Raw genomic sequence first — 57,671 nt, forward strand, 5'->3', positions numbered from 1 at the left:
ATCGCGCCGAGGAAAATCACCCAGAAAAAACAGAACCGGGAGAGTTCGTCTGAAATCGGAAAACCGGAATGGAAGCCGTAGCGCATAATCACGTTACCGAACACCATCACCATCATGCAGACCATGCACAGCACCATCACCGCTTCAAGTGCTTTAAAAAAAAGATTAATCAGCCACTGCATACTCTCTCCAGGAAGATAATTCCGTCACACCGTCCCTGAGATGCACGAGGGCATCTCAGGGCAGGCTTACGCATCAGTTTACTTTAAGGACTGGCGCACCTTGTCACGCTCGGCGACAAAGTTTTCTACAAACTCAGTACCGATGATTGTGGTGTGCTTGTCGAATACCGGCTGCACCACGGCACGGATTTTTTCCATCTCTTCAGGGGACAGGGTGCTGATTTTCATGCCGTGTTTCGCCAGCTCTTCAAGGGCGTTGTCCACCTGGCTTATCTCCTGCTCACGCTGGAAGGTGCGGGTTTCTTCTGCGGCTTCTCTGACGATTGCCTGCTGTTCCGGGCTCAGAGCGTCAAACCATCTTTTGGATACCACCAGCGCAACCGGGGTATAGACATGGTTAGTGGTGGTGAGGTTATTCTCCACTTCGTAGACTTTGTTCTGATACATGTCCACCACCGGGTGCTCATGCCCGTCCAGCACGCCGGTTTCCAGGGCGGTAAATACCTCTGAGTACGCCAGAGGAACCGGATTAATGCCCATGGCCTGGAAGCTGTCGATAGCCACCTTGGTTGGCATCACACGGATTTTCAGGCCTTTCATATCTTCCAGTGAGGTCACCGGATGCTTGTTATTGGCCAGGTCACGGAAAGCACCGCCGCTCCAGGTCAGGGGATACATGCGCATGCTATACAGGCTTTCGAGCATTTTTTGCCCGACCGGGCCGTCGAGAACTTGTGCAGCTTCTTCATCACTCTGGAACAGGAACGGGAAGTCAAAGATTTGCAGCTCTTTCTGACGTCCGGCCAGCGGCGATAATGCCCCCATATAGAATTGCTGGGTGTCACTCTGGATAGCCTGCAGCATCTGCTGTTCAGAGCCGAGGGTACCGGAACTGAAAATATCGATTTTAATTTCGCCGTTACTCTTTTCTTTCACCGTATCAGCAAAGCGTTGCATGGCAACACCGCGTGGGTGGGTGTCGGTAAAGGAGTGTCCCAGGCGGGCGGGTTTAACGTCACTGGCAGAGACTGCCATGGCCGTCATCAGCGTACTGAGTGCCAGACCGCCCGCCAGAACCCACTTGTTGATATTTTTATAATTCATTAATGACATAGGTAACCTCGGATTTAATTGAATATATTGTTCTTAAAGAAATCAGATAATAATGGGCTTGTATTTAATGCCTGAATATTACGGTCTGGATGCCGTACCATCAGGTGTGCGAGCCATTGTCCAGGACGGAATTCCCCCTTCACAGGGATATTTCGCGGCCTTCGCTTCATCAATATCAATTCCGAGACCAGGTTTATCGTTCAAATAGGCATAACCCTGGTCAATTTCCGGACAACCGGAGAAAACATCACGCAATGCATCATTCATTGGCGTGTATTCCTGAACGCCGAGATTTGGTGAACTCATGTCCAGATGCATATTGGCGCAAACACCGACGGGTGAGATATCTCCCGGTCCATGCCAGGCTGTGCGCACGCCATTCAGTTCACTGTAAATCGCCAGTTTCTTCGCAGGCGTAATGCCGCCGATAGTACTGACATGACAACGGATATAATCGATCAGTTTATTATCGATCAAAGGCTTCCATTCATTCACATTCACAAACAGTTCACCCATGGCGACGGGCGTTGAGGATTGCTGGCGCAGCATTTTCAGCCAGTCAATATTTTCCGGTGCAACCGGATCTTCAAGATAGAAGAGCTGATATTGTTCCAGCGTTTTAGCCAGATTAATCGCCGTCACGGGGGTAACGCGCTCATGCACGTCATGAATAAATTCGATACCGAAACCCAGTTTATTACGTAGATGGTCAAATAAACGTGGAACACTTTTGGCATAGGCATCCGGATCAAAATAGATACCTGGTGTTTTACTGCGTGGTGAGCGTTTTGGCTGGATATTTTTCGCCCGTGCCAGTTGAGTGGCAATCAGTTTAAGATCCTCAGTACCCGCACCACCATACATGCCCATCTGGCAGCGAACATACTGGTAGCCCTCTTCCATTCTGGCGCGAATATTATCTTCCACTTCAATTTCATCACCACCATCGGTATGGCAGTACAGCGGAATACCATCGCGACACTTACCGCCAAGCAGGTCATAGACCGGCATCCCGGCTAGTTTGCCTTTAATATCCCACAGCGCCATATCCACACCAGACAGCGCATTATTCATAATAGGCCCGTTACGCCAGTAACCGCTTACCGCCGCAGACTGCCAGATATCCTCAATACGCGTCGGATCTTTACCCATCAAAAATGGCGCCATATAGTCATCAATGGCACTCTTCACGGCAAAAATACGTTGGGTAAAGGTTGCGCATCCCAGACCATAGAGGCCCGGCTGGTTAGTTTCGACCTTTACAACGGCCAGATCGATCCCACCAGGTGCTGTCAGAATCGTTTTTACATTGGTAATTTTCAGGTTACTCACTCGCATTCCTCAGTTCAGCAAATTGGCTGCACATCACATTTGTTGTAAATAAAACCACAACAACACGTAAGTCGTCCTACATATTCACGCTTTTATATCACGCTTATTCAGGAGAGGAATGTTAAATATTCTATTCTGTGACATGGATCAACAGAATAAACGATGACCAATTAAATGGATGTAAATCATAGGTATACAGTTAAATCGAAGAATAAATACAATTTTTCATTATCATAAATGTTAAATTATCAGTATGAAATTTCCTTTTGTTATGTATAAAAACCAAAAAAGCAAACTTGTTGTCATACAGATTATGCAAAAAGAAAAATACATGATAACTTTCTGGCCTGAACAATCACGTACTGACAGCAAAGGTGCTCCAGGTCACATCCGGAACTCAGGTATACTCGTCCCGGCGAACATTTTATTGCCTTAAATGCTATATTTTGTGGCGTTTCATCACCTACACGGATACCTAAATTGAGTATAAAATCCATTCAAAAACAAAATGTCGTCAATGAAGTTTATGAGCAGATAAGCGCAAAATTGCTTGATGGCAGTTGGATGCCCGGCAATCGCCTGCCCTCTGAAGCTGAACTGACCGTTTCGTTTAATGTCAGCAGGGTCAGTGTGCGCAGTGCCGTTCAGCGCTTTCGCGATTTGGGTATTGTGGTCACTCGTCAAGGTAGCGGCAGCTACGTCAGCGACCACTTTACTCCTCAGATGTTGAGCAAAAATCCTCGCCCGGTAATGCATCTCAGCCGTGAAGAGTTCCACGATATGATGATCTTCCGCCAGACCGTGGAGTTTAAATGCGTTGAACTCGCCGTTATTCATGCCACCGAAGAGGATATTCTCCAGCTTGAGCAGGCATTGAATAATATGCTTATCAATAAAGGCGACTATAAAAAATACTCAGAGGCCGATTACGAATTCCACCTGGCGATCGTCCGGGCATCGCACAATAGCGTATTTTATAACGTGATGAACTCGATTAAAGATATCTATTATTATTATCTGGAAGAGCTCAATCGCGCCCTGGGTATTACGCTTGAAAGCGTGGAAGCCCATATCAAGGTTTACCGGTCAATTAAAGAACGCGATGCCAGTGCCGCAGTGAAAGTCCTCAATGAGGCGATGTCGGAAAATGTCACGGCGATTGAAAAAATCAAGTCTGAAGCCGGTATTCCGTCTGATACAAAAGAGACAAAAAAAGCACGGCAATAGGCTGGGAGTGACAGCCGAAATCTACTGCTTGCCTGCCCCTTTCTCTTGATATCTTACTGGTGATATCTATTTCAGCTTAAGCTGCCTGTACGGCAGTGAATCTAACCTTTTATCTATTCAGAATGTTTTTTATGTTCCTGGCTACACTGGCAGAGCTGTTTAATTTCATGATCTGATAATAAAAATAAGCCAACTGAAGAATAAACCAAGGTCTGGTGAATAAAGGCAGTCCCTGTCCCGGATTCAATATAAAATTGGCAGGTTAAAATCTGAAAAGGTAGTGCGATTCGGCGCGGCAAGCCTGTCGATGATGCTATTTAGTATTCTGAGGGTGACAGCCTTTCCTCTGCTGAAAAACCTCCTCTTTTAGCCCAGAGGCCTGGAAACAGGCCTCGTGGTAAAAACAGAGATAACGCGCTATATCAGTAAATAGCTCAGCCCAGAAAACGCCGCCATACCGACAATTATTGTGGCGAACAGGCTGCGCGTCACGATACCTGCCAGTATCGCAGCAATCGCTGCCAGCAGTGAAATACTGAAACCGTCGCTGGTCAAAGCCGGTTTACCAAGCAGTTCAGCACAGACAATCGCCGCCATCATTGCCGCAGGAATAAAACTCAGCCACTGCTGCAACCCTGGAGCCAGGCGAAATCGGGATAGTAATAAAACAGGAACCGTCCGCATCAAGCCGGTAACCAGCGCCGAAAGCAGGATCGCGAGGAGAATATTTCTTTCCATCTCAGGCTTCCTTTTTACCCGATAGCTTTAAACCCAGAGTCGCCAGACTTGCTGCAATCGATGCCGCGACCATCACTACGATACTCATATCAGTTTTACCAGCCATTACTAAAGTTATTAATACCGCGATGATAATACTTAACGTTTCCAGAATCTTACGCTTACTGGCATACCACATAGCCAGCACCAGACCAATAAACATGGATACCAGACTAAAACTCAGTCCCTCCATTAAAGATGCAGGTAGCGATGACGCCAGCTCTGCGCCAATCACACAGGCCAGGATCCAGTTAAGCCATGCAGTCAGGTTAAGTCCGGACATCCAGGCCCAGGAGATGGCCCCTCGCTCACTCCCGAGCTGTGCGGCAACCGCGAAGGTTTCATCACTCAGTAGCAGTCCACTAAGTATTTTTTGCCGTGACGAATAATCCCGAAAAAAGAGGCTGATCGCCGAACTCATTAACAGATAACGCAGATTCACCAGCAGTACGCTCAGTACTACCGAGGCAACCTCAGCGCCGGCCGCCCACAATGAATAAAACATTAACTGTGCTGAACCGGCATATAACACTCCGGCCAGTAGCGCCGTTTCCAGGGTACTGAATCCGGATAACGTACCAATCGCGCCCGCGGCAAAACCAATGCTCCAGTAGCCTGGAATGGTGGGTAAACAGGCTATCACTCCTGCTTTGAATTCCGTCCGGCCCTTGGTATCCGGTAGACTTTTTGTTATCAACATCAAATAATCTCACTCTGGGTTACTGAGTGGTAATATTAAGAAATTGTCAAAAGTGCGATAGTAAAATCCTGCGCATTGGTGAAAATATTGATGATGAAAGGATGTCAGTTTGATGAAGAAAATGCGGGATGAAATTAACCTCTGGCATGACAGTAAACTGTATGGCGGGATGGAGATCCTGCGCGCCTCCTGTTATGACCACAGTTATCCTGCACATTTTCATGATGAGTATGTGATTGCAGCCTTTGCGCGTGGTTCCCAGCGGACCCGGATTTGCCGCGAGCGTGGTGTGGCTTCCGCAGGTACGGTCATGGTGATAATGCCGGGTGAAGTTCATACCGGTGAAGCCGTACAACGTGACGAAGGCTGGGATTACTGTGCCTTTTATCCGTCAGCCGCACTGATTAACGAAGTCGCTGAAACAGCAATTGGCGGCCGGGGTGAGGTCAACTTTGGCGGCGAAGGTATGCGCTACGATCCGCTAATGGCCAAAAAAATGTTACAGGCTTCGGCCCTGCTTGACGCAAACAGTGACCCACTGGAAAAAGAGTGTCTGATGTATCAGGTACTGAATATGCTGGTTGGTCGTTATGGTGAACGCAACCAGCCGGGTGCGGTAAAAAAAACGCTCAGAGCGGATATTCGTCGGGCAACTGAATTTTTACATTGTGCCTACCAGCAACCCCTGGCTATCAAAGATATTGCCGAGGTCGCGGGTCTGAGTGAGTTCTATTTTATGCGAACGTTTCAGTCTCAGACCGGTTTATCGGTTCATCAGTATCTGACCCAGCTACGCCTGGTAAGAGCCAAAAGGTTACTGGCCAGAGGCGCAGATGCAGCCCAGGTCGCGACCGACGTTGGTTTTTACGATCAAAGCCATTTAATTAAATACTTTCGCCTGCACTTTGGTACCACACCGGGAGTCTTTGCGGCAGCATCAGTCTGAAGACTAACCCTGCTAATCAAACCGTGCATTTATATGGATATCAACCATACCAAGTACCGGTTCTGAAAGTTGAGCGTCAGCAAACTTCAGCGCTAGCGCTGTGCTGTCCGGAATAATCACCTTGATATCCTTCTCCATTAATCAAGAGTAAGAGGCTTCCCTGCCGGACGTTCTATCCCAGGCGATACTTCATCACCAAAACTGGCAAAGCAAAAAGCAGTGTGAGGAAGTTTGCCGCACTTATCGCCAGATCCTCAATTAACAAGCCATAGCAAAACCACAACATCAAGCCGCAGACAAACATGGCGTACATCAGACCAGAAATCCCCTGAGTATTACGGGTTTTTATCACCTTAACCGCCTGTGGTAAAAATGATAATGTCGTTAAACTTGCTGCGACATAACCAATGGCAGAGATCCACTCCATATTTACGCCTTGAGTTCAGGATTGCCTTTGATATGAAGACTCACCGGCTTCAGTGCTGCCGGGATCTCACGTTTACGGTATTTATCTAACAGATGGATCTGCACTTTTCTTAGCATATCGCCGTTCAGCTTATAGAGTCGGAAATACAGGAATAACGTGATAAGAAAGAAAAATGCCGGTAAGCCAATCATCAGAAATTCCATGCCGAGAATGGTGCTGGCATGTTGTTCAATATTCGGCACATAGCCTATCAAGCCAAGTACCAGGGCAATGAAAAAGGCCGCAAATGCCGATCCCCCTTTCACCACCATGGTTTGCACCGAGAACGCGATACTTTCACAGCGAACGTTAAGCTTGTACTCACCGTAATCGACCGTGTCAGCCACCATAATCACCTGCAATACCCAGAACAGTGCAGTGCCGATATTCAGTAAGATCCCTGCCAGAGAAATCAACCAAATACTGTTCCACCCTGAGAGGGCTATCCATAGCAATACTCCGCCGCCAAGGATCGGCAGTATTGATGCTCCAGCCCACAGTACCCGGCGCGATAAGGTTTTTACCAGCCGGGTAAAAAATACCAGGGTCAGCAAATTGGCGGCACCCGCATAAGACATGTAATACGGGAACAGGTCAGCATTACCAATAACATAAGTGAAGTAATAAATGGCAAAACCGGAAATGATATTCGAGGCAATATTGTAAGCCAGTGCCATGCCGAGCAGGCAAGAGAGCTGATCGTTTTTATAGATCAGGGCCACAATCGCTTTTAACCCCAGCTTACTGCTGTCGGCAGTTGCGTCACTGTCAGACGAATAGACTTCTTTAACGTTACGCAAAGTGATGATAGTCGAGGCCACGAAGAAAGCGATCAGCACCAGGGTAAACATCTGGAAGCCGAATCCTCTGTCTTCCCCCCCGACATAGTGGACAAAGGGCAAAGTGACACCAGCCGTGACAAACCCGGCAAGGCTTGCAAAAAAGCGAGGAAAAGGCACCAGTTGTTCCCGCTCACGTTTATCTAGCGTAATCGTCGGCACCATCGACCAAAAGGGGATATCCATCAAAGTGTAAGTCATGCCCCAGAGGATATAGGTGATACAAACGAATACCACTTGAGTAGTGCCTTCAAACAGATGGGCACTGAACAGCAAAAAAAGGACGATGGAGTTGGTAATCGTTCCAATCAGTATCCAGGGTTTAAATTTTCCCCAGCGCGAACGGGTTGCGTTGACTATCCAGCCCATGACTGGGTCGTTTATCGCATCCCAGATCCGTGCTGCCAGGAAGAGGCCACCGACCAGACCAACGGATAATCCGACAATATCGGTGTAGTAATACATCAAATACATGTATACGATACCAATCGCAAAATCTTTACCAAATGCCCCAAATCCATAACTGAGTTTTGTTGTAATTGATATGCTCATATAGGGTACCGGGTCGCTGTTACCAGCGCCCTCCTTCTGTTATTAGGTCTATCCAGAGCCGAGTAATCTACCCGGCGTTGGTCATCAGGTACGATGCAGCCATGCGGGGAGCCAGTCTCCGTGGGCGGTAATCAAGTCATCAACCAGGGCATAGATCTCTTCAATACCCAGTACTGCGGAGGTATGAGGATCAAGCATCGTGGCATGATAAACGCGGTCACGATTCTCGGTTAAAATCGCCTCCGTCAGTAATGTTTGCACATTGATATTGGTCTGCATTAACGCAGCAAGATGGGAAGGCAGAGTGCCGATACGGGTCGGTTGAATACCGTTAGCATCCACCAGACAAGGCACCTCGACACAACAGCCCCAGGGCAGATTTTCGATCAGATTGTCGTTACGCACATTGCCGTAGATAACACTCGGCTCCCCCGTCCACAGCGCATTCATAATCGTACTGGCATATTCCCGGGAAGGTTTGATATCGATACGTTCAGCGGTTTTGTACTCTTCCAGCTCTTTGCGCCAGGTGGCTAGCTGCTCAACACAACGTTTCGGATATTCATCCAGCGGCACCTTATAGCGTTCAATCAAATCCTCACGTCCGGGTTTAATAAACCACGGTGTATATTCGGCAAAGTGTTCAGAAGACTCGGTGACAAAATAGCCCAGCTTTTTAAACATTTCATAACGAACGATATTTTCACAACGCGGATTACCGTGAATGTTGGGCTTCGGTGCCTGTCCGGCTTCATAGGCTTGCAGCAAGTCAGGATAGATGCTGACGTATTCACCCTGTTCATTTTTCTTTTCAAGGTAAAGATAGAAGGCCATATGGTTGATCCCTGCGCATTGATAACGCAGCAACGCCGGATCGATAGCCAAATCCCGCGCCAGTTCCTCAGCGGTTCCTTGTACTGAGTGACACAGACCGACCTGTTTGATATGCGGATAACGGGCATACATCGCCCAGGTGTTCATCGCCATCGGGTTAACATAGTTAAGCATCGTGGCATCCGGGCAGACTTCGGTCATATCTTCACAGATTTGCCATAAATGCGGGATGGTACGTAAGGCACGCATAATTCCGCCAGGACCTAAGGTATCGGCGATAGTTTGCTCCAGCCCATGCCGTTTGCAGACGGCAAAATCCGTCACTGTACAGGGCTCATAGCCGCCAATCTGGAAAGCCACAACCACGAAATCAGCACCTTGCAGTGCGGCCTTTTGGTCCGTATAACAGGTGATTTTGCCATGAGCTCCGGCGGAATCCATCAGCTTACGAACAACAATATGTGATTCTTCCAGACGGTTCTCATCGATGTCCATCAGGGCAATATGGGCCGATTTCAGAGCCGGACGATGAAACACATCTCCCAGTATATTTTTGACAAAAATGGTTGAGCCTGCGCCAATAAAGGTAATCTTAGGTGCTGACATTTCTTTTCTCCGAGTGACAGATTAACCATCTCAGAGTGACATGCAAACTGACGCTTCTCTTCCCTCTTTCAGACCGAGCATTCCGGAAAATTCAGATTGTTTTCCCCAAGAAGGGTTATCTGAGTTTTCCGGAAGTTTTAGCCAGGAAAGAAGAGAATTCAGAATATTTATACGCATGATAAGCCTAAAATTACGCCAGGTTCACAATGTAATTTTATGGCTTGTGCGACAATTCCTGATAATTCAGGAACCGGAGACTCGCATGGATACCCGCTCACCCGCTCTGCCACCCGACCCGCATATGTGCAATAGTACCGACAGTCATACCCGCAGCCCAATGTCGCTCTACTCCGAATATCAGCGCATGGATATTGAGCTACGCGTGCCACATCTGATGGAGTCCTGTCACTGGCATGGTCAGGTCGAAGTGAATGTGCCTTTTGACGGTGACGTAGAGTATCTGATCAACAACGAAGTGGTGCAGATTAAACAGGGGCATATCACGCTATTCTGGGCCTGTACTCCCCATCAGTTAATCGATCCGGGCGACTGTCAGAAAATGGCGATTATTAATCTGCCGATGCACCTTTTTCTCTCCTGGCCACTAGACAGAAAGCTTATCAATCACATTACCCATGGGCTGGTGATTCGTTCACTGACAGCACAACAACTGAGTCCCTTTGAAGTCCTGCGCTGGCAGCAGGAACTTAACAATGCGAATGCGCAAATCCGCCAGTTAACCGTAGATGAGATTGGGCTGATGCTAAAACGTCTTAGCCTGTCGGGCTGGGAGCCCATTCAAGTTAACAAAATGGCCCGCATACACAGTAAGGGGAATAATGTGTCACGCCATGCGCAGTTTTATGTCAGTCAGATGCTGGAGTTTATTGGTGAAAGTTTTGATCAGCCGCTGACCATTGAGCATGTTGCTGAACATGTAAAACTGAACCCCAACTATGCTATGGGTATTTTTCAGCGGGTCATGCAGTTAACCATGAAGCAATATATCACTGCGATGCGCATTAACCATGTACGCGCCCTGTTAAGTGATACTGACAAATCGATTCTTGATATTGCCCTGACGGCAGGATTTCATTCCAGCAGCAGTTTTTATAGCAGCTTTAATAAGTATGTCGGTATGTCGCCACAAAATTATCGCAAACTAAGGCAGTTAAAAAATACCCGCCACAATACCGCGTAAGACATAAATCGGGAATGTGATTAAAAAGCGGAAGTTGTAAGATTTATTCAAGAACAGTTAATCATATAAAAACACGTCTCAGAACTAAAAATATACGAGTATTTGAACACCGCCAAGGGGTTAGCAATCTGAGAAATTTTTTAATGCATTGCATTGAAAACAACGGTCTACAGAAGCTGTTTATGTTCCACTTAAAAAAGTTGATACTAGAGAAAATATTTTAGATACGAAAACATATGCCAAGGAAAAAACTGCATCTGCGCACCCTCATGCTGATGTTATCTGTCGGAGGAATATTGCTCACGTCCCTGTTACTGCTCAGTGGACTGACCATTTTCCAGAAAAGAGATATTGAAAATCGGTTACTTGAAAACAATCTTGCGTATGCCCGAAAACTGGCTGATACCACTGACAGATACCTTGCGACAGCGCAGCGCGAACTCGCGTATAGTGCCAGTAAAATAGGTTCACTGAATGACAGAGAGCATTTAAGAGACGAAGCAGAAAGACTGCGCTTACAGTCCGGTTTTTTCAACTCTGTAGTGATAGTGGATAACGATGCCATTATTGCTGCCGCCTCTCCTGAAAGCCTGCAGCTTGTCGGGGTAAAACTGCGCTCAGACGCCACCCAAAAAGCCCTGGCAACGAAAAAACTGTTTATCTCTGAGCCCTTTTTCTCGGCTGCGGGTAACTATGTTGTCTTTATTTCTCAACCCCTGTTTGACTCTGCCGGCGATTATATTGGTTTTATCGGTGGCAGTATTTATCTGCAAAAAGAGAGCATGCTCAGTGATATTCTGAGTATGCATTTTTATGAAAAGACAACTGATGTCAGTGTTATCAATAACGATGGTAAGATCATATTTAATCGCGATCCGGCATTAGTGAAAGGCGAGCTGGATTTTATTCCTGGCTTGCAAATACAAAAAATTAACGATGCCAGTGGACACTTTTTTAATGATGGCAACAACCTTGTCGGTTACGCCAGCCTGAAACAAGCAGACTGGAAGGTGGTGATATCAGGCGCATCAGAGAGCGTTTCCCGTATTCTGATGCAAACCGTGATCAATGCATTCTGGTTTACCCTTATTATCATCTTGATAACTGTCACAGCGGTCATCATCTTTGCTGGCAAAATCTCCACGCCACTGGAAAAACTCGCGGATTTAACACAAGAAGACGATAGCCTGGCCGCAGCAAAAAAACTGGCCAAAATTAACGTCTGGTACCGGGAGGCAGAACATCTCAAACAGGCACTCAATCAGCATCTGTCAAACATCACCAAGCGGGTAAACGCCCTGAATGATGAAACCATGACGGATACCCTTACCGGCCTGTATAACCGTAAAGGGTTCGGTACACTGTTAAAACGGTATGCGCATGCCAGCAAGCACTGCATTATCGCTATTGATATTGACCATTTTAAGAAAGTGAATGACCAATATGGCCATGAGGGTGGCGATGCGGTACTGATTAAATTCAGTGAAAGACTCTGTAATCTGAGCACCCGTAAACAGGTAGTCTGCCGCTTTGGTGGGGAAGAGTTTGTGATATTACTCCCTTATACCGAACTGGATGAAGCAGCCAAAATTGCCGATCATATTCGTGTTGAGATTGAAAATACTGATTTTCCGTATCACCATAAAGTGACAGTCTCATTGGGTGTCGCAAGTTTTACGGATAACAACAATGATGTTTATACCGCACTACGCAAAGCCGATTTAGCGCTGTATGAAGCCAAATTTTCGGGCAGAAACAAAGTTGTCGTCAGTCACCCCGAAGGTTTTTTCCACGTCTGAAATAGAGTGACGGCAAGTAGCGTGATACAGTGCAGCTTCAAGACTTAGTGACAATTCTTTTTTGTAAACAGGCAGTCATTAATGCCCTTCAGGACAACGTATGAGCAATGAAATTCCACTAAAATTTTACGATATTGTCGACGAGTATGCGAACGAATCGGCAAAGCCTGTCAGCGACGCTGAGCGTGATGCCTTGGCGCATTATTTCCAGTTACTGATCACACGTTTAATGAATAACGAAGAAATCAGCGAAGAAGCTCAGCAAGAGATGGCGAATGAAGCAGATATCGACACGCAGCGTATTGATGATATCGCGACATTTTTAAATCAATGGGGTAATGAGTAACGCCCGTCAGCGATCAAGGTTTTCAGCTCCCCCGCTGTCCTGAAATAACAGCGGGGAAACGCCCTGTCACTCAGGAATTACTCAAAGAAGGCTTCAGGGTTATCAGCCAATGAGATAAAGTTTTTACTGTTTTTATCCAGAGTGCGAATCACACCGCTCTCAATATCATAAACCCAGCCATGTAACCGGATAGCGTTATTACGCAGGCCTACAGCAACACAAGGGTGGGTTTTAATGTTATTCAGCTGCGCAATAACGTTTTCTTCCACCATAGCGTTAACTTTATCGGTTTCATTATCCCAGTGTTTCTTATCCACTACCGCTTTTGCCGCATCGGCATAATGTAACCAGTGGGCAACAGCAGGCATTGGATCCAGGCACTGGCAGGAAGCAATGGCTTTCATAGCGCCGCAGTTTGAGTGACCACAAATAACGATATCCGTCACGCCCAAAGCAACAACTGCATACTCAATCGTTGCTGATACGCCACCCGGCTCCGGGCCGAATGAAGGTACAATATTACCGGCGTTACGTATCACAAACAGCTGCCCCGGATCTTGCTGGGTCACCAGTTCAGGGACAAGACGACTGTCTGAGCAGGAGATAAACAATGCTTTAGGATTCTGACTGGAAGCCAGACTACGGAATAGCTCTTTACGCTCCGGGAAGACCTCTTTTTGAAAATTGAGGAAACCTTCAATGATATGTTGCATAGCACGTTCTCTTTTTTTTCAAATTTCGGTCTTATCATAAAGCGAACATTCTGCCCGGCAACCCCCGAAGAGGAAAAAAACAGCGAACAGCGTTCTCACAGACCCGGTATGAGCATTTACAGATAAATATTCTGCCCCTTCCCCCACAGACATCGGAGGTGATTTAGTCTTGTGCTACCCACAGCAAATTTTCAGTGGCAAACCCCAGCTGACTGGCAATACGCAAATAATTCAATTTCACGGTATCCGGAATGGTCGGCGTGCGCGACAAGATCCACAAATAGTCACGATTCGGTCCGCTCACCAGCGCGTACTGGTAGTTATCATCCAGAGCAATAATGTTATAACCTCCATAGAACGGCCCGAAGAGCGAGACCTTTAACGCGCCGGTTGTGGGTGCGCCAGTGAAATAGGCTTTACCTTCACTTTCACGCCATTCCTTGCTGTCCGGATTATAGCCACGGTTCAAAACGCTTATCCCGCCATCGCTGCGTTTTCCGTAGGTCGCGCTCACTTGCTCCAGCCCACGCTCAAAACGATTTTCCAGCCGGGCAATTTCGTACCATTTTCCCAGGTAGCGACTGGCGTCGAACCCGGTTATCGGCGTAACCCCGGCAGGAGGTTGCGGTGATTTACAGGCAACCAGCGTCAGGGCTATCACCCCGGCAGTCAATACAGGCCATAATCTCATATCTATTCCCCCGATGAGTGACTTCGCTATAACTTAGACAAACTATCACAGTTGTCCAAGTTTATGCCAGAGTGGCTGATTACACGGTCTCGGTGTATTCATATCGAAGGTAACGATTTCAGTCGGAGAGAGTGCTCTTTAAGCATGGAGGTTATACTGACCTCAGGAGCTGGTTTATTCGCTATCAGGGCTGTTTCAGATACTGCAATAACACCAGGCGTCCATCGCTATAAGTTTCATCCGCCGGAGGCAGTGCCAGCTCTTCCAGGTTCCGCCTGTTTGAGAGCAGTATCACCAGTGCCACATTACCGCTACGGCGGTGTTTTTCCAGCCACAGGGGGAAGTTTGCCGGTGTAGTGAAGCGGTCTTCGTTACCCGGATAAGTCAGTCCATATCTCAGCTCACCTTCAGAGTTATATAAATCGATATCGCTGCGTTTCATTTCCCAGGCAATACCTGAAGCAATACCGGTATTATTCGCCAGAATATACTGGCTGTCTGTCAGTTGCGGACGTATCGCCTCGATAAATGCCTGGGGTTGCTTTGAGTGCACCACGGTATTGGGGATCGACTGTCCTACCAGCAGAGCAATACCCAGCGGACATAAAGCAACCCAAAACCAGCGGCGTTCACTGTGAAAGATTGCCACGGCCCCGACCAGCGCCCAGATAAGAAACGCCAGTCCCCCTGTCATGACCTTATTCACTTCACTGGTATCATAAAGTGTATGTTTCGTGAATCCCCAGGGCGCCAGAGCAACAAGTACAATGGCGAAACCGGTAAGACCGAATAACAGGTTCAGCCAGCCATTAACCCGTAATGTTCGCGCCTTATTTTTTGCCAGTATTACGGCATGTCGCGCCATTAATATCGATAAAGGTGCAAAACAGGGCAGAATGTAAGTCGGTAATTTTCCCTTGGCAATACTGAAAAACAGCAATGGCATGATGACCCAGCCAAGCAGATAAAAGGGCGCATTCTGGTCACTACGCTCCTGAAATCCACGCTTCAGCGCTCCTGGTAATAAGCCTAACCACGGCATACATCCGACGATGAATATCGGAATGTAATACCAGAACGGGGCTTTGTGCTGGGCATCATCTTCTGCAAAACGCTGGATATGCTCAACCCAGAAAAAATAACGCCAGTAATCAGGTTCAGCCTTAGCAATCAATAATGCCCAGGGTAAGACAATCAGTATTGCACTCACCACCGCTATCGGGCCAACTGTGAACATTTCCCGCCAGCGTTTCTGTAGTACCACCCAGGGTAAAACACCGATCACCGGAATCGCCAGCGCCAGAAATCCTTTACTCATGACCCCCAGCCCGCAGGCTAAACCGAGTAAAATATATCCCCGGATCTTTGAAGGCGTGGTGGTTGCCGTGCTGGCTGCCCAAAAGCAGCACATTGCCGCCGTCAGACATAGCGTGACCATCGGGTCGAGAACGGCATAGGTTCCGACACCATAGACCAGGAAACAGGTAAGAAAAATAACGCCGGACAACGCAGCAACAGCCCTATCACGCCACATGCGAAACGCCAGCCAGGCCACCAGCAACGCGCTGAGTGTCGTACAGAATACCGATCCCAGACGGACGGCAAAATTGTTATGCCCGAAGACAAACTGGCTGAAGGTGTTTATCCAGTAACCTAAAATGGGTTTTTCAAAATAACGTAAATCAAGGAAATGAGGCACAATCCAATTTCCGGAGAGCAACATTTCGCGACTGATCTCGGCATAACGCATTTCATCTGGCTGCCATAATCCCCGTCCGTCCAGAGGAAGCAAATACAGCAAGATAAAACAAAGACCAAATGCCGTTCCATACTTTACTAAGGATTTCATCTATCAAAACTCGGTATATTATTGTCAGCCTGGTTATCCCTGCCAGGAATAAGAAAACGGTCATAAAACGCCAATATCGCCAGTACATAAAACGTACTACTATCAACGAATACCGAGCTTCTTATTTTCGCTATTGTGGACAAGCTGTCACTGGCATTGTTCCGTCAGAGAATAAAAAAATCTTTTTTTAAAACTTAAGGATTCATTAAGAATAAAAACCGTTCTCATTCATATGGTAACGGGATTTATTAACGGGCATCTGTAAAAAAGAATATAACGCACTGAGGATAATATCGACGTTTGAAAAATATATTGTGGGATAATAAATATTATTTTTATTTAGGCTGGTATTTTATCGAATAATAGACTAGCAATAATTGAATCAAGTAAAGCTCTTCACTCAGGGTGAAGAGCTTTGGTCTGACTATTTTTTGTCTACCTGATAGAAAATATGTTTCCCGAACGGGTCAATTTCATAGCCGGTAACTTCAACTCTGACCGGTTCAAAGATAGTCGAGTGCGCTATCATCACCGCCGGCATTTGGTCATGCATCATCTGCTGAGCTTGTTGATAGATAACCGCTCTTTTGCTTTGGTCACTTTCCGCACGGGCTTCTTCAATCAGTTTATCAAACGGCGGATAACACCATTTAGCCGAGTTAGAACCACCTTGTGCTGCGGTGCATGTGAACAACGGGCCAAAGAAGTTGTCCGGGTCTCCGGTCGCCGTCGTCCAGCCCATTAATGCTGCATCGTGGTCACCATTTTTCAAACGTTGCAAATACTCGCCCCATTCATAGGTCACAATCTTGGCATTCACGCCGACCTTCTTCCAGTCTGCCTGAATCATTTCTGCCATACGACGAGCGTTAGGGTTATAGGGGCGCTGAACCGGCATTGCCCAGAGATCAATCGTGGTCGCCGGGTCGTAACCCGCCTCGGCTAACAGGGCTTTTGCTCCCTCTGGATCGTAGGCGTAATCTTCCAGTTTATCGTCAGCACTCCACACCCCTGGCGGGAGCAGGTTTTTGGCCTGGCTGCCGCTGCCATTAAATACCGCTTCAATGATCGCCGGTTTATTGATTGCCATTGCCAGCGCCTGGCGGACTTTCACATTATCAAACGGCGCTTTTTGCGTGTTAAAAGATAAGAAACCGGTATTCAGGCCCGATTTACTCATCAGATTAATATTTTTATTTTCCTTCATCCGTGGCAGATCTGCAGGATTCGGGAATGGCATCACCTGGCACTCATTTTTTTCCAGTTTTGCATAACGGATTGCAGCATCAGGCGTGATAGAGAATACCAGACGATCCAGTTTAGCTTTTCCTTCCCAGTATTCCGGGAAAGCAGTATAGAGAATACGGGAATCTTTTTGGTATTGCTTGAGCTCAAAAGGCCCGGTGCCAACAGGTTCCATATCGACACGTTCAGGTGTCCCTGCTTTCATCATTGCATCCGCATATTCTGCGGAAAGAATCGAGGCAAAATACCACCCCAGTGCGGCAATAAAGGGGGAGTCAGGTCGCGATAACGTGAAGCGCACGGTATTATCATCGACTTTATCAATACTGGTGATAAGCTTCGCAAACTCCATACTGTTGAAGTTTGAATAGTTACCATTCGACACTTTGTGATAGGGATGCTGAGGATCCTTTTGTCGCATAAACGAAAAAATAACATCATCAGCATTGAAATCCCGGCTTGGTTTAAAGAATTTATTACTCTGGAACTTCACCCCTTTACGCAGGTGGAAAGTATATTCTTTACCATCCTCACTGATATCCCAGCTCTCAGCCAGACTTGGAATTAACTCTGTAGTACCGACTTTAAAATCCACCAGTCGATTATAAATCGGTACTGCGCTGGCATCGACACTGGTACCGGAGGTATACAACTGTGGATTAAAATTTTCTGGCGAACCTTCGGAACAAAAGACCAGCGTATTTGCAGCAACACTGGCGCTGAATGTCAAGGCGGTTATGGTCATAGCAAGAGTGGTTATTTTTGTCGTCATATTGTTCCCTAATTCTGTAATCCACAAAAAAAAACAAAAGTCCTTGCCATAAATAACATTAAATTCAGATACTGAGGTACTGCTATTTTTAATAAGGACCCAATTATGTCGTCTCCGTTACAGTTTCAACTGACACAACGTTTCTTTCGTTATTTAGCCATTACCAGTCAGAGCGACCCTCGGGTTAATACTTTACCCAGTACTGTCGGGCAAAAAGAAATGGCAAAAGCACTGGCGGATGAATTACAGGCATTGGGACTTGACAATATTATTATCGATGAATTTGCTACCGTGACAGCGGTGAGAAAGGGTAATGTTCCGGGTGCGCCGAGAATTGGTTTTATTACCCATATTGATACCGTTGATGTGGGGCTGGCTGCAGAAATTCATCCGCAAATATTATCTTTTACCGGAGAAGATCTTTGCCTGAATCAACAGCAAGATATTTGGTTAAAAGTCGATGAACACCCGGAAATATTGCGTTATGCCGGAGAAAAAATCATTTTCAGTGATGGCACTAGCGTACTGGGTGCGGACAATAAAGCCGCGGTTACTGTGGTCATGACCTTGCTGGAGAATTTAACCGCAACGGATCAAGTCGGGGATATTGTGGTGGCTTTTGTTCCTGACGAAGAAATCGGTTTATGTGGTGCGAAAGCACTTGATCTGGCAAGATTTGATGTCGATTTTGCCTGGACTATTGACTGCTGCGAAATCGGTGAAGTGGTCTATGAAAACTTCAATGCCGCCCACGCTGAAATCACCTTTACTGGCGTTACCAGCCATCCGATGTCAGCCAAAGGTGTGCTGGTTAACCCTCTGCTGATGGCCACAGATTATATCAGTCATTTTGACCGACAACAGACGCCGGAACACACTGAAGGCCGGGAAGGTTATATTTGGTTTAATGGACTGGAAGCCAGCCAAAGCGAAGCGGTGCTCAAAGCCAATATTCGTGACTTTGATTTAGCGCGTTTTGCCCAAAGAAAACAGCAGATTATCGACGTGGCAGAAAAATTTTCCGCTCAGTATCCTACCGCTCACGTCAAATATACGATAAGTGATACTTACAGTAATATCAGTAATGCGATTACTGACGATCGCCGAGCTATTGATTTGATATTTACGGCGCTGGACGACCTGAATATTCCGGCGAAAGTTATCCCTATGCGTGGGGGAACTGATGGTGCTGCACTGTCAGCAAAAGGATTATTAACGCCAAACTTTTTCACTGGCGCACATAATTTCCATTCACGTTTTGAGTTTCTGCCCCTGAGCTCTTTTGAAGCGTCTTATCAAGTGGCAAGAAAACTCTGTTTATTAGCCGCTAAATAAACAGTCCCTCTGCTCTTCACCCTTTGAAGAGCAGGTTTCTGATTTCACACCAGCATAAGTTCCCAGCCGTTCTTCCCGGCAACCAACCCGTGTGTCAGGCCAATTTGACTGAGAAACACATCGTCATGTGACACCACCAGCAAAGTACCTGAATACTGATTAAGTAGTTGCTCTAACGCTTGAAGGGAAACCAGGTCCAGATGGTTACTCGGTTCATCGAGCAGCAAACAAGATGCCGGTGGGCTGGCATAGATAACCGTCGCCAGAGCGGCTTTAAGTTGCTCTCCCCCACTGAGCTGACCACAGGGTAATGAGACATGTGTCGCATCAAGACCGAGCTGTGCCAGTTGCATGCGTAACCGGGACTCTCCGGCCTGGGTATTCACTTTGAGTAACTGAGTCAGCACATTCTGCTGTGGATCAAGAAGCGAGAGTTGCTGGTCAAGATAAGCGATTTTCCCCCGAATATCGCAGGTCCCCAAAACAGGGCTTAACTGGCCTGCGAGGATTCTGAGTAATGTGGATTTACCGCAGCCGTTCGGCCCCCTGATCCCTATTCGCTGCCCGCCATAGACAGTCAGGTCCAGCGTATCGTACGGTGCGGGGGCAAAAGGCAGTGTAATCTCGCTCAGCCTGGCAACTTGATGTGTCCCCGAAAAAATTGAATGATCGTGCATCACAATTCTTGGGGAATGCTCAATATTTTTGGCCGCGTTCTGCACCTGCTGATTAAGCCGGATTTGGCTTTCTGCAACTTGTTTCTCCTGCTTTCCAGCCGAGACCTCACTGCGCGCCTTTTGGCGTCCGAGCAAAATATTCGCCTGATTGGCTTCTTTACCGAGACGGCTGCCACGAGACTGCCGCTTTTCAAGCCGTTCACGCTTGTCGCGTAACGCCTGTTCTTGCCGTTTCCGCTCAGTTTTAAGATGTTCCAGTTGCTGCATTGCTGCAGCGGTTTCCCGGGCTTTTATCTGCTGATAAATATCATAGTTACCGCCGTAGCTGTGTAACCCGAGCGATGAAAGTTCAACTATCCTCTCCATCTGCTGGAGCAATCGCCTGTCGTGGCTGATGACCAGCAATCCCTGGGGCCAGCAGGCCAGCTGCTGCATCAAGGCCTCGCGGCTGGTACTGTCCAAATGGTTAGTGGGCTCATCAAGAATTAAAAAATCAGGCTGAGAAAGCATAGCGCCACTTAATGCCACCCGCATCGCTTCTCCGCCACTGAGTCTGTGGGTGGCTGTTTCGGGTGAAAGATAATCCAGCCCTGCTGCAGCAAGCTGTATTTGCAGGCGCTGGCGGATATCCCAGTTATCTGCCACTAAATCGAAATCAGCCTGGCAGGTACTCCCGGCTTCAATCCGGGCCAGGGCTGCGAGTGGAGCATCAACACCGGCTAACATCGCCACAGTGTGATAGTTCTCGGGCGACAAGTGTTGGGCCAGATAGCGAACCTTCTCAGAACCATAACACGTCCCGGAAGTCGGCATCACTCGCCCCGCGAGAATGCGCGCCAGCTGGCTTTTGCCCACGCCGTTTCGCCCCACCATACCGGTATGGCGTGCGTCGAACTGCGCATTGATATGGGAAAAAAGAGGTTTGCCGTCAGGCAAAACCAGAGAAACGCCTTCCAGCGTCAGTAACGTATTCGTCATGCGATAACCTTAAAATTAATGCGCCAATTCAACTCCCGCAGGGAGCTCTGAACAGACCGTCAAGGCTGACGGCGGGCATTAATTACGCATTGGACGAATACCTCAGTTGAAATGTTGCTGTTTTCTGATGATAAAATATTCTTACGCCGACAGTCAAACGCCAGCGAATTTTCTTCGCTGGCAATGTACTTATCGCGGAGGGTACTGACTTTTAACTTAACCCGCCGTGGCAGACCTGTTATCGGGTTGCGTCCAGGCAGTCATTCAATCGTGCCTGGCTGCTAATTCTGAAGCGTAGCAAACTGTCAGATGAGGTTACAGAACCGCCAGCCAGCCACCATCCACATAAATGATCTGTCCGTTAACATAATCCGATGCTGAAGATGAGAGGAAAATTGCCGCACCCACCAGGTCTTTTGGGTCGCCCCAGCGCTGGGACGGATTACTGTTTTTCACCCAACGATCAAAATCAGGATCGTCAACCAAGGCTTTATTCATATCAGTTTGAATATAACCCGGACCAATCGCATTGGTCTGAATATTAAACTGTGCCCACTCAGCAGCCATGGCACAGGTGAGCATTTTTACCCCACCCTTTGCTGCCGTATAAGGCGCAACGGTCGGACGGGCTGCCTGACTGGTCAGTGAACCCATATTGATAATTTTACCGCCTTTGCCACGCGCGATCATGCGTTTAGCCGCTGCACGCGCGACAATAAAAGCACTGGTGAGGTTGGTATCTATCACTTTCTGCCAGTTTTCCAGCTCCATTTCTACCAGAGGCTTGCGGTATTGAATGCCTGCATTATTGACTAAAATATCGATCTCAATTCCCTGGGCATCAAACTCGGAAAAAACGATTTCTACCGCGATTTCATCAGTAACATCGAAGACAGCTCCCTGGACGTCATAGCCCTCACTGCGTAGCTGATCAACAGCATTTTGCAGCCCTACACCCTTGGAATTATTGAGGATTACGCGCGCTCCTGCCGATGCCAGTCCCCGGGCATAAGCCAGACCAAGGCCACGAACCGATCCGGTTACCAGTGCCGTTTTGCCCTTGAGATCAAATAACGCATGCATAGTCTTTTCCTCTTGTTTTTATCATAAAATATGTATGACAACTTAGAGGTGAGAGCATGATTTCAGCCGCGTTAAAAATCAACGCTGCACATTTATTTCTGCAAACAGGATCACAAAATAGATTCAGTTAAATAAAAAACCCATTAAACACAATAAGTTATTTTACACTAATAATAAAAAAATGCATTGCGCTATAGATTTATATCCCTTTACAAAGAGATATCATCTCGATAAATATGTATGACAATATGGTTTGTTTCATGCTCTATGCTGAGCTGTTATATACTGCCGTCATGCAGTCTGAAATCTCAATACAGGATAATTTTGCTGAACATGCAGTCCACACAAAAACATAATGTCGTGAATGATGTCTTTGAAAAGTTACGACAAAAACTCATGGACGGGAGCTGGACGCCTGGCAGCCGTTTGCCGTCGGAGCAGGCACTATGCAGTGCGTTAAATGTCAGTCGGGTCAGTGTCCGAAGCGCGGTACAGCGATTACGGGATCTGGGTGTCGTTATCACTCGCCAAGGCAGCGGAAGCTATATCAGTGAGGACTTTACCCCACAAACCCTGAACAGCAGATTACGCCCGGTGATGAATCTCAGCAAAGAAGCCTTCTACGATATGATGGTCTTTCGCCAGACGGTAGAATTCAAATGTATAGAGCTTGCAGTCATTCATGCCACACCAGACGATATCCTTGATCTGGAAAAAGCGCTTAATCAGATGCTGGTGAATAAGAACGATTATAAAAAATATTCAGAAGCTGATTTCGACTTTCATCTGGCAATAGCCAAAGCATCACAAAACAAAGTGTTTTATAACGTGATGTTGTCGATAAAAGAGAGCTATTACTACTATCTCGAAGAGCTGAACCGTGCTCTGGGCATTACTCTGGAAAGTGTTGATACCCATATTAAAGTCTATTTCGCCATAAAAAACAGAGATGCTTCAGCAGCGGTACAGGTTCTGGGTGAAACGATGGCTGAAAATATTATTGCTATTGAAAAGATTAATCAGACAACGCCATCGGATAACCGGGACTAAAAAGCCCCGGTGATTCAATCAGGCAATTAGGCTTAGAACTGCCACTGTGCACCGAGATTGTAGTGCGTTTGTTCGCCATCTTTATGCGCGAAACGGCTGCTCACTTCAGTATAAAGGTTGATGTTTTCGCTCGCCAGCCACTGAACACCGACATTTGAACGACCAAAGTTTTTATCGGTTTTACCGACATGAATGCGGCGACTCACACCATCAGCATGGTCTTTAACGGTGAAGTTTGCGTTCAGACCGTCACCCATTTCACGTACCCAGGATACCGTGGCATAAGGCTGAAGTGACATGGTGTTAGAGAGGTCAACTTTGCCATATAAACGCCAGCCCAAACTCGCTTCAACAGAATTCAGATTCTGTTTCTCATAGCGTACGCCCGTGCGCAGGTCACCTTTATCATCAAAGCCATTAACGCGGTAGTGGGCATAGTCCAGTCCGGCTGTCGGGCCAGTACGAACATCATTATAGGAGAAGTCATACCCACCGCTGAGACGGGCAGCAAAGAACTGGGCATTGGTATTGGCATTCAGTTGGTTATCTAACAGGACCGGGCCATTATTGGCCTGCAGGAATACTGAACGACGGGTATCAATAGATGAGCGTCCGGCAGTCACTTCGCTGCCTAACCAGCCAGTACCAGCTTGATTGTATAAACCGTAAAGACCGACCTGCCAGGTATCGCTGTCCAGGTGACCATTGCGATCCAGTTTATCTTTATTACGCAACAGACTTAAAGCACCACCAACCGTCAGTTCCTCTACCAGTTGGTAGTCCACCAGCCCATAGAGCATCGCCTGACGGGAGCGCTGTTGAGGTCCTTTATCGAAGCCACTTGATGGGTAGGCTGTACCTTCAACACCCACCACATGGTCCAGGGTATCGACACTACGGGTACCGTTTTGCAGTACCAGCCAGCGTTTGTCGGTCAAGTCTTTGACTGACTCGCGCTGACGCTTCAGGCTATCTTGTAAGGCATTTTGCATGGCTGCCGCAGAATAAGCGGAGTGCAGCAGATCGGTACTGGAAGCTTCCAGTAACAAACGCGTTAATAAACGGGAAACATCGCGCAAACGCTCATCAATACGTTCCTGACCCAAGGCACTGTTCAGGAAAGCTTCGTTATCACGAGTAGGATTGTGCCAGGTGGCTCCTCCAGGAATAGCCGGGTTATCGGTTTGGGTATAACCGTCCAGGTCACCGAGATCCCAGTTGGTTGCTTCCAGGTACAGCACGGGGATATTGAGTGGGTCAAAACTATCACCATCGCTACAGCATCCGGTTCCGGCAGGATAGGCAGGATCGCCGCCAGGGTTAGTGGTGATATCAATATTTAACTCTTTGCCAATCCGCAGCATTTGCTCGCGCAACTTAGCCAGTTCAGGGTCCGCCACACTGTTAACGCCAGAGTGAGCATAGAGTTTGTCGCCGGTCACCATACTGTCGATATTGATCATCCCTTTCAGATTTTCAACACGGTTCTGGGTGATTAACTCTTGCACCATCGCACGTGAGCCACGCAGCCCTTCTTCTTCCGCGCCAAAGGCAGCAAAGACCAAAGTTTTTTCAGTCTGAATACCGCTTAAATTACGCGCAACTTCGGTCAATACCGATGCACCCGACCCATTATCATCGACACCTTGCAACGTCGGGCGCCCGAAATAAGTATCAAAATGTGCGCCAGTAATAATGTAGTCACTGCTCAGGCCGGTATTGTAGGCCAGGACGTTTTGTGATGAACGCTGCGTGCCCCCTACAGTCCAGCTAACATCCTGACGCTCGGTGGTATAACCCAGCCCCATGCGCTGTTCCATCCAGTTCGCCGCACCGACAAAGTTTTCGGTACCACGATAGCGTCCCGGATAATCATTGATCAGGGTATTTAAGGTTTCACGGGCATAACTGCCATTTTCATACGCCAGGGCGGGTAAACTCGCGCAGGCTAACCCCACTGCAACAGCCACTTGCTTCAACATGATTGCCACTCCATTTCTTTTTATTTAATTTAAAAATCACAAATAACACAAATTCTCTTCTTTATTATATATTTTTTACATATGGAAACATCACAGAAACATTTACCTATTGAAGTATAGGTAAAGCATGAAATATCAATGATTTAAGAGTTTTATTTTGGATGGGGTTATTAGAACTGGAGGTCTGCCTGGCTTTTATCGGAAAAAGCAGTGATATTCGCTAAAAAAAGAAAAAAAGTCGAATAATACGGGTCAGAAAAAATATTATCGCAATAAAAACCGGGAAATAAACGGCTGTGAAAGGGTAAATGATTGTGCTGTCAGATACCCTACAAACAATACAGTCTTTTGATAATGCATCATTTTTCTTATTGTATTGGGTATGGTTATGACACTTTAACCGGTATCACATCAGCATTCCTCAGTACGGGTCGATAAAAACGACTGGCGCGCAGAGTCCGGATAAGACAGCGGCTGGTATATCCTGAGCATCGAAGGTCATGCTGCCCGCCAGTTAACTGCAGCAGTAGAGCCGATTTTTGGCTATGCCCCGATAGCTTTTAATCAATGCCAGCCCCTGTTAAGGGCTGGCCTGTTAACCGCGATTAATCGTAATATTCCGGCGCATGGCGGAAGCTTGGCCAGGCATCAGGATCGTGCCCGGTAACGACCTGGGCCTGAGTACGGTCAACAATGGCTTTCATTTTTTGCACAGAGCGAACCGCTTCAACCGCAGACGACATAAAGCCTGGCAGGGCTTTCTCGTCCCAGTGGTCGGTGGTATAAGCCGCATCAATCGCCAGTAATAAACTACCGCTATTCGGCAGAGTCACCAGAATCGACTGGTGTCCCGGAGAATGGCCCGGGGTAAAGATCGTTTTTAATGTCCCGTCGCCATAAATATCATAGAGATCGGTATTTTCGCCGTCGAGGAACTGCCATTTCAGGTTCGGCTTGTCGAAATCCTTACGGATATATCCTCCGGCGGCAAACCAGTCTGGGGTAAAGGCATATTCATATTCACGACGCTGAACAATATGGGTAGCATTCGGGAAACGTCCTATGGCTCCGGTATGGTCAAGATGCAGGTGAGACTGCAACACATAGCGCACATCTTCAGGGTTGATTCCCATTTTCTTAAGCTGTGCCACGCACCCTTCATCTTCACGCATCACAGGCCAGTAAACCTCGGTCACTCCTCCCCAGTGGCCGACAGGATCGAGCGCCGCTTCAACGGCATTGCCGCCATCAATAATCGTGTGTCCGTCCGGGTGCGTCAGCAGATAGAAAGGCACCGGAATTTCATAATCAGCACCGTTACCCTGGTTCATTTTAATGTTGTGCACTTTGCACTTCAGGGAACCGGTTTGAAACATATACAGGCGAATATCGGTCATTTTTATTATCCTTATATAAGGTTGTAGGGTGTCGCATGAGATAAATCGTCTTAAAATGCTTCCCGGTACAAGGCCTGGGCATCTGCCTCGGTGACATCAACGGGATTATTCATTAATAAACGGGTCTGCTTCATGGCATCACTGGCAAGCAGGGCCAGAGACTCCTCTGTCACGCCAACATCACGCAGGCGTCGTGGGGCGCCGCTGTCATCCATTATGCGCGTGAGTTCAGCAATAAAAGCATCCGCCCGCTGTTGAACACTGCCCTCTCCCGCCACCTTAAGAACGTCGGCCAGTTCGGCATATAACGGCGCCGCGGCCTGGCTGTTATAACGCAAAACCGCACCCAGCATCAGGGCGTTAGAAAGACCGTGGGGAATGTGATAGTGCCCACCCAGCGGATAAGCCAGGGCATGTACTGCAGCTACCGGTGAGTTAGAAAATGCCTGACCCGCAAGGGTTGCTCCAAGCAAAATCGCTTCACGGGCCGCACGATTGCTGCCATCACGACACGCCGTCACCAGATGCTGGCTTATCAGGCGCAGCGCTTCACGGCTGAGGTTATCCGACAACAGATTCTTTTTATGTTTACCGGTGTAGGCCTCGATCGCATGCACCATCGCATCAATGCCCGTTGCTGCTGTATGTATTGCCGGTAAGCCTACGGTCAATTTAGCATCCAGTAACACAAAATCGGCATACAGCTGACGTGAAACCACTCCCATCTTTGTGGTTTCACCGGTCGTGAGAATTGAGATATTCGTGACTTCTGAACCGGTACCTGCTGTGGTTGGAATTTGGACTAACGACAGGCGATCTCCCTGTACATTACCAATCCCGTACAGCTCAGACAGGGGCTGGCTTGACTTTGCCAGCACCGCCGCCAGTTTTGCCACATCCAGCGATGACCCACCACCAAGACCAATAACCAGTTCAATCTGCTGTGCTCGTGCTAGTGCTGTCGCTTTCAGGGCAATCGCTTCAGGCGGATCGGCAATTACCTCATCAAAAACCGTCACACTGAAGCCGTGCTGGCGCAGAGAAGCTTCTACAGGTTGCAGTAGTCCGGCCTTAACCAACCCCGCATCTGTCACCACCAGCACCTGGCGCTCACTGAATCGGGAAGCAAGAATTTCGCCTAATCGTTGCGCACCGGACCACTCCACCAGCATGGAGGGCACAGTGTTAAATTCAAAAGGTTGCATAACCGTCGTCATGTTAAATTCCTCTGCTACAGACGTATATTTCGGTGAATAAAGAGAGCGCTGTTGGCTCAGCCCACAGCGGTGCAGATATACTTACTTTCCAGATATTCTTCGATGCCAGAACGGGAACCTTCGCGACCGATTCCTGACTGTTTGATTCCGCCAAATGGGGCGACCTCGTTGGAAATCAGACCGGTATTGTGGCCCACCATGCCGTATTCCAGTGCCTCTGCAACCCGCCACATACGCTGATTACTGTCCGTGTAGAAATAGGCAGCCAGGCCGAATTCTGTATCATTCGCCATGGCTATCGCTTGCTCTTCAGTGTCAAAAACAAACAACGGCGCTACCGGGCCAAAAGTCTCTTCCCGGGCAATTTTCATGTCCGGAGTGACATTCGCCAGTACCGTAGGCTCAAAGAAATAGCCCCCTAGTGCATGGCGCTGTCCGCCGGTCAAAACCTGCGCGCCCAGCGCCCTGGCATTCTCAATATGGTCAATCACTTTGTTCACGGCGTCATCATCAATCAACGGGCCAATGACCACCCCTTCGTCGCGGCCGTTCCCCACCTTCAGGGCCTTAACTCGTTCCGCCAGACGTCTGGCAAACTGCGGATAAATCCCTGACTGCACCAGAAAACGGTTGGTACAAACACAGGTTTGTCCGGCATTGCGGTATTTTGACTGCACCGCTCCTTCAACGGCGGCATCCAGGTCTGCGTCATCAAAAACAATAAAAGGTGCATTGCCCCCCAATTCCAGCGAGACACGTTTAACCGTATCAGCACACTGGGCCATCAGCAGGCGACCAATTCCGGTCGATCCGGTAAAGGAAAGTTTCCTCACCACATCACTCTTCGTCAGTACGCCACCAATCATTTTTGCATCACCGGTGACTATCTGGAGTACGCCGGCAGGGATCCCCGCACGTTGCGCCAGTTCACCGAGAGCCAGCGCGGTGAGTGGCGTTTGCTCAGCAGGTTTGACAATCATTACACAGCCTGCGGCAAGCGCCGGGGCCGCTTTACGGGTGATCATTGCTGCCGGAAAATTCCACGGTGTAATCGCGGCGCAAACCCCCACCGGTTGCTTAATCACCAGCAGCCGTTTGTCAGCCTGAGGGGAAGGAATAATCTCTCCGTAGGTACGTTTCGCTTCTTCAGCGAACCAGTCAATAAAGGAAGCGGCATAGCTGATTTCACCCCGTGCTTCCGCAAGAGGTTTTCCTTGTTCAACCGTCATTAATGTCGCAAGGTCTTCGGTGTTTTCAACAATCAAATCAAACCAGCGCCGTAACAATACACTGCGTTCTTTCGCTGTTTTTTTCCGCCAGCTAAGGAGTGCCTGCTCTGCAGCGCTGATAGCCAGTTCGATATCAGCTTTCTCAAGGCGCGTCACCTCAGCCACAACGTCATGGGTAGCAGGATCCTGTACGCTGAAGGTGCTGTTATTAGTGGACGTACGCCATTCCCCGTTAATCAGACTCGCCTGTTTGAATAAAGCGGGATCTCGTAGGTCTGTCATAAGTTCTCCTCAGTAACTTAGTTGACAAGTTCAGTATATTGAACTATATTCCATACATTGAACTCTAGCACTTATTTTAACTTTTCGTCAATTTTCTGTTAGCAAAGTGAGATCAAATGCCAAAAATTTCTGCTGGTGAGAATTCCGTGGGGAGTGCGCCTGCCCTCAGGCGTGCAGTACAAATACTTGATCTGGTTAGTGAATTAAAAAATCCACCCACGTTTACAGATATTGTCACCTCTCTGGGGCTGCCAAAGAGTTCGGTGCATGGTCTATGTGCCACGCTCGTGGAGTTAGGTCTGTTGCATCGCTCTGATGCTGGTACCTATCTTTTAGGCTCTCATACCATGTCCTGGGCGAATGGTTTTTTACGTCAGACCGATTTGATCGCGGAGTTTCAGCAGTTACTCAATGAACGGCAGGAGTTAAATCAATTCACCGTCACGTTAACAGTACTGGAAGGAACCCAGGTTATCTACCTGGCCTGCGCCAATAGCAATACCGCTCTGGGATTTACTTTCCGCATTGGTATGCGTTTACCTGCCCCCTTTACCGCAACCGGAAAAGCGATGCTCAGTACCCTCAGCGACGAGGAAGTGAGTCAGCGTTTTACTGACCGCTGGCCTGAGTCGCTCACGCCGCACAGTGTGACAACCCGAAGTGCACTGCTGGCTGAACTGGCAACAACCCGCCAGCGAGGATTTTCAATTGATAACGGGCAAATACGTGATGGCATGTTATGTATCGGTGCGCCGGTCTATGATTTTTCAGGCAAAGCGATTGCCGGACTGGCGGTTAGTATGCTGGAAATAGAGGCAACAACAGAGGCTATCGATCTTACTGGTAGTGCTTTGATGGATATTTCCCAGTCTTTGTCAGCGCGGATGGGAAACCAGGACTAAAAATAATTCTGTTTTGATGAAAAAGAAAAACCGGAAAACACATTCATGTTTTCCGGTTTTTTAACATCAGTCTTACAGGGCAATATCTGCCGGCTGTTTTTCTGGTGCCGCCACAGCTTGTGGCTCTGCTTTCTGTTCCATATTACCAGGGATCACGGGTGGCGTTGTCAGTTGCAGCGTTTCGGCAGTGTCATTCCATACCTTCTGCGTCAAGGCCACATTCCCGTTCAGCGTTTGCCCATAACTTGGCACTATCTGATGGATTTTATCCTGCCAGTCTGCGGTTTTAAATTGTTCCGGAAACATTTGCTTCAGCACATTCAAGGCAATTGGTGCCGCAGTCGATGCGCCAGGTGAAGCCCCAAGCAGTGCCGCTACGGTTTTCTCTTTATCGATAACAATTTCTGTGCCGAGCTTCAGAATACCGCCCTTCTCCTCATCTTTCTTGATGATTTGTACACGTTGTCCTGCCTGAATCAGTTTCCAGTCTTCTTTACGTGCGCTCGGGTAATACTCTTTCAGCGCAGCAAAGCGGTCATCATCATCCAGCATAACCTGGCTTATCAGATATTTGACGAGATCAAAGTTATCGATACCTACGTTGCTCATCGGCAACACATTACCGAAGGTCGTGGTGCTGAGTAAGTCAAAAACAGAACCATTTTTCAGGAACTTGGTAGAGAAAGTCGCAAAGGGCCCGAACAAGACCACTCGCTTACCATCAATCACGCGTGCATCAAGGTGTGGCACAGACATCGGAGGAGCCCCCACGGAAGCCTGACCATAGACTTTTTCCAAGTGACGTTTAGCAATATCCGGATTTTCGGTCATCAGGAAAGAGCCACCTACCGGGAATCCGGCGTAGTTCTTCCCTTCTTCGATTCCGGTCTCTTGTAGCAGTTTTAGCGCACCACCACCGGCACCAATAAAGACATATTTCGCATCAATCGCATGCTCATCCCCGCTGACAACATCTTTGATGGTCACATGCCATGAGTTATCTTTATTGCGCTCAAATTCAGTGACTTCCGAAGATGTCTGGAGTGAGAAGTTAGGATTTTTTTTCAGGCTGCCAATTAACTGACGGGTAATTTCACCGTAGTTAACATCTGTGCCAACGGGTGTCCAGGTGGCCGCCACTTTCTGCTCAGGAGAACGCCCTTCCATCACCAGCGGCGCCCACTGTTTAATTTGTTCGTGATCGGTTGAGAATTTCATTCCCTGGAATAGCGTCGTATTCTGCAAGGCAGCATAGCGTTTTCCCAGGTAATCCACATTTTTATCTCCCCAGACAAAACTCATATGGGGTGTCGAGTTAATAAATGAATGTGGGGAGTTAAGCACACCACGCTTCACCTGTGCCGTCCAGAACTGGCGAGAAATCATAAACTGTTCATTGATTTCCAGCGCTTTACTGACATCAATAGAACCATCCGCACGTTCCGGCGTGTAGTTCAACTCCATATTAGCAGAGTGCCCGGTTCCGGCATTATTCCAGCCGTTAGATGATTCCAGAGCAACACCATCAAGTTTCTCAACCATCACCTGGGTCCAGTCAGGCTCAAGCGCATGAAGCCAGGTTCCCAGTGAAGCGCTCATAATTCCACCGCCAATTAACAGGAAATCCGTTTTCTGTGTGGTTTGCGTTTCGGCATAACTGGCTGAGCTTACTAATAACGCACATGAAGTCAGCGAAATAAGGACTTTTTTCATAACAGGCATAGTCATTTAATTGCATCGTGAGTGAATATTTTCACGTTATTTTAACCATGCTTTACTTTATTTTAAAATATCGACTACATTTTCAAGCGTTATTTCATGCGCTTTTTTTAATTAAAAAAAGAAAATTCACTTTTAGTGTGGAATTAATCTCAGCAATAAAAAAATATTATATATAGCAACCAATAAGATAATAATTTCGCCCACTTCACGACTGTTAATATTTAGTTACAATGTAGCGATCGAATAGCTTTTATAAGGCTGTTTTACAGGTTCCCTTTCACGAGACTCACATTAAAAACGGAGTTTACATCTTGATGTATCAGGGATTATCGGAAGGCGAAGACCGGTTGTATTATGGTTCCCGTTATAATGCATATAAATCACTGCAGATACATCAACAGAAGGCAAACGCAGGACCGGATTAGCTTAATTTTTCTCCCAGGCTTACTTATCCCCCCAAAAAACCTCTAAAAATAATCATGCGTGAGCTTAGTATCATAATATCGTGTTATTCCTCAGGGAGGTCATTTCATGAAGACGAATGTTTAATTGAAAGAAATATATATTTTAAAATTAAAAACGTTTAGTCAGCGTTTCACTGGCTGAATAGTTATCTGCTGGCTTCTGGCTGTTTCAGAAGCAGTACTGTGTGAAATATTTTCTGTTTAACAAGAAAATCCTATAAAGATCCGCAAGATTTTACCGATATCTCTTCCTACCCATCCCATTTGCAGCAATTTAAGGGCGTTAGTCTTGAGTCACTATCACGAGCAGTTTCTGAAACAATCTCCGCTTGCCGTTATGGGCGTACTTCGTGACCTGCAGCGGGGTCAGGTTGCCATCAGGCTGACATGGCCACTTGGTCAGTTTATCAGTAAAATTCTGGATGTGACTCCCGAGCGCTTTATCCTCGATTTTGGTAGCCAGCAAAGCGAAAATCAAAAAGTACAACAAGCGATGCATATTGCGTTTTCTGCTGAGACCGCAGGGGCTAAAGTGGAGTTTTCGCTACCGGGTTTAACCATCGAAACCTGGCAGAATCTGCCGGCATTCAGCGCCCCGCTGCCCTCTTCACTGTGGTTTGTTCAGCGCCGGGAATATTTTCGTATTACCGCACCAATGCAACCTCGGTATTACTGCCGGACTCTGCTACCTGACAACGAGCCCTTTACTTTTCGCCTGTGCGATCTGTCGCTTGGCGGTCTGGGTGCATTGGTTGAAGGACCTGTACCTGAAAGTCTGACCGAAGGCAGCCGTTTTACTCAAGTGGAAATGGACCTCGCACAGTGGGGCAAGTTCTATTTTGATATGAAGCTGGTGACGATTTCAGAGCGCAAAGTGGTAGACAGTAAAAATGAAACTATCACCACTCCACGTCTGAGTTTTCGCTTCTTAAATGTTAACTCGTCGCTCGAACGCGAATTGCAGAAAATTATTTTTTCCCTTGAGCATATTGCCCGAGAAAAAGCGAATCGGGTTAAATAATCACAGAACTTCCATCGCGCGCGTTATCTTATAAAGGTAACGCGGAGCCTGAGGTGCAGGATGATTCTTTTCAATATGCCGCATAAACTCATTAACATTCAGTCGGTTAATTTTTGCAATCGCAGTTGGACGATCGTTATCAAACGTGCGTAACATTGCCCCGGCCCCGTTAACATAAGAGACCACCAGCGCATATTGCATGACTTCCGGGTCGTTAATGCCTTTCAGAATTCCGTTCTCCAGTACACTCAGATAGGCAGTTCCAATGGTAATATTACGTACGGGATCTTTTAACTCAGCATCAGAAGGTTGCCCCGGTAACCCCATATGGCGATAGACATCTTTGCCCGCCGTCGAGGCCTTAATCTGCATCAACCCGATAGCGTTTGAGGCACTGACCAGACGCGGGTTACCGCCAGTTTCAACAGCAATAATGGCCGTTATTACTCGAGGATTCACCCCCCATTCCTGACCTGTTTGCTCTGAGATAGGCATCCAGGTCAATGCTCCACGAACAGGCACTGTTGGATCCCATTCGGCTTGCTTTGGGGGGGGAGTGCTGGAACAGCCGGCCAGAATAAGAATCAGAGCAAGTAATCCCGTTAGTTTCACGTCATGTATCCTTAATTGCGGGTCAATGCCCTGAATCATCGTATATGCTTATCGGTAGTGTCAGAGAACGCGCCGAATGGCTTAATGTCTGATGACCGGATGAAACAGCCGCATAGCGGCCATGACAATCGCCTCTGTTCACGGCATGATAACGAATTCATTTTCAGGAAGGAATGTTAATGTCTCTGATTCAGCTTATTGCCCCTTCTGGTTACTGTGTCAATCAAACTGCTGCTGCGCAGGGGATACAGCGTTTGCAAAAAGCGGGGCATCAAATCAGTAATCCGCAGATAATTACCCGTCGTTTCCAACGCTTCGCCGGAAGCGATGAGCAACGCCTGGCGGAAATTAACGCTCTTGCCCAACTTTCTGACGAAACAGATATCGTGCTGGCGGTACGCGGTGGGTATGGTGCCAGCCGCTTACTGGCAGGGATTGATTTTGGGCTGCTTGGTGCGGCATTACGCGCCAGGACGCCAGTTATCTGCGGACACAGTGATTTCACCGCCATTCAAGCGGCATTGCTGGCACAGTGCGGTACTATTACGTTCAGTGGTCCAATGCTGGCAGGAAATTTTGGCGCTGAAACGCTGGATGAGTTTACCTGGTATAATTTCTGGCACGCAGTCAGTACCCCTCGTTTTACTCTCCGTTGGGAGTGTGATGCCTCGCCGTTACAAACAAGCGGTACGGTATGGGGTGGTAATTTAGCGATGATTTGCTCGCTGACAGGTACGCCGTGGTTACCGGCTATCGAAGGGGGTATCCTGGTTCTGGAAGATATTAATGAGCATCCGTTCCGTGTCGAACGCATGCTACTTCAGCTTCATCATGCCGGTATTCTGGCTCGTCAAAAAGCCCTTATTCTCGGTAGTTTTAACGGAGCAACACTTTCTGATTACGATGACGGATATGATTTTGCCGCCATGTGTCAGTTATTACAGCAACGTCTGACTATTCCTGTTTTATCGGGTTTACCTTTTGGTCATGAACTCAAAACCGTCACGCTGCCACTGGGGGCGCTGGGAGAATTAGTTCATGACGGGAAGCAGGCATCACTGACGCTCAGTGGTCATCCCGTTTTATCTGACGTGAGCCGTATTGAAAGCCATTTTTGATATGCCTCATTATTGTTTTTAGTGTTATTATTCCAATCAAAATAAAATATGTTGTAGGGGATTCAATATCTTGGATGCAGGAACAATCATTAGTCTGTTTATTTTAGGTTCTGTTCTGGTCACTTGTAGTATTTTGCTTAGTTCTTTTTCCTCGCGTCTTGGTATTCCTATTCTGGTTATTTTCCTGGTTATCGGTATGCTGGCTGGTATTGATGGCCTGGGGGGCGTCCCTTTTGATAACTATCCGCAGGCTTACTTAGTCAGTAACCTTGCTCTCGCCGTTATCTTGCTGGATGGCGGCATGCGAACGCAGGCCAGCTCCTTTCGTGTTGCATTAGGGCCCGCGCTTTCTCTTGCCACTGTCGGCGTACTGATAACCTCCGGACTTACCGGTATAGCTGCCGCCTGGCTGTTTAATCTTCACTGGCTGGAAGGATTACTGATTGGCGCTATTGTCGGCTCGACCGATGCCGCCGCCGTATTTTCACTGCTTGGCGGTAAAGGGCTTAACGAACGCGTTAGCGCAACGCTGGAGATAGAGTCTGGAAGCAACGACCCGATGGCCGTATTTCTGACCATTACCCTGATAGAGATGATTCAGGTCCACCATGTCGGGCTCGACTGGATGTTTTTAGTCCATATTATTCAGCAGTTTGGTCTGGGTATTCTGTTGGGCCTTGGTGGGGGATACCTGCTACTGCAAATGATCAACCGCATCACCGTTCCTCAAGGCCTGTATCCTATGCTGGCATTAAGCGGTGGCATCATGGTCTTTTCCGTTACCACCGCCCTGGAAGGCAGCGGTATTCTGGCTGTGTATCTCTGCGGTGTTGTCATGGGCAACAATCATATTCGCGACCGTTTTGGTATTTTGCAAACATTTGATGGCCTGGCCTGGATGGCACAAATCGGTATGTTCCTCGTCCTGGGACTGCTGGTAAATCCTTCCGACTTACTGGCTATTATGGTCCCGGCCTTGCTGCTCTCTGCCTGGATGATCTTCTTTGCACGCCCGCTCTCCATTTTTATCGGATTACTGCCCTTCCGCGGTTTTCATTTCCGCGAGCGTGTTTTTATTAGCTGGGTCGGACTACGAGGCGCAGTACCAATTATTCTGGCGGTGTTCCCGATGATGGCAGGGCTGGATCATGCCAGACTGTTCTTTAATATTGCCTTTTTTGTGGTGCTGGTTTCTTTACTGCTGCAAGGTACTTCGCTGGGATGGGCCGCAAAAAAAGCCAAAGTTGTGGTTCCTCCCGTCGGGCACCCTCTTTCACGGGCCGGGATAGATATTCATTCTGAAAGTACATGGGAGCAATTCACCTATAAGATCAGTGCCGATAAATGGTGTATCGGTGCCGCCTTACGTGACTTGCCTCTGCCTCCAGAGACCCAAGTTGCTGCGCTATTTCGCCATGATAAATTACTGCATCCCACAGGCAGAACCCGGCTCAAAGAGGGCGATGTCCTGTGTGTGATTGGCCGTGAACAAGATATCCCCATACTGGGTCAGCTGTTCAGTCAGTCTCCACCAGCCGAGCTTCAACAGCGTTTCTTCGGTGATTTTATTCTTGAGGGCAGCACGCCTTTGGATGACGTAGCCACAATTTACGGACTGGAACTCCAGGAGGATATTAACCCTCAGCAATCATTAGCCGATTTTGTTCAGTCAATGCTGGGATCGACTCCTGTCGTGGGCGATCAGATTACCTTTGCCGGCATGATTTGGACAGTAGCAGAAAAAGAGGATAAGCAAATCCGCAAAATTGGCTTACGCATGATGGAAACCGAAGACTGAATTGACAAGGGCAGTGCGACTTTACTGCCCTACTATTTTTAGTCCGTCATCACCGGAACGCGTGGTGCCAAAGCGCACATTAGCTCATAACCAACCGTACCTGCCTGACCTGCAACATCATCAATTTTGATCTGTTTTCCCCATAACTCTACCCGGCTGCCAATACCGGCGTGTTCACAGGGTGTTAAATCAACCGCCAGCATATCCATAGAGATTTTACCGAGCGTCCGGGTGCGTACACCGTCCACCCAAATCGGTGTACCATCCGGAGCCAGACGGGGATAGCCATCTGCGTAACCTCCCGCTACGATACCAATCCGCAGTGGCTCTGCGGCACTAAAGCGACCGCCATAGCCAACCCGGCTTCCACTCTGTAATTGCTGGATACCAATAATCTCACTTTCCAGACTCATGACTGGCTGAATGCCAGTAGTGGCAACATCCTGCCACTGACCACTGGGTGAAGCACCGTAGAGGATTATCCCGGGCCGCACCCACTGATAATGGGTTTCGGGGTGCCACAGTGTTGCGGCAGAGTTCGCCAGCGAGCGGGGACAATCTATGCCTTCCGCCGCCTGATTAATACAGTGTAATGGCGCTGTTATTCCATCCGGCGATTCGGCATCCGCGAAATGCGTCATCAGCGTCATATCGCCGACATTGGTCATGTTTTGCAGTTTCTGCCAGAGGGTTGTCAGCGTGCCAGGGGCAAATCCAAGGCGATTCATGCCACTGTTTATTTTTAAATAAACGTCTATCGGCGCTGACAGCTTTGCCGCTTCCAGGGCTTTAAGCTGCCAGTTGCTGTGTAGTGCAGTGGTAAGGCGGTATCGATCAAATATGCTCAGTTCATCGGAATGAAAAAACCCCTCCATCATCAATACAGGGCCTTTCCAGCCACGTTCTCGTAGCAGTATCGCCTCCTCGATATTCAGCATTGCAAAACCATCCGTCTGGTTTAATGCAGACCAGACCCTGTCAAGCCCGTGACCATAAGCATTTGCTTTTACCACTGACCAAATGCGGGCGTGTGGGGCCGCACGGCGTACCACAGCCAGATTATTACGTAGCGCAGACAGATCTATCCGGGCAACAAGTGGACGGGACATGTCTGCTCCTTACTGATGAATTCGGGATGGCGAGAGAGAATGCGTTGGCGTAAAACCGGGGGAGTAGCGTTCCACCGCTAAATCATCATAAGCAATTGCAGGCGTTATCCCTGTCATCAAGTCACTCAGCAGTTGCGCTGATCCACAAGACATTGTCCAGCCGAGAGTGCCATGTCCCGTATTGAGCCACAAATTGTTGTAAGGCGTTCGCCCAACAATAGGCGTGCCATCAGGCGTCATAGGACGTAACCCGCTCCAGAATGTCGCCTGCTCAACAAGCCCACCGTCAGGGAAAAGGGAGTTAACGACCATTTCCAGGGTCTGGCGTCGGGTCTCCAGTAAGCCTTGATTAAAGCCGACTATTTCCGCCATTCCCCCAACACGAATACGATTATCAAAACGCGTAATCGCCACTTTATAGGTTTCATCCAGAACGGTAGAGACCGGTGCAGCAGCGGCGTTTTTAATCGGCAACGTCAGAGAATAACCTTTGAGGGGATAGACTGGAATATCGACGATACCCTTCAGTAGTTCGGTAGAATACGCGGCTAGCGCTACCACATAAGCATCTGCCTTTACGATTTCATCGCCGCACTTTACCCCGTAGATTTTCTGATTTTCATATAACAAACGATCAATCTGGCAGTTAAAACGAAACGTGACCCCTGCCGCTTCAGCCATTTTTGCAAGGTTTTGGGTGAAAAGCTGACAGTCACCGGTTTCATCATTCGGTAAACGCAATCCACCGGTAAGTTTGTGTACAACCTCCGCCAGAGCGGGTTCGGCCCGACTGAGTTCATGAGCCGCCAGCAGTTCAAAAGGAACGCCAGCCTCTTGCAGAACGGCAATGTCCTTCGCGGCATTATCAAACTGTTCAGTCGTACGAAAAAGCTGGAGCGTTCCTCCCTGGCGACCTTCATACTGAATATCAGTGTCACGACGCAGCGTTTTAAGACAGTCGCGGCTGTATTCTGCCAGCCGTACCATCCGACTTTTATTCTCTTTATAATGTCGGGCATCGCAATTGCGCAGCATCTGCCAGATCCACTGTAACTGGAATGGCGTGCCATCAAGGCGCATCGCCAGAGGGGCATGGCGCTGGAACATCCACTTGATGGCTTTGAGTGGTACGCCGGGTGCGGCCCAGGGAGCGGCATAACCGGGTGAGATCTGACCCGCATTCGCGGCACTGGTCTCCTGCGCCGGCCCTGAAGCCCTGTCAATGACTGTCACCTCATGACCGGCTTGGTTTAAATACCAGGCACTGGTCACGCCAATAACACCACTACCTAGCACAACAATTCGCATTTCGACCTCACGGTTTGCGTAAGAATAATAATCTGATTACAAATTGATAACCCAGATGAAAATGTTATTCAATACTTACGGCCATTAAGGTGAGCAAAATCACAGCCTGCGCCGTAATAAACAGCAAAAAACATAAAGTTTTTTTATCTTATAAACTGAAAAAATTCGATATTTTACGCCAGGAATGGATACAGAATCTCAACACAGCAGAAACAATGATTAAGCAACCTGAAGTATGAAGACAATTTGTCTGATGACCATGGTAGTTGACAATTATGATGTTGATATCCTCTTCATGCCAGCCCCTGTTTTATCCCATGCGGTACGGCGAAAAAGCGCTGCTGAGACTTTTCATAATACCCTTTCCGTTAATGCCAATTCGCGGTTAATAAGCGTTCAAATTTCAGGTGCAATAATATTAGCCAGCACATCAATATTGTTCTGCACCAGAGCAAATGGCAAAGCCCCGTATCAACAGAACAACCATTAGTTACTCGTTGAGAAATGCAAAAAGCGGAACTCAGGTATTTTTCGATCAAACATTTGAACAAATTTGCACTGGTGCAACAACACTCAGCAATGACGGCGATAAAATGTGGAGAAAAAAATACAGAACAGGTATATCTTCAATAAGTTGTCTATTCTTTAAACTGAGACTCTGGATTCAGGGTCGATAATAAAGAGGGTGCGCTGATGGTAACTGTAACTGATTCTGCCGCAAAGGATACCGATCGTCTGAGTGATGGCCCCGACTGGACATTTGAACGACTCGAGACATACCTCGCCGAAATAGACCGGGTCGCAAAGCTATATCGACTTGATACCTACCCGCACCAGATAGAAGTGATCACCTCCGAACAGATGATGGATGCCTACTCCAGTATTGGTATGCCTATTAATTATTCTCACTGGTCGTTTGGTAAAAAATTCATAGAGACCGAGCAACGCTATAAATATGGTCAGCAAGGGCTGGCCTATGAAATCGTGATTAACTCTAACCCCTGCATAGCCTATTTAATGGAAGAAAATACCCTGACCATGCAGGCACTGGTGATAGCTCACGCCTGTTATGGCCATAACTCTTTCTTTAAAAATAATTACTTATTTCGTAGCTGGACAGATGCCAGCTCTATTGTTGATTATCTCATCTTTGCCAAAAATTATATCAGTCAGTGCGAGGAACGCTATGGGGTCGATGAGGTCGAGCGTCTGTTAGATTCCTGCCATGCCTTAATGAACTATGGTGTCGATCGCTATAAACGTCCGCAAAAAATTTCTCTGGAACAAGAAAAAGCACGTCAGGAGAGCCGTGAAGCCTATCTGCAAAGTCAGGTCAACACCTTATGGCGAACGCTGCCCCGTCGTGAAGAAGAAGTGACGATTGAAACTGAACGCCGTTTTCCTTCTGAACCTCAGGAGAACTTGCTCTATTTTATGGAAAAAAATGCCCCGCTACTTGAACCCTGGCAGCGTGAAATCATGCGTATTGTACGCAAATCCAGTCAGTATTTTTATCCACAAAAACAAACTCAGGTGATGAATGAGGGCTGGGCAACCTTCTGGCACTATACGTTGCTCAATCATCTCTATGATGAGGGCAAAGTCAGCGAACGGTTTATGATGGAGTTTCTCCACAGCCATACCAATGTAGTATTCCAGCCGCCTTATAATAGCCAATGGTACAGTGGCATTAATCCTTATGCGCTGGGTTTTGCAATGTTCCAGGATATCAAACGTATCTGTCAGTCCCCCACCGAAGAGGATAAATACTGGTTCCCGGATATTGCCGGTTCAGACTGGCTGGAAACGCTGCACTTTGCTATGCGGGACTTCAAAGATGAAAGCTTTATCAGTCAGTTTTTATCACCGAAACTCATGAGGGATTTTCGGCTGTTCACGGTACTGGATAATGATAAAAACAATTATCTGGAGATCTCTGCAATTCATAACGAGGAAGGCTATCGCCAGATCCGACATCAGCTTTCAGCCCAGTATAACCTCAGTAATCTGGAACCGAATATTCAGGTCTGGAATGTGAATTTACGCGGAGATCGTTCACTAACCTTGCGTTATGTTCCGCATAATCGTGTCCCTCTGGACGACGGATACAAAGAGGTACTGAAGCATGTCCATCGTTTATGGGGATTTGACGTCGTGCTGGAACAGCAAAATGAAGATTTAAGCGTTGATTTACTGGGCCGTTGTCCGAACCGGAGTGTGACATAACCTCCCCGTCATACTTCACGTTTTATGCACAGGGCGGCACTCGTTCCCCCGAATGATGGCCCACTTAAGCGCACGGTTCGCGTTACTCGAAACGTTTACGTTTTATCCTGCAACTCGCATCATTCAGGATACAGATTCAGGCGTAAAGTAAGGTGGGAGTTTTTATCAGCTACCCTGAAAAAATTTTTCAGGGTAGCGACTGACTGCAGCAATACTGCTTGCTTTAACGGCCGAGCATCACCACATCATTGGGTAAATTTTTCTGCATACTGTGCCAGATCTCACCACTTTCACGGCCATAACTTCTTACGACGTCGAAAACGTGGTCGTATAAACCATCCTGACAGAGTTTGCCCAGTTGATGATAAAAATCCAGCGCAAGTCGACGCGCAGCTGGATTGGAGAAATATTGACGGCCAATCCGGGTATACAGACCTTTCATACCATTAATAATCAGACCATATACAGGATTGCCTGAAGCAAAAGCCAGTCCGCGGAAGATATTATAATCCAGCTCGGCAAAGGCATCGGCGTTATCATCGACAGTTGCAACCTGAGACAATACCTCTTGGGCTTTATCAGGATGCTGGCGGATAGCCGTGCGGATGAAAATGGTAGAGATATTGGTTCTTACCGATAATAAATTGTCGATAAGCTGCGGGACGCTCTCATGATCCAGACGAGCCAGAGTTTCCAGAATATTCAGTCCGGAGGTTTCCCAAAAGTTATTTACACGGGTTGGTTTCCCGTGCTGAATGGTCAACCAACCATCCCGGGCAAGACGCTGAAGCACTTCACGCAACGTGGTTCTTGTCACACCAATAAGTTCAGACAGTTCGCGTTCCGCAGGAAGGATTGATCCTGGAGCAAAACGGCTATTCCAAATACTTTCTATAATATACTCTTCAGCGAAACCCGCTGGACTTTGTGCCTTGATGACCATGGTAAAATTTCCATTACGCAGGTTTTGCCAATTATACTCATCATACCAGATAGCATGAATCCCAGATAGCGTCCAAATATACGTTCTCTCACCAAAATAATTCAAGTCGCTGGCAAGAACTGTGTTCGGAAAGACAATGAATATAAATAAATGATCTGAGACGCCCAATACAATCGAAATATCTGACAGACGTGCGTTATCACTCAGTTTTCTGTCTGTCAGCCCCCAAAAAATCGACAGCCTCTATGCAGTCAGTGAGCCATTTACTTCCCGCCAGTTATTTGGCTCATCGGTGTAAACGGAACCTGACAATCCCACCGCAGAAAAAATAACATATTGATTTGAATTTATTAAATTATTTACACTGTTTACGTATAGAATAGAGGATGGATAAATACCTTCGTTTCCCTGACGACAACCCGGAAGTAATGCCCTCAGTAAGCGAGATATTTTCATCTATTCTACTGGCACAAAAAAGTTTTTCGTTTACACTGCCGAATCTAGGCATGCTGCAGGGATCCTGATTATGTTGCAATACTTAAACCAGTGCTCACGTGGACGTGGGGCATGGCTGTTAATGGCACTGACTGCTTTCGCTTTAGAGTTAACCGCATTGTGGTTTCAGCATGGCTTAGGCCTGCACCCTTGCGTGATGTGTATTTATGAACGTTGTGCGTTGTTTGGTGTGATGGGCGCGGGTTTACTGGGTGCAATCGCACCTAAATCACCACTGCGTTATGGCGCTATTGCTATATGGCTTTACAGTGCAGGGAAAGGATTGCAACTGGCTTGGGAGCATACAATGATACAATTGCACCCTTCTCCATTTGCGACTTGCGATTTCGCTGCGCGCTTTCCTGAATGGTTACCGCTTGATAAATGGTTACCACAAGTCTTTGTTGCCAGCGGTGACTGTGCCGAATTACAGTGGTCATTTTTATCACTTGAGATGCCACAATGGCTAATTGGTATTTTTGCGGCGTATTTAATTATTGGCGTACTGGTAGTGATTGCACAGTTCGTGAAGCCCAAAAAACGCGGCCTGTTTAATCACTGATCGCGAACGTGCATCGCTTAAAAAATCACCAAAAAGGTGAGTTTTTTGTCACAACAATAACGAGAACAATAAAAAAACCCATCGGCAGCAACACGATGGGTTTTCTAAAACAGATGACTTAAACGCCATCTTTTTTGGTGATTCGTTATTTAAGGCGCATAGAGTTAATAACGGTTCTCACTCCCGGAACTGTTTGCGCAGTTTTCACGGCTAATGCCGCTTCTTGGTCACTGGAAACAAAGCCACTTAATTGCACCCGGCCTTTGAAGGTTTCAACAGAGATCTGCGTTGATTTAATGTTTTTTTCGCCCAACAGCGCAGCTTTTACTTTCGCAGTGATCACAGAGTCATCAAAATACCCTCCCGTACCTTCCTGAGTGGGTGTCGGGGCACAAGCGGTTAATGTCATGCCCAAAGACATCACAACGCAAATCATCATAAAAAATTTCTTCAGGTTCATTCTGCTTTCCTTACATTATAATTAGTACGATCACCCTGAACGGATGATACCCCCTTTAAAGATTATCCATTTTTCGCCATGCTGCAAGTTACTCCCCTGCCGATTGCGATAAAATACATTAATTTAACCAACAGATAACAGTCAACAAGGGTTCTACCACTTGTAGTAGAAATATTTTCGTCTCAGCGAGAAAAGCACTAACCATCGACACCATATTGAAATATATTTAGAGTGTTAGCACATTTCGAATAATAAATGCGAGTAAGTTAAAAATGAAAATACTGATTTGGATCCTCACATGGATATTCGGCATCGCCTGCGGATTATCGGTAGCCAGCTGGCTTATCGCTAATGAGAAAATAGGTGATGCGATTGTGTTTCTCTATGTCACGAATGGCTTTGCCTTTATTGCCTTTGTCGCGCTGGTTTACCTGGTTATCAAACACCGTATCAACTTGAGTAAAAAATAAACTTTTATTTCACGGCGATAACAATGTGCCGTTGCATTCATGAATATCCAACATGTTGCTCTGGTTCTGAATGAGCCCGGGCAACGCAAACTGGCGGATATAAAAGTCCCATCATTTAGTTATGGGATAATTGTCGTCACTATTGTCACTCAGAACCAGACGCTTACCCTGTATCCCCAAATCCCCCCTACATACAGCATTCATACCAGACTCCCCGGCTCTCTGTACCCAAAATAATTCGAGTTGCGTGCAGGTAGCAAGTGCGAGGTCCCACTAAGCTTGCAAGGATAAGTGATTCAGGTGGATGAATGTAGCCAACGCACAGACAACTTGAAGTATGACGGGTATATATTCAAAAACAGAGGCATGTGATTTTTGTTTCTGCTTGCACCTGCGCACCACTTTCAGTATGTTCCAACCGCGCAGCGTATCTGAGAGGATATAATCTTGCTCTGCGTCAGAAGCGGGTAAATACCCATCTGTAATTGACAATAAATCTCATAAACCAGGGAGAATGTTTATGACCTGTTTGCTGGCTTTGTTCCAGACATCAAGTAACCGCCACTTTATTCCACTCGCAATAATGCGTATCGCCCTCGGTATGTTCTTCTTTGCCTCGGGCTTTAATAAAGTCTTTATACCAGAAAATCAGGCCTTAATGCTGGAAACGATTACGGAAGCAGGCATTCCGTTCCCGGCAGTTATGGCCGTTTTTGTTGCCAGCTGCGAAACGTTATTCGGGTTACTGCTGGCAGCAGGATTCCTGACACGTCTGAACGCACTGGTGCTGATGATAATCAGCCTGGTGGCACTATTTACCGTCGCCTTGCACCAAATCCCGCCAAACCTCAATCTGCTTACTTGGTATAGCTGGCTTTTTTACCTGCCAGAATCTGCCTATATCTTGATTTGTCTGCTGCTGATTGTGCAAGGTGGAGGCCCGCTGAGCCTTGACTGCTCTGTGGCTAAACGTCTTTCCTTACGGGAAGCGAACTCACCTTCCTGATTAAATCGTTCAGGAGAAATGGGAGGGTGAGAATACTCACCTCCCAAATCAAAACCCATCTCAATATCCCGTTTTTTTACTGTTTAGCTGAGAGGGGAGTGGGCTTTCGTGCTATTTTTATCAAACACTCAGAGTTCAATCCTGTGCGCGGTAAGAATAATTTATGCAACAAACTGCTGATTCGATAGCCCGTATATTTTACATGCCATCAGAAGAAATCGTAAACCTTCACTTTACCATAAAAAACAAAGTGTTAGATTATTACGAGTCTGGGTATAATGAAGACAATCTGAACAACGCCATCTGGCTATCAGAAAAAGCCGTCGCGATATCCTCTCTTGTCATGGCTGCAATGATAAATAAGCATAAGCACGACTGCGATGAATATCTCCGGATTATGGGCATGCCGCATCCGGGAATAAAATTCTATTACCCTGCCCACCCCGTAGCAGAAAAACTTATTGCCTTGCTCGAACAACAAGGCAGGATTATGCAAGCTGAATATGTCGCAAACAAAGTCGCTTCTGAGGGCTGGGGATGCGGGAAGTATATAGAACTGTCAGACTTGTGAGTGAATGGCCCAAGTCGCCCGGGCTGGTTTGGATGGTGATGAGCATATAGTCGCCAAGCTTCTTAAACGTAGATTTCGTGCAGTGACTTTGCGTCAATCGCTAGAGAGGATTGAGTTTATAACTGTACTTCGCATGGTTTCATTGCGGAGGAAAAAACCATTGTTTCTTCGTTGTCACTCCAATGGCAATTCCTCCACGCCATTTTTTCCAGGCCAATAAAAAGGGCCGCTGTTTGCGACCCTTGGATGATTTCAGTTATGTGATTACTCAATGTAGCGGCTCCCCGTTCTCAGCCCAGCCTACAGCCATAGCAAGCAGTGCCAATAATTGGTCTTTATCCATTTCAATGTAACCGCCTTTGTTTGAAAGAGATATTATTTCACCATCCTGTAACACTTCAAACCCAGCTGCATTTTCAGTTTCAAAGATAAGCATATTTAACCTCGTGCGTAGTTCCCCGTCAGGTTACCTGAAATTATAGTTCATACCGCCACTGGTTATTTAATAATCGGAAACTTCTTGGTCACTGACTTTTCATGTGCGCGCCTTCAGAAATATCAGCCATACGAGATTCTGGGGCGTCATTATGATGATTCATGATTTAACATCCCTCCGATCGCTGAGCCGTATAGCCACCTTTCACATCTTGCAGTCGGCTTAATCTGTTTTGCTCTGCAATGCGCTATAACGATATGCCACCCTCACCCTCCGCAGTAAACACGAGGATTCAGGCGGGATGTGTTTACCACAGGTGGCGCTTTTTAACGCCGGGCATCGGAAAAGTGAGTGTGTAACGGCGAGGCAGGTCCCATCCCATCGTTCCAAAGCCTCTTCTGGTCGTCCCTTGCCTTATTACCTTAATAAATCATAAGGTATTAAAAGCGTGTCAGTAACGAAAGATACTGGAATATCCATGGCGAAAAAGACTGGGTATGGGGACTCTGATTCTTTAATCATTTCAGCATCAAAGCGTGTTGCTGGATAGACGCCTTCATTCTTGAAGAATGGGTCACGACTGAGAAAAGTGCCACACCCGCTTAAAAACATCGAAATTAAAGCAACAATAATAATCCTTTTCACACTGCCTCCATTGTCATTAACAGACAAAATATAACAGCCAGATTACACCCAGTAAATATGTGGTTAATGCAAAACGAATAAATCAGCGCATCACTTATCATAAATACAGGCTTAATACCAGCAGGAACCCGCTCTCCTTATCATTACGCAGAATAACATTTGATAGATTAAACGAAGTTCGCACTGGCTGGCCTGAGCAACTTTTCTTTATCAGAAGTTCGCAAGGGTGACAGTAAGATTCTTTTTGTTGAGGGGTTTAATGAAGAGGAATTTAACTTAAATTACCCCCTATATACCCCAAGCCTCAAACCAGCAACCATCATTACCTTTAAAATCAAGCAATTAATCAGCCCATTCAGGCTTATTCATAATATGATCCTGCCAGTCGACCACTTCTGACTCTCTGACCGCAATATGACGGACAGAAATACGCTCGCCATGCATTGCTGCTTTAGAGCCGGTTAACAGTGGATGCCAGCTGGGAAGTGATTCACCTTCAGCCAGCAATCGATAGGCGCAAGTGTGGGGTAACCATTCGAAGGTTGGCAAATTATCTCGCGTTAACTTAATACAATCTGGCTCATATTCAAAACGACGTTCATAATTTTTGCACTGGCAGGTTTTGATATTGAGCTGCTGGCAAGCCACATTGGTGAAATAGATTTCATCGGTGTCTTCGTCCATCAGTTTATGAAGACAACACTGGCCGCAGCCATCACACAGCGACTCCCATTCGGCATCACTCATTTCATCAAGGGTTTTACTTTGCCAGAAGGGGACTGCGGTCATAACGGTTCCTGCATAAGATAATTAAAAAGGGTTTCAGGTAATACAAACAGTACTTTATCTACCCGGAATGATTCGAATGCCCCACTGGTGCAGAGTTCAGCGCATCGATGAGCATAAATAAACGCTATGATTGCGATGAGCCGGACACTGGGGACTTGAATCATGACGGATGCAGACAGTATACCTTAAGAAGGCAAGTATTGCCGCCGATTGGCGGCAACAGAGCTATAAAACACGAGTGCTCAGGCTTTTATCCGCAAAAGCGACTTCCAGTTCGTCATTTTTAGCCAGCGGCCCCACACCTTCAGGTGTACCGGTCAGGATAATGTCGCCTGCACGTAGGGTAAAGAATCGACTGGCGTAGGCAATTAGTGGAATGATTTTATGCAGCATATCTGAAGTTGATCCTTGCTGGCGGATCTCACCGTTAATTTTCAGGCTGAGAGGAATATTCTGTGGATCCTGGGTAAATTCACGGGTGGAAATAAAACCAGAAATGGGGCACGAATTATCAAAGGCTTTAGCCTTTTCCCACGGACGCCCTGCTTTTTTCAAATCACTTTGCAAATCGCGTAGCGTCAAATCCAGTGCGATACCATAACCTGCAATGGCCTTAAGAACATGCTCTTCAGTTGCCTGTTTTAACGTTGAACCGATTAATACAGCAAGCTCGACTTCATGGTGAACTTCCCCCAGCCCTTGGGGCAGAGCCAGAGGCTGACGGATATCACATAGCGCTGTTTCAGGCTTAATAAACAACACAGGTTCTTCCGGAGTCTGACTACCCATCTCTTTAATATGTTTAGCATAATTACTGCCAACACAAACAACCTTACTCACTGGGAAATCCAGTACCGCCCCTTGCCAGTCACGATGTTGATACATGATGTCTTTCTCCCCCTGAAATCGCCGTTAATAATGATGTCTGAGTTGCGTTAGCAGAAATAACGAAATGAATATAAAAATACTCACTCTGATGTTCCTGACCGTTGAATAACTATCCCCTAAGACTTTTTCGGAATATTTCCCAAATGCATAGTGAGTAAACTTTCTGGCGGCGGCGGAACCTGTAAATAATAGCCGTCCTGCTCGAGAGCATTTTTAACTTTATCCAGAGAAGCGTTAGCCAATTTTTTACTGCCATCCAGCGGTAATATCATGGCAAGTACTGGCGCGCCGAAACCTTTCATGAGGGCTTCCGGTACGCGTGAAAAATCGTCTTTTTTCTCAACATACAGATATGTTTGGTCGCGCTTCGTACTTCGATAGATCACACAATACATGTTTTTTACTCTGTTTTAGTCGGTCTGTGACTTGCCTGAATATATTGAGAACTATAACATGCCTTGTGTAGTTCGGAATATCGTCCCACAATTGTGGGAATTGAAACTGAATTGAGTAAGGTCAGGATGTCAAATACGCCAATCGAGTTAAAAGGGAGCAGTTTCACACTCTCGGTCGTTCATTTACACGACTCCCGGCCAGAGATCATTCAACAAGCTCTGGAAGAAAAAATAGCCCAGGCACCGGCTTTTTTAAAACATGCGCCAGTGGTATTAAATGTGGCAAGTCTTGAAGCCACGGTTAACTGGCAGCAGATCCAACAGGCTGTGGTCGCCACCGGATTGCATGTTGTCGGGATCAGTGGCTGTAAAGATGCGTCACTGAAAGCCGCAATTACCCATGCCGGATTACCGTTGCTGAATGAAGGCAAAGAAAAAAGAGAGCGTGAAGTAGCTGTACCTGTTCCGGTTCCGGAAACCGTTTCAGTCGCTGCGCCGTCCACCCAAACACGCTTTATTGATACACCGATTCGTTCCGGACAGCGCATTTATGCACAAAATAGTGATTTGATTGTCGCAAGTCACGTCAGTGCAGGTGCAGAATTAATTGCAGATGGTAATATTCATATTTACGGGATGATGCGTGGGCGTGCGCTTGCTGGCGCCAGTGGCAATACTGATACTCATATATTCTGTACTCATCTGAATGCTGAACTGGTTTCTATTGCGGGTGAGTATCGGCTGAGTGATGAAATTCCGACTGAATATTATGGAAAAGCGATTCGCCTGAATCTGATTAAAGGCGCGCTTTTCTTTCAACCTTTATATTAAGCCCTTTATAACAAGGAACTCCTCATGGCACGCATTATTGTAGTTACATCGGGTAAAGGGGGCGTGGGCAAGACCACGTCTAGCGCAGCCATCGCTACAGGATTGGCTCAGAAGGGACATAAAACTGTCGTTATCGACTTTGATATCGGCTTACGTAATCTGGACCTGATTATGGGTTGTGAACGCCGTGTAGTATATGACTTTGTTAATGTTATTCAGGGCGATGCAACATTAAATCAGGCGCTGATTCGTGATAAACGTACTGAAAATCTCTCTATTCTGCCAGCCTCACAGACTCGCGATAAAGATGCGCTGACTCGTGAAGCCGTCGCTAAGGTGCTGGAAGACCTTAAATCGATGGATTTTGAGTTTATCATTTGTGACTCCCCTGCTGGTATCGAAACCGGTGCGCTGATGGCGCTCTATTTCGCTGATGAAGCCATTATTACCACCAACCCTGAGGTCTCTTCCGTTCGGGACTCTGACCGTATTCTGGGTATTCTGTCTTCTAAATCACTGCGCGCTGAAAAAGGTGAAGCTCCTATCAAAGAGCACTTACTTCTGACACGTTATAATCCTGGTCGAGTCAGTAAAGGGGATATGCTGAGTATGGAAGACGTGCTGGAAATTTTGCGCATTCCTCTGGTGGGTGTTATCCCTGAAGATCAGTCAGTTCTGCGGGCATCAAACCAAGGTGAACCCGTGATTCTGGATACCGAGTCTGACGCAGGTAAAGCCTATGCGGATACCATTGAGCGCTTACTTGGAGAAGAACGCCCTTTTCGCTTCATAGAAGAAGAGAAGAAAGGATTCCTCAAACGCCTTTTCGGAGGATAAGTTATGGCACTTTTAGACTTTTTTCTTTCGCGGAAAAAGAGTACGGCTAATATCGCTAAAGAACGTTTGCAGATTATTGTGGCAGAACGTCGCCGGGGCGACAGCGAACCTCATTACTTACCGCAACTGAAACGCGATATTCTGGAGGTCATCTGTAAGTATGTGCAGATAGATCCGGAAATGGTTACCGTTGCTCTTGAACAAAAGGGTGATGATATCTCCGTTCTGGAGCTGAACGTGACGTTACCTGAAACGGATGAAGTAACTAAGTCAGGTTAAACGACGAGTGCCACAGCGTGATAAAAAGTTACCGGAACTATTTAGATTCCGGTAACTTATCTGTTTAATGACCGACCAGTTGCTGATTTAATGCTTCAGCCATCAGTTCTCCACGCCAGCCGCTGACCAGTTCCGGTTGTAACGACTGAGGTTTCAGTTGCCAATGCCAGTTAAGTAATTGGTTGATCTGGCGACGAGAGGCCAGCAGCTCTACGCTTAGTCCGCTGGTTTCACTGACAGTCTGTACTGTCGCCTTAATAGTCTTAAATAATGCCCGGTAACCCGGCATATCCACCAGATTTACCAGTGCGGCCGGTAGTTCACTCTCAGATAAGGCTTCTGCTTCGGCGACCAGACCTATCAGTGTTTTACCGTGAAAACGAATTTCGGTACCGCTGAGTCCCAAGTTAGCCAGTTCGCCGAGAGAACCTGGAAGGTAACGAGCAACCTGCCAGAGATTTTCTTCCCGTAGCACAAAATTCACCGCCATATCCCGCTCGCGCGCGCAGCGCAGCCGCCAGGCCGCCAGCTTTTTCAGGCATGCCAGCTGACGAGGGCGTAGCTGCCAGGCCTGACTAATGTCACGCCAGGCTTCTTCAGGCGTCAGAATATCCTGACGTCGGGCCTGCATCAGGCGACATTCATTAAGCGCGGCAGCCAGCCAGCCCGCCTCTTCGGCTTCGGTAACCAGTTTGTGGGCTATCGGCAGTAAATAGAACACATCCGCCGCCGCATATTCGCACTGGCGTTCTGATAACGGACGTGCCAGCCAGTCTGTACGTGATTCGCTTTTATCCAGCATAATGCCGGTGAAGGACTCAACCAGAGTAGCAAAACCACACGACAGCGGCCTGCCGGTAAATGAAGCCAGAATCTGAGTATCAATAAAAGGTTCGGGCATCATGCCGAAGGTATTCAGAAAAACTTCCAGATCCTCGCTACCCGCATGTAAGAATTTTTGGATCCCGGGGTCCTGTAACAGCACTTTAAACGGAGACCAGTCACTGATTGTCAGAGGATCAATCAAAGAAATGGTTTCACCATCATACATTTGCAACAAACCAAGTTGCGGATAATAAGTGCGCGTGCGAACAAACTCGGTATCCAGTGCTAACGCAGGATACTGCCGGGCAGCTTCACAGACAGCAGCCAGCCCGGCATCAGTAGTAATCATCTGGTAATTCAAATTCTATTCTCTTAGATTTATGCCCGAAGGCAGACTTCTACGCTTAGACTGTATTGTTACCTGTCACACTCGTCTCGTCACGTAGTTCTCGTCGTAAAATTTTGCCAACATTGGATTTCGGCAGTTCAGTACGAAATTCTATCATTTTTGGCACTTTATAGGCGGTAAGATGGCGACGGCAAAAAATGATAAGTTCCTGCTCACTGAGATCGGGTGATTTTTTAACCACGAAGATTTTCACGGCCTCACCTGTAACACCGGCAGGAACCCCTACGGCAGCCACTTCGAGTACCCCTTCGTGCTGCATTACCACTTCTTCAATTTCATTCGGATAAACGTTAAAACCAGAGACCAGGATCATGTCCTTTTTCCTGTCGATAATGCGCATAAAGCCTTGCTCATCAATCTCTACGATATCCCCGGTACGTAACCAACCATCTTTAAGCACTTCAGCCGTAGCTGCGGGTTGCTGCCAGTATCCCTCCATCACTTGCGGGCCTTTAACACAGAGTTCTCCCGGCTCACCTGACGTAACTTCAAGACCATTGTCGTCAATCAGCTTAACATCGGTAGAAGGAACCGGTAAGCCAATAGACCCACTGTGGTAGTTCATATCATGTGGATTGGCGCTGACTAAAGGCGCGCACTCTGTCAGACCGTATCCCTCAAGCAGAAAACGCCCGGTGAGTTTTTCCCAGCGTTCAGCGACGACATGCTGTACCTGCATACCGCCCCCGGCAGAGAGATGCAGAGAGGAAAAGTCGAGCTGCTGGAATGCCTTATTATTTAATAACGCATTAAACAAGGTATTCACGCCAGTCATCGCAGTAAAAGGATATTTCCCCAGCTCCTTCACAAAGCCTGGGATATCACGTGGATTAGTAATCAGCAGGCTACAGCCGCCAAGCTCAATAAAAAACAGACAGTTCACTGTCAGAGCAAAAATGTGATACAGCGGCAATGGAGTAACCACCAGCTCTTTACCTTCTTCAAGCAGTGGACCATAGGCCGCCTTCACTTGCTCCAGGTTGGCCAGCATATTACGGTGGGTCAGCATAGCCCCTTTGGCAACACCGGTCGTACCGCCAGTATATTGCAAAAAGGCCAGATCGGTATTGGCGATATCCGGTTTGAGATACTGCAAACCTTCACCGCTCTGCAATGCCTGACGAAATGAGATAGCTCCTGGCAAATGGTATTTCGGCACCATACGTTTGATATATTTAACGACCAGGTTTACTAACGTCCCTTTTGCTATCGAAAGCCCGTCCCCCAGTCGGGTCAAAATCACATGTTTTACCTGGGTTTGACTGACGACTTTCTCGAGCGTATGGGCAAAATTAGAGACAATAACAATCGCACTGGCCCCGCTGTCACACAGCTGATGCTCCAGTTCGCGCGGGGTATAGAGCGGATTGACATTTACTACCACCATACCGGCGCGTAATACACCAAATAAGGCCACCGGATACTGAAGTAAATTTGGCATCATTAAGGCCACACGATCGCCTTTTTTCAACCCCAGCCCTTGCTGTAAATAGGCGGCAAATGCCCGACTTTGCTCTTCCAGTTTACGGAAGCTCATGGTTTCACCCATATTGATAAAAGCAGGCTTATCAGCATAACGCGCGACCGCTTGCTCAAGCATATCAGTCAGAGACTGGTATCTGTCGGGATTAATTTCTGCCGGTACATCGGCTGGATAGCGGTTAAGCCAAACCTTGTTCAAGGACACACCTCTAATTGCACTGTTTATTGTCATCGCACACCTCGGCCGCACCATTTCATTAACATTATATTAACTCAGCGTACCAGTTTGTTTATTAGCCTGTTCAAAGGTTGCGAAGTACATCACTCATTTTTTGTGAGTGAAAATGACAATAAATCACGGAGTAAGCCGTGATTTAAAACAAAAAACAACAATAAGTTATCAAAAGAAAGCTCAATATATCGAGCCAGAAGCGGATACCTGCTGACTTTATCAGCAGGGAAAGAGCATAATTTCCAGTGATTACTCACGACCTGGCAGTTTTTTCCAGGTCACTTCATTACGCAAATAGACAGGTTCCGACTCTTCAACCGCGACCGCTTTTCCGGCATTAAAAGCCAGAAGGGCCAGAGGCAGCATATCTTCAGCTTCTGGCAGGGTCGTTTCACCATCACGGATCTGTAGACCGCTTTGACTTGCCATATCAGGCCAGGCCTGCCAGCCGGTCCCCACAATCGCCCACTCTCCGCTCAGTCCGGCTAAACGTTTGGCAACAGCGTCAGGTTTTAATACTGCTTCGCTCTCTTCACCCTGCCAGACACCAGCTTCATCCCGCACGTATTCTGCCCAATAAACCTCTCCCATACGGGCGTCTATCGCTGCCAGTACCCGAGTTGCCCCAGTGCGGCGCCATGCCCCCTGTGCCATCGTTGCCAGTGTCGAGACACCGACCATCGGCAATTCTGCTCCGAGGGCAAGTCCCTGAGCAATACCAATGCCGATACGTACGCCGGTAAAACTTCCCGGCCCACGACCATAGGCCAGTACATCAATATCCGCTAACCGAGTTTCGGCACGGTCCAGGATATCACGCACCATCGGTAGGATCCGTTGCGTATGTTCACGCGGACAGAGTTCAAATTGGGCGTAACACGCCTCAGGGTCTTGCAGTGCAACGGAACAAGCTTCAGTTGCGGTATCGATGGCTAAAATTCGCATGCCTCGAGCCTCTGGCAAAAATAAGTTCAAAAAAACGGCGCGTAGCATACCATAGCTTGGCGATAATTACCGCTCAGGGAGGGTGTTAAGGAATGCAACAGCGCGATTAATATCCCGCGTCCGGGGAGCCGGCGGTAAACTGTTAAGAAAGACGCCACCATAAGGCCGCATCACCAGCCGGTTATCGCAGATAACAATCACCCCGCTATCCTCAACGTCACGAATTAATCGCCCGACACCTTGTTTTAGCTGAATAACGGCATCCGGCAGCTGAATTTCAGCAAAGGGATCGCCGCCACGTAGCTGGCAGTCTTCCATACGGGCCTTCAGTAATGGATCATCAGGTGAGGTAAAGGGAAGTTTATCGATAATCACCAGTGACAGGGCATCACCGCGAACATCCACCCCTTCCCAGAAACTGCTGGTCGCAACCAGCAGAGCATTACCGGCCTGAACAAACTGTTCGAGTAACTGCCCTTTACTGGTCTCTCCCTGGAGCAACACCGGTAATGTCATAGTGGCACGAAACTGTTCAGCCAGATCGCGCATCATGGCATGCGAAGTGCATAGCATAAAACATCGTCCATTATTCGCTTCAATTAACGGACGCAACAAATGGGCTAACTGCTTTGCGCCATGAGGACGATTAGGTTCAGGTAACCCACGAGGGACACAGAGCAACGCCTGTTTTTCATAGTCGAACGGGCTGGCAAGCAACAAGCTTTCTGCTTGCTCAATGCCCAGGCGTTCGGTGAAGTGACTGAGTTTATCGTTCACCGATAAGGTTGCAGAAGTAAAGACCCAGCTGGCCGATTTTTCGCTGATCACCTCTTTAAACTTGTCAGCCACCGAAAGTGGCGTTAACGCCAGCGTAAAATGACGGGCGTTACATTCGTACCAATAGCTATATCCGGGCTGATTAACCTCTTTCAGTCGTTTAATTCGCCCACGATAAATAACCGCTCTCTCAAAAGCCGCATCCAGCAGGGCTGACCGTCCGAGTGAGAGTTTTGCCACGTCATGACACAGTTCGAGGGCATCATCCAGTAACAGTAACGATCGTTGAATCGCGGGTTCTGCCAGTACGGTACGCAGATTTCCCCGGTAGCCTGGCTCACCCAGTTGCAGACGAAAATCCTGCGCCCGCATAGCCAGACTATCAGCACTTTTTTGTAGCTGCTGTACGTCACGTACCTCTGTTCGGTAGGCAATAGAAATATCTTTGGCAAGATCCAGTAACTGACGGCTGCTCAGCGACTGGCCGAAGTACTGGCTGGCAATATCGGGAATTTGGTGCGCTTCATCGAAAATAGTGACATCCACCGCCGGGATCAGTTCAGCAAAACCGCTCTCTTTCACCACCATATCAGCCATAAATAAGTGATGGTTGACCACCACTAAGTCGGCATCCATCGCTTTTTTACGCGCTTTGACCACAAAGCACTCTTTATAGACCGGACAGTCCTGGCCGAGACAGTTATCATTGGTACTGGTGACCAGTGGCCAGACGGTGGAATCCTCAGCCACTGCACTGCAACTACTGATATCCCCCTCTTCTGTGGCACTGGCCCAATGCCGTAAATGTGCGATATCGCTCAGAAGTTCTTCCGCCAGACCACCTCCGGTCAGCACTTGCTGTTCAAGTCGTTCAAGACAGAGATAGTTAGAGCGCCCTTTCAGCAGAGCAATGCGGCCAGTAAAAGAGAGTGCGCTGGCAATCGTGGGTAAGTCACGTGAATAGAGTTGATCTTGCAGTGCTTTGGAGCCCGTTGAGATAATAACTTTTTTTCCGGAGCGTAATGCCGGGGCCAGGTAGGCGTAGGTTTTACCCGTTCCGGTACCCGCCTCCACTACCAGCGTACCGCCTTGAGCAATGGTTTTCGTTACCGCTTCCGCCATCTGCCGTTGCGCTTCGCGTGGTTTAAACCCCGGAATAACATTCGCCAACTGGCCATCTTGCGCAAAATCGTCCGTCACATTACCCCCTGGTTAAATTGCCAGTGATTATGTCAGCCATAGCAAGTTTAATCCAGTTTCCCTGTAGAACCAGAACAAAGGTTATGGCAGTCTGTGTGCCGTGATTTGTTTACTATCAAGGAAAAACCATGAGCATTACGCGAATAAAACCCGAAGACCGGTGGTCCGATGCTGTTATCCACAATCAGACTGTTTATTACACTGGTGTCCCGGAAAATCTGGATGCCGATGCTTACCAGCAAACCGCGAATACTCTGGCACAAATCGACACGTTACTGGCATCATTGAAAAGTGATAAAACGCGCATTCTGGATGCCACCATTTTTCTGCCAAATGGTGACGATTTTGCCGCTATGAATCGCGCCTGGGATGAATGGGTCGTTGCTGGTCATGCGCCAGTACGCTGCACCGTACAGGCTGGGCTGATGCACCCACAGTATAAGGTGGAAATAAAAATCATCGCGGCGCTATAACGCCCGGTCCGGACCGTCGAT

52 protein-coding genes and 1 pseudogene are annotated in these 57,671 nt (G+C 47.5%); 20 read left to right on the forward strand and 33 right to left on the reverse strand.

Annotated features, from left to right (window positions below):
- From Q1A40_RS19570 to Q1A40_RS19580, 3 genes are all read right to left on the reverse strand, one after another.
- The coding region (locus Q1A40_RS19570; protein WP_300004117.1) for a TRAP transporter small permease at positions 1–182 on the reverse strand (182 nt) is incomplete at its 3' end.
- A 78-nt stretch (positions 183–260) separates the two neighbouring features.
- On the reverse strand, positions 261–1,295 hold the full coding sequence (locus Q1A40_RS19575) for a DctP family TRAP transporter solute-binding subunit (protein WP_300004119.1): 1,035 nt from the start codon (positions 1,293–1,295) through the stop codon (positions 261–263).
- 78 nt (positions 1,296–1,373) lie between these two features.
- Entirely contained in the window at positions 1,374–2,627 is a 1,254-nt protein-coding gene (locus tag Q1A40_RS19580; RefSeq protein ID WP_300004122.1) for an enolase C-terminal domain-like protein, read from the reverse strand.
- A gap of 480 nt (positions 2,628–3,107) precedes the next feature.
- On the opposite strand from Q1A40_RS19580, the gene Q1A40_RS19585 reads away from it, so the two are divergent.
- A complete protein-coding gene (locus tag Q1A40_RS19585; protein ID WP_300004125.1) occupies positions 3,108–3,854 on the forward strand; it encodes a FadR/GntR family transcriptional regulator in 747 nt (248 codons plus the stop codon).
- A gap of 417 nt (positions 3,855–4,271) precedes the next feature.
- Here Q1A40_RS19585 and Q1A40_RS19590 read toward each other — a convergent pair whose 3' ends face one another.
- Both Q1A40_RS19590 and Q1A40_RS19595 read right to left on the reverse strand, forming a co-directional pair.
- Positions 4,272–4,592 carry an AzlD domain-containing protein gene (locus Q1A40_RS19590; protein ID WP_300004127.1) on the reverse strand — a complete coding sequence of 107 codons (321 nt, stop codon included), beginning with the start codon at positions 4,590–4,592 and terminating at the stop codon, positions 4,272–4,274.
- A 1-nt stretch (position 4,593) separates the two neighbouring features.
- Positions 4,594–5,331: an AzlC family ABC transporter permease gene (locus Q1A40_RS19595; RefSeq protein WP_300004130.1), complete on the reverse strand. Its 738-nt coding sequence runs from the start codon at positions 5,329–5,331 to the stop codon at positions 4,594–4,596.
- A 112-nt stretch (positions 5,332–5,443) separates the two neighbouring features.
- On the opposite strand from Q1A40_RS19595, the gene Q1A40_RS19600 reads away from it, so the two are divergent.
- Positions 5,444–6,277, forward strand: a complete 834-nt coding sequence (locus tag Q1A40_RS19600; RefSeq protein ID WP_300004328.1) for an AraC family transcriptional regulator — start codon at positions 5,444–5,446, stop codon at positions 6,275–6,277.
- Positions 6,278–6,449: 172 nt separating this feature from the next.
- On the opposite strand, the gene Q1A40_RS19605 is transcribed toward Q1A40_RS19600, so the two are convergent.
- From Q1A40_RS19605 to Q1A40_RS19615, 3 genes are all read right to left on the reverse strand, one after another.
- Positions 6,450–6,704 (reverse strand): SemiSWEET transporter, encoded by a 255-nt coding sequence (locus tag Q1A40_RS19605; RefSeq protein ID WP_300004133.1) that lies wholly within the window; start codon positions 6,702–6,704, stop codon positions 6,450–6,452.
- A 2-nt stretch (positions 6,705–6,706) separates the two neighbouring features.
- Positions 6,707–8,134, reverse strand: a complete 1,428-nt coding sequence (melB, locus tag Q1A40_RS19610; protein ID WP_300004136.1) for a melibiose:sodium transporter MelB — start codon at positions 8,132–8,134, stop codon at positions 6,707–6,709.
- Positions 8,135–8,218: 84 nt separating this feature from the next.
- The gene (locus Q1A40_RS19615; RefSeq protein ID WP_300004139.1) at positions 8,219–9,574 is read right to left on the reverse strand and encodes an alpha-glucosidase/alpha-galactosidase; all 1,356 of its coding nucleotides are present in this window, start codon (positions 9,572–9,574) and stop codon (positions 8,219–8,221) included.
- Between the two features lie 262 nt (positions 9,575–9,836).
- Between Q1A40_RS19615 and melR the strand changes: the two genes are divergently transcribed.
- The 3 genes from melR to Q1A40_RS19630 all read left to right on the forward strand — a co-directional run bounded on the left by melR (position 9,837) and on the right by Q1A40_RS19630 (position 12,920).
- The gene (melR, locus tag Q1A40_RS19620; RefSeq protein WP_300004142.1) at positions 9,837–10,775 is read left to right on the forward strand and encodes a transcriptional regulator MelR; all 939 of its coding nucleotides are present in this window, start codon (positions 9,837–9,839) and stop codon (positions 10,773–10,775) included.
- Between the two features lie 236 nt (positions 10,776–11,011).
- Entirely contained in the window at positions 11,012–12,574 is a 1,563-nt protein-coding gene (locus Q1A40_RS19625) for a sensor domain-containing diguanylate cyclase (protein ID WP_300004145.1), read from the forward strand.
- Between the two features lie 100 nt (positions 12,575–12,674).
- Positions 12,675–12,920 (forward strand): YmjA family protein, encoded by a 246-nt coding sequence (locus Q1A40_RS19630; RefSeq protein ID WP_300004148.1) that lies wholly within the window; start codon positions 12,675–12,677, stop codon positions 12,918–12,920.
- Between the two features lie 77 nt (positions 12,921–12,997).
- Here the strand turns inward: Q1A40_RS19630 and Q1A40_RS19635 are convergent, their stop codons facing one another.
- The 4 genes from Q1A40_RS19635 to Q1A40_RS19650 all read right to left on the reverse strand — a co-directional run bounded on the left by Q1A40_RS19635 (position 12,998) and on the right by Q1A40_RS19650 (position 18,190).
- Positions 12,998–13,633 carry a carbonic anhydrase gene (locus Q1A40_RS19635; RefSeq protein ID WP_300004151.1) on the reverse strand — a complete coding sequence of 212 codons (636 nt, stop codon included), beginning with the start codon at positions 13,631–13,633 and terminating at the stop codon, positions 12,998–13,000.
- Between the two features lie 163 nt (positions 13,634–13,796).
- Positions 13,797–14,324: an outer membrane lipoprotein Blc gene (gene blc, locus Q1A40_RS19640; RefSeq protein ID WP_300004154.1), complete on the reverse strand. Its 528-nt coding sequence runs from the start codon at positions 14,322–14,324 to the stop codon at positions 13,797–13,799.
- Between the two features lie 184 nt (positions 14,325–14,508).
- Complete coding sequence (arnT, locus tag Q1A40_RS19645; RefSeq protein WP_300004156.1) at positions 14,509–16,173, reverse strand: lipid IV(A) 4-amino-4-deoxy-L-arabinosyltransferase; 1,665 nt, start codon at positions 16,171–16,173, stop codon at positions 14,509–14,511.
- A gap of 424 nt (positions 16,174–16,597) precedes the next feature.
- Positions 16,598–18,190 carry an ABC transporter substrate-binding protein gene (locus Q1A40_RS19650; protein ID WP_300004159.1) on the reverse strand — a complete coding sequence of 531 codons (1,593 nt, stop codon included), beginning with the start codon at positions 18,188–18,190 and terminating at the stop codon, positions 16,598–16,600.
- A 105-nt stretch (positions 18,191–18,295) separates the two neighbouring features.
- On the opposite strand from Q1A40_RS19650, the gene pepT reads away from it, so the two are divergent.
- A complete protein-coding gene (gene pepT / locus Q1A40_RS19655) occupies positions 18,296–19,525 on the forward strand; it encodes a peptidase T (protein WP_300004162.1) in 1,230 nt (409 codons plus the stop codon).
- A gap of 44 nt (positions 19,526–19,569) precedes the next feature.
- On the opposite strand, the gene Q1A40_RS19660 is transcribed toward pepT, so the two are convergent.
- Positions 19,570–21,180, reverse strand: coding sequence for an ABC-F family ATP-binding cassette domain-containing protein (locus tag Q1A40_RS19660; RefSeq protein WP_300004165.1), 1,611 nt, complete (start codon positions 21,178–21,180; stop codon positions 19,570–19,572).
- A 315-nt stretch (positions 21,181–21,495) separates the two neighbouring features.
- Entirely contained in the window at positions 21,496–22,263 is a 768-nt protein-coding gene (locus Q1A40_RS19665) for an SDR family oxidoreductase (RefSeq protein ID WP_300004168.1), read from the reverse strand.
- Between the two features lie 327 nt (positions 22,264–22,590).
- Between Q1A40_RS19665 and Q1A40_RS19670 the strand changes: the two genes are divergently transcribed.
- Positions 22,591–23,313 carry a FadR/GntR family transcriptional regulator gene (locus tag Q1A40_RS19670; RefSeq protein ID WP_300004331.1) on the forward strand — a complete coding sequence of 241 codons (723 nt, stop codon included), beginning with the start codon at positions 22,591–22,593 and terminating at the stop codon, positions 23,311–23,313.
- Between the two features lie 32 nt (positions 23,314–23,345).
- Here Q1A40_RS19670 and Q1A40_RS19675 read toward each other — a convergent pair whose 3' ends face one another.
- The 4 genes from Q1A40_RS19675 to Q1A40_RS19690 form a co-directional block, all read right to left on the reverse strand.
- Positions 23,346–25,295 (reverse strand): autotransporter domain-containing protein, encoded by a 1,950-nt coding sequence (locus Q1A40_RS19675; RefSeq protein WP_300004171.1) that lies wholly within the window; start codon positions 25,293–25,295, stop codon positions 23,346–23,348.
- Positions 25,296–25,900: 605 nt separating this feature from the next.
- The gene (gene attM / locus Q1A40_RS19680; RefSeq protein ID WP_300004174.1) at positions 25,901–26,692 is read right to left on the reverse strand and encodes an N-acyl homoserine lactonase AttM; all 792 of its coding nucleotides are present in this window, start codon (positions 26,690–26,692) and stop codon (positions 25,901–25,903) included.
- A gap of 50 nt (positions 26,693–26,742) precedes the next feature.
- Complete coding sequence (locus Q1A40_RS19685; RefSeq protein ID WP_300004179.1) at positions 26,743–27,909, reverse strand: iron-containing alcohol dehydrogenase; 1,167 nt, start codon at positions 27,907–27,909, stop codon at positions 26,743–26,745.
- Positions 27,910–27,965: 56 nt separating this feature from the next.
- Complete coding sequence (locus Q1A40_RS19690) at positions 27,966–29,420, reverse strand: NAD-dependent succinate-semialdehyde dehydrogenase (protein ID WP_300004182.1); 1,455 nt, start codon at positions 29,418–29,420, stop codon at positions 27,966–27,968.
- A 116-nt stretch (positions 29,421–29,536) separates the two neighbouring features.
- On the opposite strand from Q1A40_RS19690, the gene Q1A40_RS19695 reads away from it, so the two are divergent.
- Complete coding sequence (locus Q1A40_RS19695) at positions 29,537–30,322, forward strand: IclR family transcriptional regulator (protein ID WP_300004184.1); 786 nt, start codon at positions 29,537–29,539, stop codon at positions 30,320–30,322.
- 72 nt (positions 30,323–30,394) lie between these two features.
- Here Q1A40_RS19695 and mqo read toward each other — a convergent pair whose 3' ends face one another.
- A complete protein-coding gene (gene mqo / locus Q1A40_RS19700) occupies positions 30,395–32,044 on the reverse strand; it encodes a malate dehydrogenase (quinone) (protein ID WP_300004334.1) in 1,650 nt (549 codons plus the stop codon).
- 753 nt (positions 32,045–32,797) lie between these two features.
- Here mqo and Q1A40_RS19705 point away from each other — a divergent pair.
- Positions 32,798–33,529 carry a flagellar brake protein gene (locus Q1A40_RS19705; protein WP_300004187.1) on the forward strand — a complete coding sequence of 244 codons (732 nt, stop codon included), beginning with the start codon at positions 32,798–32,800 and terminating at the stop codon, positions 33,527–33,529.
- Here Q1A40_RS19705 and emtA read toward each other — a convergent pair whose 3' ends face one another.
- On the reverse strand, positions 33,530–34,141 hold the full coding sequence (gene emtA / locus Q1A40_RS19710) for a membrane-bound lytic murein transglycosylase EmtA (protein WP_300004190.1): 612 nt from the start codon (positions 34,139–34,141) through the stop codon (positions 33,530–33,532).
- Positions 34,142–34,320: 179 nt separating this feature from the next.
- Here emtA and ldcA point away from each other — a divergent pair, with 179 nt between their 5' ends.
- Positions 34,321–35,259: a muramoyltetrapeptide carboxypeptidase gene (gene ldcA / locus Q1A40_RS19715; protein WP_300004192.1), complete on the forward strand. Its 939-nt coding sequence runs from the start codon at positions 34,321–34,323 to the stop codon at positions 35,257–35,259.
- Positions 35,260–35,329: 70 nt separating this feature from the next.
- Positions 35,330–37,057 carry a potassium/proton antiporter gene (locus Q1A40_RS19720; RefSeq protein WP_300004195.1) on the forward strand — a complete coding sequence of 576 codons (1,728 nt, stop codon included), beginning with the start codon at positions 35,330–35,332 and terminating at the stop codon, positions 37,055–37,057.
- 38 nt (positions 37,058–37,095) lie between these two features.
- Here the strand turns inward: Q1A40_RS19720 and dadX are convergent, their stop codons facing one another.
- Positions 37,096–38,166 (reverse strand): catabolic alanine racemase DadX, encoded by a 1,071-nt coding sequence (dadX, locus tag Q1A40_RS19725; protein ID WP_300004198.1) that lies wholly within the window; start codon positions 38,164–38,166, stop codon positions 37,096–37,098.
- A gap of 9 nt (positions 38,167–38,175) precedes the next feature.
- A pseudogene (locus tag Q1A40_RS19730) lies at positions 38,176–39,477 on the reverse strand (D-amino acid dehydrogenase); the annotation flags it as partial.
- A gap of 690 nt (positions 39,478–40,167) precedes the next feature.
- Between Q1A40_RS19730 and Q1A40_RS19735 the strand changes: the two are divergent.
- Positions 40,168–41,700, forward strand: coding sequence for a SpoVR family protein (locus Q1A40_RS19735; RefSeq protein WP_300004204.1), 1,533 nt, complete (start codon positions 40,168–40,170; stop codon positions 41,698–41,700).
- Positions 41,701–41,923: 223 nt separating this feature from the next.
- Here Q1A40_RS19735 and fadR read toward each other — a convergent pair whose 3' ends face one another.
- Complete coding sequence (gene fadR, locus Q1A40_RS19740; protein ID WP_300004207.1) at positions 41,924–42,643, reverse strand: fatty acid metabolism transcriptional regulator FadR; 720 nt, start codon at positions 42,641–42,643, stop codon at positions 41,924–41,926.
- Between the two features lie 526 nt (positions 42,644–43,169).
- On the opposite strand from fadR, the gene dsbB reads away from it, so the two are divergent.
- Positions 43,170–43,700 carry a disulfide bond formation protein DsbB gene (gene dsbB / locus Q1A40_RS19745; RefSeq protein WP_300004210.1) on the forward strand — a complete coding sequence of 177 codons (531 nt, stop codon included), beginning with the start codon at positions 43,170–43,172 and terminating at the stop codon, positions 43,698–43,700.
- A gap of 145 nt (positions 43,701–43,845) precedes the next feature.
- Here the strand turns inward: dsbB and Q1A40_RS19750 are convergent, their stop codons facing one another.
- Positions 43,846–44,160: a BON domain-containing protein gene (locus Q1A40_RS19750; protein WP_300004213.1), complete on the reverse strand. Its 315-nt coding sequence runs from the start codon at positions 44,158–44,160 to the stop codon at positions 43,846–43,848.
- A gap of 272 nt (positions 44,161–44,432) precedes the next feature.
- Here Q1A40_RS19750 and Q1A40_RS19755 point away from each other — a divergent pair, with 272 nt between their 5' ends.
- The 3 genes from Q1A40_RS19755 to Q1A40_RS19765 all read left to right on the forward strand — a co-directional run bounded on the left by Q1A40_RS19755 (position 44,433) and on the right by Q1A40_RS19765 (position 46,207).
- The gene (locus Q1A40_RS19755; RefSeq protein WP_300004216.1) at positions 44,433–44,630 is read left to right on the forward strand and encodes a hypothetical protein; all 198 of its coding nucleotides are present in this window, start codon (positions 44,433–44,435) and stop codon (positions 44,628–44,630) included.
- Positions 44,631–45,150: 520 nt separating this feature from the next.
- A complete protein-coding gene (locus tag Q1A40_RS19760) occupies positions 45,151–45,636 on the forward strand; it encodes a DoxX family protein (protein WP_300004218.1) in 486 nt (161 codons plus the stop codon).
- 163 nt (positions 45,637–45,799) lie between these two features.
- Positions 45,800–46,207, forward strand: coding sequence for a hypothetical protein (locus Q1A40_RS19765; protein ID WP_300004221.1), 408 nt, complete (start codon positions 45,800–45,802; stop codon positions 46,205–46,207).
- A 268-nt stretch (positions 46,208–46,475) separates the two neighbouring features.
- Here the strand turns inward: Q1A40_RS19765 and Q1A40_RS19770 are convergent, their stop codons facing one another.
- From Q1A40_RS19770 to Q1A40_RS19790, 5 genes are all read right to left on the reverse strand, one after another.
- A complete protein-coding gene (locus Q1A40_RS19770) occupies positions 46,476–46,643 on the reverse strand; it encodes a hypothetical protein (RefSeq protein WP_300004224.1) in 168 nt (55 codons plus the stop codon).
- Between the two features lie 417 nt (positions 46,644–47,060).
- Complete coding sequence (locus Q1A40_RS19775; RefSeq protein ID WP_300004227.1) at positions 47,061–47,288, reverse strand: YceK/YidQ family lipoprotein; 228 nt, start codon at positions 47,286–47,288, stop codon at positions 47,061–47,063.
- 342 nt (positions 47,289–47,630) lie between these two features.
- Entirely contained in the window at positions 47,631–48,077 is a 447-nt protein-coding gene (locus Q1A40_RS19780; protein WP_300004230.1) for a YcgN family cysteine cluster protein, read from the reverse strand.
- A gap of 225 nt (positions 48,078–48,302) precedes the next feature.
- The gene (locus Q1A40_RS19785) at positions 48,303–48,962 is read right to left on the reverse strand and encodes a fumarylacetoacetate hydrolase family protein (RefSeq protein WP_300004233.1); all 660 of its coding nucleotides are present in this window, start codon (positions 48,960–48,962) and stop codon (positions 48,303–48,305) included.
- A 119-nt stretch (positions 48,963–49,081) separates the two neighbouring features.
- Complete coding sequence (locus tag Q1A40_RS19790) at positions 49,082–49,360, reverse strand: YcgL domain-containing protein (RefSeq protein WP_300004236.1); 279 nt, start codon at positions 49,358–49,360, stop codon at positions 49,082–49,084.
- A gap of 126 nt (positions 49,361–49,486) precedes the next feature.
- Here Q1A40_RS19790 and minC point away from each other — a divergent pair, with 126 nt between their 5' ends.
- The 3 genes from minC to minE are packed head-to-tail and all read left to right on the forward strand — an operon-like array spanning position 49,487 to position 51,307.
- The gene (gene minC, locus Q1A40_RS19795) at positions 49,487–50,191 is read left to right on the forward strand and encodes a septum site-determining protein MinC (RefSeq protein WP_300004239.1); all 705 of its coding nucleotides are present in this window, start codon (positions 49,487–49,489) and stop codon (positions 50,189–50,191) included.
- Positions 50,192–50,215: 24 nt separating this feature from the next.
- Complete coding sequence (gene minD, locus Q1A40_RS19800; RefSeq protein ID WP_300004242.1) at positions 50,216–51,028, forward strand: septum site-determining protein MinD; 813 nt, start codon at positions 50,216–50,218, stop codon at positions 51,026–51,028.
- Positions 51,029–51,031: 3 nt separating this feature from the next.
- The gene (minE, locus tag Q1A40_RS19805; RefSeq protein WP_300004245.1) at positions 51,032–51,307 is read left to right on the forward strand and encodes a cell division topological specificity factor MinE; all 276 of its coding nucleotides are present in this window, start codon (positions 51,032–51,034) and stop codon (positions 51,305–51,307) included.
- 64 nt (positions 51,308–51,371) lie between these two features.
- Here the strand turns inward: minE and rnd are convergent, their stop codons facing one another.
- The 4 genes from rnd to Q1A40_RS19825 form a co-directional block, all read right to left on the reverse strand.
- Positions 51,372–52,481: a ribonuclease D gene (rnd, locus tag Q1A40_RS19810; RefSeq protein ID WP_300004248.1), complete on the reverse strand. Its 1,110-nt coding sequence runs from the start codon at positions 52,479–52,481 to the stop codon at positions 51,372–51,374.
- 55 nt (positions 52,482–52,536) lie between these two features.
- A complete protein-coding gene (gene fadD, locus Q1A40_RS19815) occupies positions 52,537–54,222 on the reverse strand; it encodes a long-chain-fatty-acid--CoA ligase FadD (RefSeq protein ID WP_300004251.1) in 1,686 nt (561 codons plus the stop codon).
- A gap of 282 nt (positions 54,223–54,504) precedes the next feature.
- On the reverse strand, positions 54,505–55,200 hold the full coding sequence (gene tsaB / locus Q1A40_RS19820; protein ID WP_300004254.1) for a tRNA (adenosine(37)-N6)-threonylcarbamoyltransferase complex dimerization subunit type 1 TsaB: 696 nt from the start codon (positions 55,198–55,200) through the stop codon (positions 54,505–54,507).
- A 66-nt stretch (positions 55,201–55,266) separates the two neighbouring features.
- Positions 55,267–57,177, reverse strand: coding sequence for an ATP-dependent DNA helicase (locus Q1A40_RS19825; RefSeq protein ID WP_300004257.1), 1,911 nt, complete (start codon positions 57,175–57,177; stop codon positions 55,267–55,269).
- A gap of 128 nt (positions 57,178–57,305) precedes the next feature.
- On the opposite strand from Q1A40_RS19825, the gene Q1A40_RS19830 reads away from it, so the two are divergent.
- On the forward strand, positions 57,306–57,650 hold the full coding sequence (locus tag Q1A40_RS19830) for a RidA family protein (protein WP_300004259.1): 345 nt from the start codon (positions 57,306–57,308) through the stop codon (positions 57,648–57,650).
- Positions 57,651–57,671: the final 21 nt, after the last annotated feature.

This window comes from uncultured Cedecea sp., from assembly GCF_947498825.1.
Taxonomy (GTDB): domain Bacteria; phylum Pseudomonadota; class Gammaproteobacteria; order Enterobacterales; family Enterobacteriaceae; genus JGM124.

Excerpts from the sequence above, each read along its gene's own strand:
- minC (WP_300004239.1), top strand. The coding sequence starts at position 49,487 with ATGTCAAATACGCCAATCGAGTTAAAAGGGAGCAGTTTCACACTCTCG.
- Q1A40_RS19780 (WP_300004230.1), bottom strand. The coding sequence starts at position 48,077 with ATGACCGCAGTCCCCTTCTGGCAAAGTAAAACCCTTGATGAAATGAGT.
- melB (WP_300004136.1), bottom strand. The coding sequence starts at position 8,134 with ATGAGCATATCAATTACAACAAAACTCAGTTATGGATTTGGGGCATTT.
- Q1A40_RS19770 (WP_300004224.1), bottom strand. The coding sequence starts at position 46,643 with ATGCTTATCTTTGAAACTGAAAATGCAGCTGGGTTTGAAGTGTTACAG.
- ldcA (WP_300004192.1), top strand. The coding sequence starts at position 34,321 with ATGTCTCTGATTCAGCTTATTGCCCCTTCTGGTTACTGTGTCAATCAA.
- Q1A40_RS19830 (WP_300004259.1), top strand. The coding sequence starts at position 57,306 with ATGAGCATTACGCGAATAAAACCCGAAGACCGGTGGTCCGATGCTGTT.
- attM (WP_300004174.1), bottom strand. The coding sequence starts at position 26,692 with ATGACCGATATTCGCCTGTATATGTTTCAAACCGGTTCCCTGAAGTGC.
- Q1A40_RS19765 (WP_300004221.1), top strand. The coding sequence starts at position 45,800 with ATGCAACAAACTGCTGATTCGATAGCCCGTATATTTTACATGCCATCA.
- Q1A40_RS19760 (WP_300004218.1), top strand. The coding sequence starts at position 45,151 with ATGACCTGTTTGCTGGCTTTGTTCCAGACATCAAGTAACCGCCACTTT.
- Q1A40_RS19660 (WP_300004165.1), bottom strand. The coding sequence starts at position 21,180 with ATGACGAATACGTTACTGACGCTGGAAGGCGTTTCTCTGGTTTTGCCT.
- Q1A40_RS19695 (WP_300004184.1), top strand. The coding sequence starts at position 29,537 with ATGCCAAAAATTTCTGCTGGTGAGAATTCCGTGGGGAGTGCGCCTGCC.
- tsaB (WP_300004254.1), bottom strand. The coding sequence starts at position 55,200 with ATGCGAATTTTAGCCATCGATACCGCAACTGAAGCTTGTTCCGTTGCA.
- Q1A40_RS19605 (WP_300004133.1), bottom strand. The coding sequence starts at position 6,704 with ATGGAGTGGATCTCTGCCATTGGTTATGTCGCAGCAAGTTTAACGACA.
- dadX (WP_300004198.1), bottom strand. The coding sequence starts at position 38,166 with ATGTCCCGTCCACTTGTTGCCCGGATAGATCTGTCTGCGCTACGTAAT.
- Q1A40_RS19755 (WP_300004216.1), top strand. The coding sequence starts at position 44,433 with ATGAAAATACTGATTTGGATCCTCACATGGATATTCGGCATCGCCTGC.
- Q1A40_RS19650 (WP_300004159.1), bottom strand. The coding sequence starts at position 18,190 with ATGACGACAAAAATAACCACTCTTGCTATGACCATAACCGCCTTGACA.
- Q1A40_RS19590 (WP_300004127.1), bottom strand. The coding sequence starts at position 4,592 with ATGGAAAGAAATATTCTCCTCGCGATCCTGCTTTCGGCGCTGGTTACC.
- fadR (WP_300004207.1), bottom strand. The coding sequence starts at position 42,643 with ATGGTCATCAAGGCACAAAGTCCAGCGGGTTTCGCTGAAGAGTATATT.
- Q1A40_RS19575 (WP_300004119.1), bottom strand. The coding sequence starts at position 1,295 with ATGTCATTAATGAATTATAAAAATATCAACAAGTGGGTTCTGGCGGGC.
- blc (WP_300004154.1), bottom strand. The coding sequence starts at position 14,324 with ATGAGATTATGGCCTGTATTGACTGCCGGGGTGATAGCCCTGACGCTG.
- Q1A40_RS19665 (WP_300004168.1), bottom strand. The coding sequence starts at position 22,263 with ATGCATGCGTTATTTGATCTCAAGGGCAAAACGGCACTGGTAACCGGA.
- arnT (WP_300004156.1), bottom strand. The coding sequence starts at position 16,173 with ATGAAATCCTTAGTAAAGTATGGAACGGCATTTGGTCTTTGTTTTATC.
- rnd (WP_300004248.1), bottom strand. The coding sequence starts at position 52,481 with ATGATTACTACTGATGCCGGGCTGGCTGCTGTCTGTGAAGCTGCCCGG.
- dsbB (WP_300004210.1), top strand. The coding sequence starts at position 43,170 with ATGTTGCAATACTTAAACCAGTGCTCACGTGGACGTGGGGCATGGCTG.
- melR (WP_300004142.1), top strand. The coding sequence starts at position 9,837 with ATGGATACCCGCTCACCCGCTCTGCCACCCGACCCGCATATGTGCAAT.
- Q1A40_RS19685 (WP_300004179.1), bottom strand. The coding sequence starts at position 27,909 with ATGACGACGGTTATGCAACCTTTTGAATTTAACACTGTGCCCTCCATG.
- pepT (WP_300004162.1), top strand. The coding sequence starts at position 18,296 with ATGTCGTCTCCGTTACAGTTTCAACTGACACAACGTTTCTTTCGTTAT.
- Q1A40_RS19790 (WP_300004236.1), bottom strand. The coding sequence starts at position 49,360 with ATGTATTGTGTGATCTATCGAAGTACGAAGCGCGACCAAACATATCTG.
- Q1A40_RS19595 (WP_300004130.1), bottom strand. The coding sequence starts at position 5,331 with ATGTTGATAACAAAAAGTCTACCGGATACCAAGGGCCGGACGGAATTC.
- Q1A40_RS19735 (WP_300004204.1), top strand. The coding sequence starts at position 40,168 with ATGGTAACTGTAACTGATTCTGCCGCAAAGGATACCGATCGTCTGAGT.
- Q1A40_RS19785 (WP_300004233.1), bottom strand. The coding sequence starts at position 48,962 with ATGTATCAACATCGTGACTGGCAAGGGGCGGTACTGGATTTCCCAGTG.
- Q1A40_RS19630 (WP_300004148.1), top strand. The coding sequence starts at position 12,675 with ATGAGCAATGAAATTCCACTAAAATTTTACGATATTGTCGACGAGTAT.
- Q1A40_RS19750 (WP_300004213.1), bottom strand. The coding sequence starts at position 44,160 with ATGAACCTGAAGAAATTTTTTATGATGATTTGCGTTGTGATGTCTTTG.
- Q1A40_RS19635 (WP_300004151.1), bottom strand. The coding sequence starts at position 13,633 with ATGCAACATATCATTGAAGGTTTCCTCAATTTTCAAAAAGAGGTCTTC.
- mqo (WP_300004334.1), bottom strand. The coding sequence starts at position 32,044 with ATGCCTGTTATGAAAAAAGTCCTTATTTCGCTGACTTCATGTGCGTTA.
- Q1A40_RS19615 (WP_300004139.1), bottom strand. The coding sequence starts at position 9,574 with ATGTCAGCACCTAAGATTACCTTTATTGGCGCAGGCTCAACCATTTTT.
- Q1A40_RS19600 (WP_300004328.1), top strand. The coding sequence starts at position 5,444 with ATGAAGAAAATGCGGGATGAAATTAACCTCTGGCATGACAGTAAACTG.
- minD (WP_300004242.1), top strand. The coding sequence starts at position 50,216 with ATGGCACGCATTATTGTAGTTACATCGGGTAAAGGGGGCGTGGGCAAG.
- minE (WP_300004245.1), top strand. The coding sequence starts at position 51,032 with ATGGCACTTTTAGACTTTTTTCTTTCGCGGAAAAAGAGTACGGCTAAT.
- Q1A40_RS19625 (WP_300004145.1), top strand. The coding sequence starts at position 11,012 with ATGCCAAGGAAAAAACTGCATCTGCGCACCCTCATGCTGATGTTATCT.
- Q1A40_RS19690 (WP_300004182.1), bottom strand. The coding sequence starts at position 29,420 with ATGACAGACCTACGAGATCCCGCTTTATTCAAACAGGCGAGTCTGATT.
- Q1A40_RS19675 (WP_300004171.1), bottom strand. The coding sequence starts at position 25,295 with ATGTTGAAGCAAGTGGCTGTTGCAGTGGGGTTAGCCTGCGCGAGTTTA.